Source organism: Microbacterium sp. AG790 (assembly GCF_003634765.1).
Taxonomy (GTDB): Bacteria; Actinomycetota; Actinomycetes; order Actinomycetales; family Microbacteriaceae; genus Microbacterium.
The window spans coordinates 55610-100082 of record NZ_RBWZ01000001.1; the positions used below are offsets into that span (position 1 = coordinate 55610).

36 protein-coding genes, 1 tRNA gene and 1 pseudogene are annotated in these 44473 nt (G+C 70.3%); 16 read left to right on the forward strand and 22 right to left on the reverse strand.

The window, feature by feature from the left end:
• Nucleotides 1-31: 31 nt before the first annotated feature.
• From DEU37_RS14780 to DEU37_RS00285, 4 genes are all read right to left on the reverse strand, one after another.
• Nucleotides 32-104, reverse strand: a tRNA-Met gene (locus DEU37_RS14780).
• A gap of 110 nt (nt 105-214) precedes the next feature.
• Nucleotides 215-613: a YccF domain-containing protein gene (locus tag DEU37_RS00275; RefSeq protein ID WP_016463491.1), complete on the reverse strand. Its 399-nt coding sequence runs from the start codon at nt 611-613 to the stop codon at nt 215-217.
• Nucleotides 614-639: 26 nt separating this feature from the next.
• Complete coding sequence (locus DEU37_RS00280; protein ID WP_147424836.1) at nt 640-966, reverse strand: hypothetical protein; 327 nt, start codon at nt 964-966, stop codon at nt 640-642.
• Entirely contained in the window at nt 963-2552 is a 1590-nt protein-coding gene (locus DEU37_RS00285) for a PspC domain-containing protein (RefSeq protein WP_121188736.1), read from the reverse strand. The genes DEU37_RS00280 and DEU37_RS00285 overlap by 4 nt, the downstream gene beginning before the upstream one ends.
• A 107-nt stretch (nt 2553-2659) precedes the next feature.
• Between DEU37_RS00285 and DEU37_RS00290 the strand changes: the two genes are divergently transcribed.
• From DEU37_RS00290 to DEU37_RS00300, 3 genes are read left to right on the forward strand one after another with little or no spacing between them, the layout of a single operon-like run.
• Complete coding sequence (locus DEU37_RS00290) at nt 2660-3880, forward strand: ATP-binding protein (RefSeq protein ID WP_259457078.1); 1221 nt, start codon at nt 2660-2662, stop codon at nt 3878-3880.
• Nucleotides 3873-4532: a response regulator transcription factor gene (locus DEU37_RS00295; protein WP_121188738.1), complete on the forward strand. Its 660-nt coding sequence runs from the start codon at nt 3873-3875 to the stop codon at nt 4530-4532. Before DEU37_RS00290 ends, DEU37_RS00295 begins: the two co-directional genes overlap by 8 nt.
• A 59-nt stretch (nt 4533-4591) precedes the next feature.
• Complete coding sequence (locus DEU37_RS00300) at nt 4592-7006, forward strand: ATP-dependent helicase (RefSeq protein ID WP_121188739.1); 2415 nt, start codon at nt 4592-4594, stop codon at nt 7004-7006.
• 25 nt (nt 7007-7031) lie between these two features.
• Here DEU37_RS00300 and DEU37_RS00305 read toward each other — a convergent pair whose 3' ends face one another.
• The 8 genes from DEU37_RS00305 to DEU37_RS00340 form a co-directional block, all read right to left on the reverse strand.
• Nucleotides 7032-7511: a RidA family protein gene (locus DEU37_RS00305; protein ID WP_121188740.1), complete on the reverse strand. Its 480-nt coding sequence runs from the start codon at nt 7509-7511 to the stop codon at nt 7032-7034.
• Between the two features lie 115 nt (nt 7512-7626).
• Nucleotides 7627-7959, reverse strand: coding sequence for a carboxymuconolactone decarboxylase family protein (locus tag DEU37_RS00310; RefSeq protein WP_220699807.1), 333 nt, complete (start codon nt 7957-7959; stop codon nt 7627-7629).
• Between the two features lie 88 nt (nt 7960-8047).
• Nucleotides 8048-9076, reverse strand: coding sequence for an ABC transporter ATP-binding protein (locus DEU37_RS00315; protein ID WP_121188741.1), 1029 nt, complete (start codon nt 9074-9076; stop codon nt 8048-8050).
• A complete protein-coding gene (locus DEU37_RS00320) occupies nt 9073-10101 on the reverse strand; it encodes an ABC transporter ATP-binding protein (RefSeq protein WP_121188742.1) in 1029 nt (342 codons plus the stop codon). The genes DEU37_RS00315 and DEU37_RS00320 overlap by 4 nt, the downstream gene beginning before the upstream one ends.
• 10 nt (nt 10102-10111) lie before the next feature.
• Entirely contained in the window at nt 10112-10978 is an 867-nt protein-coding gene (locus DEU37_RS00325) for an ABC transporter permease (RefSeq protein ID WP_121188743.1), read from the reverse strand.
• On the reverse strand, nt 10975-12255 hold the full coding sequence (locus DEU37_RS00330) for an amidohydrolase family protein (protein ID WP_121188744.1): 1281 nt from the start codon (nt 12253-12255) through the stop codon (nt 10975-10977). Before DEU37_RS00330 ends, DEU37_RS00325 begins: the two co-directional genes overlap by 4 nt.
• Nucleotides 12252-13184 carry an ABC transporter permease gene (locus DEU37_RS00335; RefSeq protein WP_121188745.1) on the reverse strand — a complete coding sequence of 311 codons (933 nt, stop codon included), beginning with the start codon at nt 13182-13184 and terminating at the stop codon, nt 12252-12254. The genes DEU37_RS00330 and DEU37_RS00335 overlap by 4 nt, the downstream gene beginning before the upstream one ends.
• 40 nt (nt 13185-13224) lie before the next feature.
• Complete coding sequence (locus tag DEU37_RS00340) at nt 13225-14850, reverse strand: ABC transporter substrate-binding protein (protein WP_121188746.1); 1626 nt, start codon at nt 14848-14850, stop codon at nt 13225-13227.
• A 297-nt stretch (nt 14851-15147) separates the two neighbouring features.
• On the opposite strand from DEU37_RS00340, the gene DEU37_RS00345 reads away from it, so the two are divergent.
• The 4 genes from DEU37_RS00345 to DEU37_RS00360 all read left to right on the forward strand — a co-directional run bounded on the left by DEU37_RS00345 (nt 15148) and on the right by DEU37_RS00360 (nt 18562).
• A complete protein-coding gene (locus tag DEU37_RS00345; protein ID WP_121188747.1) occupies nt 15148-15864 on the forward strand; it encodes a transcriptional regulator in 717 nt (238 codons plus the stop codon).
• Between the two features lie 36 nt (nt 15865-15900).
• The gene (locus DEU37_RS00350) at nt 15901-16896 is read left to right on the forward strand and encodes an SseB family protein (protein ID WP_121188748.1); all 996 of its coding nucleotides are present in this window, start codon (nt 15901-15903) and stop codon (nt 16894-16896) included.
• Nucleotides 16897-17074: 178 nt separating this feature from the next.
• Complete coding sequence (gene ligD, locus DEU37_RS00355; RefSeq protein WP_121188749.1) at nt 17075-18085, forward strand: non-homologous end-joining DNA ligase; 1011 nt, start codon at nt 17075-17077, stop codon at nt 18083-18085.
• A 102-nt stretch (nt 18086-18187) separates the two neighbouring features.
• Nucleotides 18188-18562, forward strand: coding sequence for a hypothetical protein (locus DEU37_RS00360; protein ID WP_121188750.1), 375 nt, complete (start codon nt 18188-18190; stop codon nt 18560-18562).
• A gap of 23 nt (nt 18563-18585) precedes the next feature.
• Here DEU37_RS00360 and DEU37_RS00365 read toward each other — a convergent pair whose 3' ends face one another.
• The 3 genes from DEU37_RS00365 to DEU37_RS00375 all read right to left on the reverse strand — a co-directional run bounded on the left by DEU37_RS00365 (nt 18586) and on the right by DEU37_RS00375 (nt 23237).
• Nucleotides 18586-19740, reverse strand: coding sequence for a WxL protein peptidoglycan domain-containing protein (locus DEU37_RS00365; RefSeq protein WP_121188751.1), 1155 nt, complete (start codon nt 19738-19740; stop codon nt 18586-18588).
• Nucleotides 19741-19861: 121 nt separating this feature from the next.
• On the reverse strand, nt 19862-21847 hold the full coding sequence (locus DEU37_RS00370; protein ID WP_121188752.1) for a metallophosphoesterase family protein: 1986 nt from the start codon (nt 21845-21847) through the stop codon (nt 19862-19864).
• Between the two features lie 163 nt (nt 21848-22010).
• Complete coding sequence (locus DEU37_RS00375; RefSeq protein ID WP_121188753.1) at nt 22011-23237, reverse strand: HupE/UreJ family protein; 1227 nt, start codon at nt 23235-23237, stop codon at nt 22011-22013.
• A 111-nt stretch (nt 23238-23348) separates the two neighbouring features.
• Between DEU37_RS00375 and DEU37_RS00380 the strand changes: the two genes are divergently transcribed.
• Nucleotides 23349-24017, forward strand: coding sequence for a hypothetical protein (locus DEU37_RS00380; RefSeq protein ID WP_121188754.1), 669 nt, complete (start codon nt 23349-23351; stop codon nt 24015-24017).
• 12 nt (nt 24018-24029) lie between these two features.
• Here the strand turns inward: DEU37_RS00380 and DEU37_RS00385 are convergent, their stop codons facing one another.
• From DEU37_RS00385 to DEU37_RS00395, 3 genes are all read right to left on the reverse strand, one after another.
• Nucleotides 24030-25196 carry an AI-2E family transporter gene (locus DEU37_RS00385; RefSeq protein WP_121188755.1) on the reverse strand — a complete coding sequence of 389 codons (1167 nt, stop codon included), beginning with the start codon at nt 25194-25196 and terminating at the stop codon, nt 24030-24032.
• Between the two features lie 36 nt (nt 25197-25232).
• Nucleotides 25233-26555 (reverse strand): threonine/serine exporter ThrE family protein, encoded by a 1323-nt coding sequence (locus DEU37_RS00390; protein WP_121188756.1) that lies wholly within the window; start codon nt 26553-26555, stop codon nt 25233-25235.
• A gap of 270 nt (nt 26556-26825) precedes the next feature.
• The gene (locus tag DEU37_RS00395; protein WP_121188757.1) at nt 26826-27872 is read right to left on the reverse strand and encodes an ATP-dependent DNA ligase; all 1047 of its coding nucleotides are present in this window, start codon (nt 27870-27872) and stop codon (nt 26826-26828) included.
• Between the two features lie 154 nt (nt 27873-28026).
• Here DEU37_RS00395 and DEU37_RS00400 point away from each other — a divergent pair, with 154 nt between their 5' ends.
• The gene (locus tag DEU37_RS00400; RefSeq protein ID WP_121188758.1) at nt 28027-29754 is read left to right on the forward strand and encodes an acyl-CoA dehydrogenase; all 1728 of its coding nucleotides are present in this window, start codon (nt 28027-28029) and stop codon (nt 29752-29754) included.
• Between the two features lie 146 nt (nt 29755-29900).
• Here DEU37_RS00400 and DEU37_RS00405 read toward each other — a convergent pair whose 3' ends face one another.
• Nucleotides 29901-30578, reverse strand: coding sequence for a TetR/AcrR family transcriptional regulator (locus DEU37_RS00405; protein ID WP_121188759.1), 678 nt, complete (start codon nt 30576-30578; stop codon nt 29901-29903).
• Between the two features lie 190 nt (nt 30579-30768).
• On the opposite strand from DEU37_RS00405, the gene sucC reads away from it, so the two are divergent.
• Both sucC and sucD read left to right on the forward strand, forming a co-directional pair.
• Nucleotides 30769-31935, forward strand: coding sequence for an ADP-forming succinate--CoA ligase subunit beta (sucC, locus tag DEU37_RS00410; RefSeq protein WP_061683906.1), 1167 nt, complete (start codon nt 30769-30771; stop codon nt 31933-31935).
• A 30-nt stretch (nt 31936-31965) separates the two neighbouring features.
• The gene (gene sucD / locus DEU37_RS00415; protein ID WP_036285935.1) at nt 31966-32868 is read left to right on the forward strand and encodes a succinate--CoA ligase subunit alpha; all 903 of its coding nucleotides are present in this window, start codon (nt 31966-31968) and stop codon (nt 32866-32868) included.
• An 84-nt stretch (nt 32869-32952) separates the two neighbouring features.
• Here the strand turns inward: sucD and DEU37_RS00420 are convergent.
• Nucleotides 32953-34411: pseudogene (locus DEU37_RS00420) on the reverse strand (NCS2 family permease).
• A gap of 95 nt (nt 34412-34506) precedes the next feature.
• On the opposite strand from DEU37_RS00420, the gene DEU37_RS00425 reads away from it, so the two are divergent.
• The 3 genes from DEU37_RS00425 to purH are packed head-to-tail and all read left to right on the forward strand — an operon-like array spanning nt 34507 to nt 38009.
• Entirely contained in the window at nt 34507-35760 is a 1254-nt protein-coding gene (locus DEU37_RS00425; protein WP_121188760.1) for a DUF6350 family protein, read from the forward strand.
• 4 nt (nt 35761-35764) lie between these two features.
• Nucleotides 35765-36358 (forward strand): phosphoribosylglycinamide formyltransferase, encoded by a 594-nt coding sequence (purN, locus tag DEU37_RS00430; RefSeq protein ID WP_061781853.1) that lies wholly within the window; start codon nt 35765-35767, stop codon nt 36356-36358.
• 40 nt (nt 36359-36398) lie between these two features.
• Nucleotides 36399-38009 carry a bifunctional phosphoribosylaminoimidazolecarboxamide formyltransferase/IMP cyclohydrolase gene (purH, locus tag DEU37_RS00435; protein WP_121188761.1) on the forward strand — a complete coding sequence of 537 codons (1611 nt, stop codon included), beginning with the start codon at nt 36399-36401 and terminating at the stop codon, nt 38007-38009.
• Nucleotides 38010-38023: 14 nt separating this feature from the next.
• Here the strand turns inward: purH and DEU37_RS00440 are convergent, their stop codons facing one another.
• On the reverse strand, nt 38024-39400 hold the full coding sequence (locus DEU37_RS00440; RefSeq protein ID WP_183043545.1) for an MFS transporter: 1377 nt from the start codon (nt 39398-39400) through the stop codon (nt 38024-38026).
• A 152-nt stretch (nt 39401-39552) separates the two neighbouring features.
• On the opposite strand from DEU37_RS00440, the gene DEU37_RS00445 reads away from it, so the two are divergent.
• A complete protein-coding gene (locus DEU37_RS00445) occupies nt 39553-40959 on the forward strand; it encodes an MFS transporter (protein ID WP_121188763.1) in 1407 nt (468 codons plus the stop codon).
• 40 nt (nt 40960-40999) lie between these two features.
• Here the strand turns inward: DEU37_RS00445 and DEU37_RS00450 are convergent, their stop codons facing one another.
• Complete coding sequence (locus DEU37_RS00450; RefSeq protein WP_121188764.1) at nt 41000-41911, reverse strand: SGNH/GDSL hydrolase family protein; 912 nt, start codon at nt 41909-41911, stop codon at nt 41000-41002.
• Between the two features lie 319 nt (nt 41912-42230).
• On the opposite strand from DEU37_RS00450, the gene DEU37_RS00455 reads away from it, so the two are divergent.
• On the forward strand, nt 42231-44473 hold a 2243-nt coding region (locus DEU37_RS00455; RefSeq protein ID WP_183043546.1), incomplete at its 3' end, for an InlB B-repeat-containing protein.

The following is a 44473-nucleotide window of genomic DNA, read 5'->3' on the forward strand; positions in this document are numbered from 1 at the left end:
CTCATTGCTCGCGAGTGGGGGCCGGAATGAGACGCGACGGCGGGAGTCGAACCCGCAACGCATCCGGTTATGAGCCGGTGCCCGGGTCCGCCCGGATCGCCGCGATGCCCCGGTGAGGGGACGCCCCCACGCTAACCCGCAGCGACCGCGGGGGACAGGTGTGTGACCTGTGGTTGCGATATGTGTCCGCGCGTGACACGGGCCAGCGTCGGGGTCACAGCGTCCGATCGAACGCGCCCTGGCGCGTGGAGACGATGTCTTTGCCGAGCGGCATGAGAGAGATCGGGATCATCTTGAAGTCGGCGATCGCCATCGGGATGCCGATGATCGTGATGCACAGCGCGATGCCGCTGACGAGGTGGCCGAGCGCGAGCCACCAGCCGGCGAGGATCACCCAGACGACGTTGCCGAGGAACGAGCCCACGCCCGCCGTCGGCTTCGGCACGATCGTGCGCCCGAACGGCCAGATGACGTAGCCGGCGGTGCGGAACGAGGCGATCGCCCACGGAATCGTGATGATCGGGATGCACAGCACGACACCTGCGACCACGTAGCCGACGAACAGCCAGAACCCGGCGAAGATGATCCAGACGATGTTGAGGATCGTGCGCATGGGTCCATTCTCCCGGCTGCGCAGGGCTACGCGCGACGCCGAGCCGCCGCGCTCTGCGCGTGACGCAGCAGCCCTACCAGTCCGCAGATCAACGCGACTGCGCCGAGCGTCATGAGCGTGGCGGCCGCCAGCGTCGTTCCGGTCAGCTGAGGGACGATCGTCGCGAGGTCGTCGAGCGCGCGAGGCGTCCACGTCAGTGCGGCGCCGACCGCGGCGGCTGCGGCGAAGACGAGCCCCCAGACGATCCCCGCCCAACGGATGCGCGGGCCCGGCCGGGCCTCGGGCGCGTCGGGCGCGAGAGCGTCGGCAGCGGATGCCGGGAACACGTCAGAGCCTGTTGCGGAATCGCTCATCGGGAGCCTCCTGTCGTCGTTGCGGGTGATGACTGCATGACAGAGATGAAGCCGCTGTCCTGCTCGATGACGATGCGGTGGTGAGTGCGGGCGTTCGCGCCGCCCACCGTCGTCGTCAGGCGGATCCGCCCGTCAGCGAGACGGGTGCTCGTGACGTCGGGGTCGTCGGAGAGGCGCGCGTACGACGTGCCGTCGGCATCCGTGAGGCGGACCCGATCGACCGCGGCGTCTCGCGTGGTGATCTCGATGTCCATTCGGACGGATCCGTCAAGCGGCTCCGCCATGATCTGCGTGTTGCCCGACGTCTTCTCCACGTAGACCGAACCGTCCACACCGTTGTCTGGAGCGACGATGACGAGGTCGCCCCACGTCTGGACGAAGGGGTCTGATGCGGAGGTGTCCGGCTGCGACGCATCGCCCACGGCGATCCAATAGCTCCCGATGTGAAGCGTCTGAGCGATCGGTATCGCCGTCGCCGCGCCCGCGCCGAGCAGCGTCACGACGGTGACGAACGCGAGGAAGCCGCTGCGACGGCGCAGCACACCGGCCACCACCATCGACAGGCCGAGCGCGACGGCCGCGACGAACAGTCCGCGCGCCGCGCCGAGGGCGTCGCGCTGTGCGATCGCGGTGGCGGTCCCCGCGATCACGGCGACTCCGACGGCGACGCCGACGAAGGCCAGCGGCGTGCGCGGAGAACTCAGGCGCCGCAGTCTACGGCGCTCGGCGGCTTCGGCGGCGAACGCGGTGGCGCGCTCCTGCCGCTCGCGGCGAGCCTGCTCGCGGACGGCGCGATCGGCATCCTGCTGCTGCCGGCGCCAGGCGTCGTCCTGCACTTTCCACGCGGCGTGCTGCTCGCGCCACGCGGCGTAGGCGTCCTCGTCCGAGGAGAGGGCAGGGGCGGATGCCGCGAAGCCGGCGGCATCCGTCCCCTGCGGGTCCGCGGGGGCGACCGGACCCGAACCGGTCGCCGCGGCGGACGCATCCGGCGACGCGTCCGCAGCGGAAGCCCTCTGCTGCGGCGGTGCCGGAGACGCGGAGCGCGCGGAGTGGCGCGCGGCGCGCACGATGATGAACAGGAGAGCTCCGGTGATGACGAGGCCGACGGTCACCAGGAGAGCGGACAGGGCAGACCATCCCCCGAGCCCGGGGCTCAGCATCCATCGCGGGATCCCGCCGACGAAGACGACTCCCGGTCCGAGCGGAATGAGCCCGAGGATCAGCAGCCCGAGGATCCCGACCTGAGCCGGCTCGAACCGACGACGCAGAGCGTCGCGCAGCAGAATCCGACCGTCGAGGTCGGGCAGGAGCGCCCAGGCGAGCGCGTAGAGGAAGATCACCGGGAACCCGAAGAGAGCGACCACGACCAGGATGCCGCGGACGATCAGCGGGTCGATCCGCAGGCGCGCTGCGATTCCCGCCGCGACCCCGCCGATCCACCCGTCGCTGCGGGCCAGCCCCAGCCCCGCGGTCCACGAGAAGAAGCGGTCGCCGGCAGTCCGGCTGTCGGCGGCGGCGTGGCTTCCGGCGGGAGGGGGCGGCGTCGTCGTCGTGGTCTGCGGCGGTTCCACGGGTGGGGTGGTCATGCATCGATCTTCGCGGCGCGGCAGCGGCGCCGACTATGGGGGGAACCCCTGAGACGGCCCTGATCTGCGCCGCCGGAGTGACGACGGCCGTGGCCGCGGGTGGTTTGATGGGCCGTATGACGCCCGCCGCCGCCCCGGATGCCGCGCGCACCGCGCCCGCGGCGCGTCCGGTGCCGCCGGCCCGGCCCCCGCTCGTGCGTCCTCGCGAGGGCGTCGTCGCCGGCGTCGCCGCGGGCCTCGCCCAGCACCTCGGTGCCCCGGTGAGCGCCGTGCGCGCGCTGTTCGTCACCCTCGCGCTGTGCGGAGGTGCCGGCATCCTCTTCTACGCCTGGTGCTGGGCCTTCGCGCCCCGCGCCACCGGAGACGCGCCGACCACGAGCTCGGCGCCGATCGCCTGGATCCTCACGTGCGGCGCCGCGATCGTCGTGCTGCCGCTGACCGCGCTCGCCGTCATCGGCTCGCGGGCGAGCTCCGACCTCGCCGTCGCCGTCGTCGCCGCATCGGCGGCAGCGGCGGCCGCGGGGTCATGGGCGACGCTGATCGACCGCCGCGACCCCCTCCGCGGACCGGGGCACGCGGTGATCGTCCGAACCGCTGTCGTGATCATCCTGCTCGCCGTGTGCGCGCTGACAATCCTCGCCCTCCGCGACGGCGCGGCGGCGGATGCTCTGCTGATCGTGGTGCCCCTGGTCGCGCTCGCCGCGGTACTGTCGTCGACCCTCGTCGAGAAGTGGCGCGAGCTGACCGGTGAGCGCGACCGACGCATCCGCGAGGAGCAGCGCGCCGCGATGGCCGCGCACCTGCACGATTCCGTCCTGCAGACCCTCGCCCTGATCCAGAACCGGGGCGGCGCATCGAGCGATGTCGCGCGGCTCGCCCGCGCACAGGAACGGGAGCTGCGGGCCTGGCTGTACGACGGCGATCAGCCGGCCGACAGCGACCTGGCGACGGACCTCCGCGACTACGCCGCGGCGCTCGAGCTCGACTACCCGGTGCGTATCGACGTCGTCGCCGTCGGGGTCTCGAGCGAGCGCGCCAGCGGCGAGATCGCGGCCGCCGCTCGAGAAGCCATGCTGAATGCGGCACGCCATGCCGGCGGCGACGTCTCGGTGTACATCGAAGGGCGAGCCGACGGCGTCGACGTCTTCGTCCGCGACCGAGGACCGGGTTTCGCCCTCGACGAGGTCGCCGACGACCGGCTCGGCGTGCGGCAGTCGATCATCGGGAGGATGCGGCGCCTCGGGGGCACCGCGACGGTGACGTCGGGACCGGAGGGCAGCGACGTGCAGCTGCGGTCGGCGAGCGCCGAGGGGAACGGTCGTGGCTGACGGCATCCGCGTGGTCATCGTCGACGACCATTCGATCTTCCGCTCGGGTCTGCGCAGCGACCTCGACGACACCGTCGTGGTCGTCGGGGAGGCAGCTGATGTGCCCACCGCGATCGTCGTCATTGCCCAGACGCGGCCGGACGTGGTTCTGCTCGACGTGCATCTGCCGGGCGGGCAGGGCGACGATGCCACCGGCGGCGAAGAGGTCATCCGCGCCGCCACCGGTGTGCCGACCCGGTTCCTGGCGCTGAGCGTGTCGGACGCGGCCGAGGACGTCGTGCGCGTGATCCGCGCGGGCGCCCGCGGCTACATCACGAAGGGTTCGTCGGGCGCGGAAGTGAGCCGCGCCGCCCATGCCGTCGCCGAGGGGGATGCCGTGTTCTCGCCGCGCCTGGCGGGGTTCGTCCTCGACGCGTTCGGCGCGGTCGCCGGTGAGACCGCCGCCGTCGACGACGAGCTCGATCGCCTGTCGGCCCGCGAACAGGAGGTGATGCGCCTCATCGCCCGCGGCTACGCGTACAAGGAAGTCGCGAGCGCGCTGTTCATCTCGATCAAGACGGTCGAGACGCACGTCTCGGCGGTGCTGCGAAAGCTCCAGCTGTCGTCACGGCACGAGCTGACGGTGTGGGCCTCGCAGCGGCGCCTGCTCTGAGCAGGTCGCCGCGGCATCCCGTCGGCGGTGTCAGAGCCGCGACCTAGACTTGACGGGTTATGAGCGACCCGATCAAACCCGTCATCGTCGGCATGCCCACGGACGCCGCGCGCGGTGCGGGAGGCCGGGTCGACGAGGATCTCCTGGTGGGCCTCAACCCGCAGCAGCGCGAAGCCGTCACCTATCGCGGACAGGCGCTGCTCATCGTGGCCGGCGCGGGCTCGGGAAAGACGAGCGTGCTCACGCGCCGCATCGCGTCGCTGCTGCGGGGACGTGAGGCCTGGCCGAGCCAGATCCTCGCCATCACCTTCACCAACAAGGCCGCCGGCGAGATGCGCGAGCGCGTGCAGCAGCTCATCGGCGACACCGCCCAGGGCATGTGGATCTCCACGTTCCACTCGGCGTGCGTGCGCATCCTCCGCCGCGAGGCCGACCAGTTCGGCTTCACCAAGAGCTTCACGATCTACGACTCCGGCGACTCGCGCGCGCTCATCAAGCGACTCGTCAAGCAGTACGAGGCCGACGCGTTCGGGTTGACCCCGGCATCCGTGCAGGGGCGCATCTCGAAGCTCAAGAACGAGCTCGCGGATGCCGAGTCGTTCGCGCGCACGGCCAACATGAGCGACCCCGCCGAACGCCTGTTCGCGGAGATCTTCGCCGACTATCAGCGTTCGCTGCAGCGCGCGAACGCGTTCGACTTCGACGACCTCATCGCCCAGACCGTGTATCTGTTCCGTGCGTTCCCGCACGTCGCCGACACCTACCGCCGCCGGTTCCGACACATCCTCGTCGACGAGTACCAGGACACCAACCACGCCCAATACGCGCTCATCCACGAGCTCACCCGGCCCATCGAAGACGTCGGCGCGCTGCTGGACGAGACCGACGGGGCGTCGCTGACCGTCGTCGGCGACTCCGACCAGTCGATCTACGCCTTCCGCGGCGCCGACATCCGCAACATCACCGAGTTCGAGCGCGACTACCCGGGCGCCAAGGTCGTACTGCTCGAGCAGAACTACCGCTCGACGCAGAACATCCTGACCGCGGCCAACGCCGTCATCAGCAACAACTTCGACCGCAAAGACAAGAAGCTCTGGACCGATGTCGGCGCCGGAGACAAGATCGTCGGTTTCACCGGGTACTCGCAGCACGACGAGGCCCAGTTCGTCGCCGACGAGGTCGAGGCGCTGCACCGCGCCGGTCTGCCCTACGGCGAGATGGCCGTGTTCTACCGCACCAACTCGCAGTCCCGTGCGCTGGAAGAGATCTTCATCCGCGCCGCCGTTCCCTACAAGATCATGGGCGGCACCAAGTTCTACGACCGTGCCGAGATCAAAGATGCGATGGCCTACCTCATCGCCGTCGCCAACCCCGCCGACGAGCTGAGCGTCCGCCGCATCCTGAACAAGCCCCGCCGCGGCATCGGCGACGTCACCGAGACCTCCATCGCCCGCTACGCCGCCGATCAGGACATCACCTTCCGCGACGCGCTCGCCAACGCGTCGGCGCTGGGCGTCGGCCCCAAGATCCAGGCCGCGATCGCCCAGCTCGACGCCGTCCTCGTCGAGGCGACGGCCATCATGCTGCCCGCCTCGGGCGAGGCGCCGCCCTCGACCGCGGTCGCCGAGGGACTCACCCTTCTGCTCAACAAGAGCGGCTACCTGGATGCCCTCCGCATGTCGAAGGACCCACAGGACGAGGCGCGCGTCGAGAACCTCGACGAGCTCGTGGCCGTCACCCGCGAGTTCGCCCGGAACAACCCTGACGGCACCCTCCTCGACTTCCTCACCGAGGTCGCGTTGGTCTCGGATGCCGATGACCTCGCCGACGCATCCGGCACCGTCTCGCTCATGACCATGCACACGGCCAAGGGCCTCGAGTACGACGCCGTTTTCGTCACGGGCGTCGAGGAGGATCTCATCCCGCACCGCATCTCCGCGGGGGAGCCGGGCGGTCCGCAGGAGGAACGGCGTCTGTTCTATGTCGCGCTCACGCGCGCCCGAAAGCGCTTGCACCTCTCGCTGGCGATGACGCGCGCCCAGTTCGGCGAGGTGTCGGTCGCGATGCCGAGCCGGTTCCTCCAGGAGATCCCGCACGACCTCATCGACTGGCGCCAGTCACCCGGTGACATCAACTCCCGTGGCCAGGGAGGCTCGCGCGCGGTGAACGGGCGCAGACCGGGCGGGTTCGGAGGATCGGGCGGCTCGCGCTACGGTGACGATCTCGTCCCGCTGCCCCGGCGGGACAAGCCCGCGGGCGACCTCGCGAAGTTCGCCAACCGCATCCCCGCGAAGGTGCGCGACAACGGCGAGATGGAGCTGGCGCCCGGTGACCGCATCCGCCACGAGGACTTCGGGGAAGGCCGCGTCGATCAGGTGACCGGTGAGGGTGCGAAGCGCGTGGCCCACGTCCGCTTCGACCGCGCCGGACAGAAGAAGCTCCTCATCAAGATCGCCCCGATCGAGAAGCTGTAGCCCGCGCTCCTGAGGGGAGCACGCATCAGAGGTCCGCGGCGACCTCTGCGACGAGCTCCACCTCCACCGGCGCGTTCATCGGCAGCGCGAACACGCCGATCGCCGATCGCGCGTGCGCGCCGGCCGCGCCGAAGACCTCGCGCACCAGCCCGCTCGCCCCGTTGATCACGAGCGACTGGCCCACGAACCCGGGTGCCGAGGCGACGAAGCCGGTGAGCTTGACGATGCGTACGACGGCGTCCAGGCCGACCAGCTCGTCGATGGCCGCCAGTGCGTTCAGCGCGCACAGCCGGGCGAGGGCGGCCGCGGCATCCGTCGAGACCTCCCCGCCGACGCTGCCGGTGGCGACGATCGTGCCGTCGCGGAGGGGCAGCTGGCCCGACGTGTAGACGAAGCCGCCCGCACGGACCGCGGGGACGTAGTCGGCGGCGGGGACGGGGACGGGGGGCAGAGCGAGGCCGAGCTCGGCGAGGCGCGCCCGGGGGGTAAGCAGTTCTGACGTCATGACACCTTTCCGGTGTGAGAGCTTCCGGCGACGACGCCGGAGAGCGGGTGGTGCGGGCGAGCGCTGCGCTCCGGCGGGTTGGTGGGGGGACGACACCCGCCGGAGCGGAGCGGGCTCAGGAGTGGTCGCCGGCGGCGTGCGGCATGACGTACGCCATCCCGTGGTACATCGCCGCACCGGCGCGCAGCGCCGCGGCCACGTGAACCGTCTCGGCGAGCTCCGCCTGCGACGCGCCCGCAGCGATCGCGGCCGCGGTGTGCTGGCTCAGGCATCCGGGGCACTGCGTGGTGAGGGCGACGGCGACCGCCATCAGCTCCTTGTACTTCTTCGGCAGCGCGGTGTCTGTGCCGAGCACGGTCTGGTCGAACGCCACCAGTGCGCGGAACATGTCCTTCGCGCCCGCGGCGAGGTTCTTCTGGCCGGCGATCACGGTCTGCTGGTCGGTCATGGGTGGTTCCTTATCTCTTCAACCCACCGCGGTTCGCGGTGGGGGTCTGGGGGAGGAGGGACGGAGGCCGCGACGGCGCCGCCCGCTCTCACACGGCGATCCGTTCCGCGAAGAAGCACTCCGCGAGGTGGCCGGGTGCGACCTCGATGAGCGGTGGCGCCTCTTCGGCGCATTCCGCTGTGGCGAGGGGGCAGCGCGTGCGGAACCGGCATCCGCTGGGCAGCGACAGCGGGCTGGGCGGCTCGCCCTTGAGCATGATGCGCTCGCGCCTGACGGTCGGGTCGGGGACGGGGGACGCCGCCATGAGCGCGCGTGTGTAGGGGTGGGCGGGCGCCGCGAACACGTCGTCGATCGGCCCGCTCTCGACGATGCGACCCATGTACATCACCCCGACGCGTTGGGAGATCTGCCGCACGATCGGCAGTCCGTGCCCGATGAAGAGGTAGGTCAGTCCCAGTCGTTCCCTCAGCTCGACGAGCAGGTTGGCGATCTGCGCCTGCACCGAGACGTCCAGCGCTGACACCGCCTCGTCGGCGAGGATCAGCTTGGGGTTCAGCGCGATCGCCCGCGCGATACCGACCCGCTGGCGCTGACCTCCCGACAGCGCTCGCGGCCGGGCACTGGCGCGCGACGGGTCGAGACCGACGGCGGTCATCAGCTCGGCGACGCGGTCGGAGAGCTCGGCGCCCCGCAGATGCTCGAACACACGCAGCGGCTCGCCGATGATCTGGCCGACCTTCATGCGCGGGTTGAGCGAGCCGAGCGGATCCTGGAACACCATCTGCATGTCGCGGCGCAGCGCGCGCAGCCGTGATGCACCGGCGGCGGTGATGTCCTCGCCGTCGAACTCGACACTGCCGGAGGTCGGCTCGATGAGCCGCAACGCGAGCCGGCCCAGGGTCGACTTGCCCGAGCCGGACTCGCCGACGAGGGCGAAGGTCTCGGCGGGCTGGATGTCGATGGAGACGTCGTCCACGGCCCGCAGCATGCTCGGCCGCTGCAGCGGGTTGCTGCTGGTGCGCACGGTGTAGTGCTTGGAGACGGAGCGCATGCGCAGCAGCGGTGTCGTGGCCGTGGTCGCGGCGTCGTCGGTCAGTCCCGGGGTGAGCGCGGTCATGCGGGAACCCCCTGTGAGGCGAGACGCGAGTGCGTGGCGCTGGTCGGATGCCAGCAGGCGGCACGTCCGCCGCCGATCTTCTCCAGTGGGGGATCCTGCGCGGCGCACTGCGCACTCGCACGGGCGCACCGCGGCTCGAATGCGCAGCCGGACGGCAGCCGGGACGGGTCGGGCACGCTCCCCGCAATGGCGGGAAGGGTGTGCGGTCGCGGCCCCGTCAGCAACGGGATGCACGCCAGCAGCCCGGCGGTGTAGGGATGCTCTGCGCGCGCGAACACCGCCGCCGGCGGAGAGTCTTCGACCACGCGACCGGCATACATGACGGCCACCCGGTCGGCGAGATCGGCGGCGACGCCCATGTCGTGGGTGACGAGCAGCACCGCCATGCCGGTCTCTCGGCGCAGGCCGTCGATCAGCTCCAGGATCTGCGCCTGGATCGTGACGTCGAGCGCCGTGGTCGGCTCATCGGCGATGAGCAGACGCGGGCGCGCGGCGAGCGCCATGGCGATCATCACCCGCTGGCACATGCCGCCGGACAGCTGGTGCGGATAGCTGCCGATCACTCGCGCGCCGTCGCGGATGCCGACCTCGGCGAGCAGCTCGACCATGCGCGCCCGTTCGGCGCGTGCCGAGAGCTTCTCGCGACGGCGCAGAGCCTGCTGCAGCTGCGAGCCGATCGTGAAGACGGGGTCGAGTGAGGACAGCGGCTCTTGGAACACCATCGCGAGCTCGCGTCCGCGCAGTTTCCGGGAGTGCTCCGCCCCGGCGGTGACCAGGTCGGTCCCCTCGAACTCGATGCGTCCGCTGACCTCGATCCGCGGATCGAGCTGCATGAGTCCCATGATCGAGCGGGCGGTCACGGACTTGCCGCTTCCCGATTCGCCCACCAGGCAGACGATCTCGTGGGAGCGGACTTCGAGGCTCGCGTCGCGCACGAGGGGAACGCTGCGGTCCGGGCGGCGCAGGCTCACCGCGAGCTTGTCGAGTCGGAGGACGGTGGCGCGTTCGGAGATATCGGTAGGCATGGGCAGACTCCTAGTCCGTGTCGAGGCTGTCGCGCAGCCCGTCGCCGAGCAGGCTGATGGAGATGACGGTGAGGGTGATGGTCAGTCCCGGGAAGGTGGAGATCCACCAGGCGCTGGACAGGTAGGGCTGTCCGGAGGCCAGCAGCTGTCCCCAGTCGGGGACCGCCGACTGGGGACCGAGTCCCAGGAAGCTCAGGGATGCCGCGACGACGATGGCCGTTCCGACCGACACCGTCGCCAGCACCACGATCGGGGCGATGGAGTTCGGAAGGACGTGCCGCGCGAGGATGCGCAGTCGCGAGAACCCGACGGAGTGGGCGGCCTCCACGTACAGGCGGCTGCGCACCGACATCACCTGCCCCCGCATCACGCGGGAGAAGGCGGGCAGCGAGCCGACCCCGACCGCGAGGATCAGGTTGGCCGTGGTCGGGCCGAGCGCGGTCGCGATGATGAGCGCGAGCAGCACGCCGGGAAAGCACATCAGGACGTCGATGAGGCGGCCGATGATCATGTCGGTGACGCCGCCGAGGTAGCCGCCGAGCAGACCGAGGCCGCCGCCGAGCACGACGGCGATGAGCGTGGCCGCGAGCCCGATGACGATCGACGACTGCGCGCCGTGCACGATCAGTCCGGCGATGCTGCGCCCGTACTGATCGGTGCCCATGAGGGTCTCGCCGGGCGGCTGGAGGGCGCGGGTGGCGATCACCAGGGAGGGATCCTCGGGCGAGATCAGCGACGGGAAGACCGCGGCGGCGAGCACCAGCAGCATCCAGAGCACGGCGAGGACGGTGAGGACGGATTCGGCGCGCAGGGGGCGGCGCGAGCCGGCATCCTTCGTGGCCGCCGTGACGGTGGCGGGGGCGGCGTGGATCGTCATCGGGACTCCTCGTGCGCGTGTCCAGGGTGGGCCGCGGCGCTCGCGGCGCCATCGGAGAACATCGCGCGCAGGGGCGCAAAGCGGTCGGGCGTGAACTCCTCGCCGCGCGCCAGGATGAGGATCGGCTGCCGCAGCGCCGTCAGCGAGGTGTCCAGGTCTGCCTCGACGGCCAGGATGTCCGCGGCCAGCCCGGGACGCAGACGGCCGGTGATGTGGGCGATCCCCAGCGCGTCGGCCGCGATGCTCGTGGCGGAGGCGAGGACGTCCCGTGCCGGCATCCCGAGGCCGTTCATCACCTCGAGGGCGCCGACATAGCCGTAGTGCGGCACCTCGTCGATCCCCGAGTCGGTGCTCACGATGATCTTCGCCCCGCGAGCGACGAGGTCCATGAGGGGCGGCCGGTAGATCCCGCCACTGCGCTCGATGTATTCGGCGACGCGGAAGTTCAACGTCGGCGAGACGTAGGAGTCGGATGCCGCGATGCGATCGGCGAGCTCGGGCACGACGGCGTGCGAGCCGTCGGGATGCACGAACGAGCAATGCTCCAGGGTGTCCACCCCGGCGCGCACCGCCCGGTCGATCCCCTCGACCCCGTGGGCGTGCGCCGCCACCTTCTTGCCGACGCGATGCGCCTCCTCGACCGCGGCGCGCAGGACCAGCTCGTCGTACTGCGCGTACCAGGGGGCGGAGCCGGCGGTCATGAAGCCGCCGGTGGACATGACCTTGATACCGTCCACACCCGCGCGATGATGGCGCCGCACGAGCTTTCTCACTTCGAGTTCACCGTCGGCCTCGCCGCCCATGAACCAGCAGTGACCGCCGGTGACGGTGATCGGTGAGCCGGAGGTGAGGATGCGTGGTCCGCGGGCGGTGCCGTCGGCGATCGCATCGCGGACGACGACATCGAGGTAGCTGCGTGCTCCGAGGTCCCGGGCCGTGGTCACCCCCACACTCAGCAGCTCTCGGGCGCTGCGGAGCATGAGGGCGACCTGCTGGGGGTCGGACTCGGCCATCATCCGCTCGACCGGCGCCGGGCCGCCGTCGAACGCGAGGTGCACGTGCGCGTCGATCAGCCCCGGCAGCAGCGTGGCGGCGCCGAGGTCGATGCGCTCGAGGTCGTGCGCGTAGTCGGCGGACGGGAAGTCCGCCGCTCGGCCGACCCACTCGATGACGCCGTCGTGCACGAGGACGGCTGCGCCGTCCTCGATGTCGCCGACGTCGTCCTGGGTGAGCGCCCGCCGAGCCGTGTAGAGGATCATGTCGGTAGCCCTTCTCATCGCTTCACCGCGTCGCGCACCCGAGGGTCGATGTACGCGTAGGAGATGTCGACGATGATGTTGATGAGGATGTAGAGGGCGGCGATGACGAAGACGACCGCTTGGATCACGGGGTAGTCCTTCGCCGCGATCGCCTGGACGAGCATCTGGCCGAGCCCCTGCCGGGCGAAGACCGCCTCGACGATGACGGCCCCGGCGATGAGAGCTCCGAGCTGCAGACCGACGATCGTGACGGTCGGGATGATGGCGTTTCGCAGCACGTGCCGCATGATCACGACATTGCGGCGCAGCCCCTTGGCGTACAGCGCCATCACGAAGTTCTCTCCCATGACCTCGATGACGCTGTTGCGCACCAGTCGGGTCACCGTGCCGGCCGCGGCCAGACCCAGCGTGATCGCCGGGAGCACCAGGGCACCGGGAGCCTGGTTGCCCGTCGCCGGGAACCACCGAAGGGTGAAGGAGAACAGCATGATGAGCAGGATTCCGACCCAGAAGGACGGCATCGAGGTGTTCACGAGGCTCACGACGCGGATGAGGCTGTCCGGCCACCGGTTGCGGTAGATCGCGGCGATCGATCCGAGCAGGATGCCGACGAGCGCCGAGACCGCGGCCGCGGCCAGCGCGAGCTGCAGGGTGGGCCAGATCTGCTGACCGATCATCGTCGCCACGGGCTGACGCGTGACGTAGGAGTTGCCGAACTGGAACCCGACCGCGTGGGTCAGGAACGTCCAGTACTGCGCCGGCAGCGACTCGTCGAGCCCGAACTGCACGCGCAGGGCGTCGACGGTCTCGGGCGTGGCGGGAGCGCCTGCCAGAAGCACCGAGATGGGGTCGCCGGGGAGCACCCGCAGTGTCAGGAACAGGATGATCGTCACGCCGATCAGCGTCGGGATGCCGACGGCCACCCGCTTCAGGATCACGAATCCCATGTCTCAGCCCTCCTTTCTTGGTCCCGCCACGCCCGATCACTCATTGCGCGAGGTACACGTCGTAGAACACCGGGTAGCCCTCGGAGTCGAACCGCATGCCGTCGATCCCGTGCGTGGCGACCGTGTAGGTGGGCACGTAGATCGGAACGCCGTAGGCCTTCTGGACGATGACCTGCTGGATCTTCGCGTACTGCTGTGCGCGCTGCGCGGTGTCACCGCTCTGCTGTGCCGTCACGAGCATCTCGGTCAGTGCGGGATCGTCGACGCGGCCGTAGTTCAGCCCGATGCGGCCCGGCTGCGAGCGGAACTGCGGCGAGTACAGCGAGGCCAGCACGTTCGGATCCGGGCTGACCAGGCTGACGCCGGCGAGGTCGTAGTTGCCCTGCTGGAGCGCTGAGACGTAGCCGGCGCCCTGCTGGATGTCCACGTTCACCTCGACGCCCACCTTCGCCAGGTCGCTCTTGACGAACTGTGCGATGTCCTGGCGCTTCTCGCGGTTGGGGGCGAGCTCCAGATAGTGCAGTGTCAGCCGCTGGCCGTCCTTGACCCGGACGCCGTCCGCGCCGGCCTTCCAGCCCGCGGCGTCCAGGGCCGAGGCAGCCTTCGTCGCATCGAATCCGTAGCTGTTCTCGACCGCAGCGTCGTAGTCGAGGGTCGTCGGCGACAGGGGGCCCCAGGCCCGCGGGTACACCCCGAGGTACAGCGCCTGTACCGCCGCGTCGACGTCGATGCCCGAGCGGATCGCCGCGCGCACCGCGGGATCGTCGAAGGGCTTGTGCTCCGTGTTGAATCCGAGCTGGAAGGGTGAGCCGGACTGCGACTGGGCGAAGAAGGTGAGCGACGGGTCTGCCTTGATCGCGGTGACCTCGGTCTCGGGCACGTTGCCGATGCCCTGGATGGCGCCGCTGCGCAGCGAGCCGAGGCGCACCGTGGGGTCGGGGATGATCTGGAAGGTCAGCGAGTTCACCCAGGGGGCGCCGCTGTGCTTCGCCGTCGGCGGTGCCCAGTTGTAGGCGGCGTTCGCCTTCAGGATGATGCGGTCGTTGGGCGTGTACGAGCCGAAGGTGAACGGGCCCGAGCCGACCGGGTGGATCGCGAAGTCGGCGGGCGCGGCGGCCTTCGCCGCCGTGGGTGAGACCATCCCCAGGAACGGGGAGCTCAGATTCTGCAAGAACGGCGCGTATGCCGTCGCGAGGGTGACCACCGCCGTCTTCGCATCGGGAGCGGCGCACGACTGGTACGGGCCGATCAGTCCGATCGCGTACATCGAGGCCGTCGCGGGGTTCTTGATGCGGTCGAGGTTGAAGCACACCGCGGCGGCGTCGAACGGGGTGCCGTCGTGGAAGGTGACGTCGGAGCGGACCGTGAAGGTGTAGGTCTTGCCGTCGGCGCTCACCTCCCACGCGCTGGCGAGCCACGGCTTGGGCTCGCCGTTGTCGAGCACCGTGAGCGAGTCGTAGAGCTGGCGAAGAACGCGGGCGTCCTGCGCGGCGGAGGTGACGTTCGGGTCGAAAGATCCGAAAGCGGTGTCGACGGCGTAGACGACATCACCGCCTGAGGTGGGCGTGGAACTGGGGGTGGCCGAGCCGCCGCCGGCGCACCCTGCGAGAGCAAGGGCGGAGGCGGTGAGGACGGCGGCCACGGCGGCGCGTGCGCGTGCGGGCATGGAAGCTCCTGGGCTTCGTCGAGAGGACTTCGTGCTGCTGTCACGTCCTCGGCTGGTGTGGGTGCTGTCAAGTTAGAACCTCCTGTTGAAGCCGTCAAGCAAATGAGGAAGAAATCTCCACGTTCGTAACATCCCTTTAACATCATGTTGACTACTCGGGTTGGCGGTGCGCCCGGCATTCTCATAATCTGGGTGGCACGAGGCCCCCGGGCGGTGCAGCCCGGACAGCGGAGGACAAGCGTGAGCAAAACAAGCGATAGTCAGGGAATCGACGACCTTCAACGTCGCGTGGAACGCATGCGCCCGCAGAAGAGCATCGACGGTGAGCGACTCATCGCCGTCTTCTCCGACCTGGTCGCGCCTCTCGGAAAAGCGCTGCCCGCATCGAGCGAGGTCGTTCTGCACGATCTCAGCCGGCTTCCCAACTCGATCGTCGCGATCTACGGCGATGTCACCGGTCGCCGTGTCGGCGACCCGGCGACGGATCTTCTGCTGCAGCTCACCATCGCGGGGGACTTCGACCACCAGGACGCCTACGAGACCGTGCTTCCCGACAAGCGGCGCATGCGCTCGACGACGATGATCATCCGCGATGTCGCGGGCAACCCCGCGGCGGCGCTGTGCATCAACACGGACCTCTCCTCCTGGATCGCCGTCCACGACATCGCCCGTGCGATGCTCGGTGCGGTCGCGGAGCGGCCGGAGAAGTCGATCCCGGATGCCGCGGCGCCGGTGACGGAGACGTTCGTCCGCGACGTGGAGGAGCTGGCTCAGCAGCTTCTGAGCACCGCGCTGGCAGACGCCGGCGTGCCCGTCGAGCTGATGCAGAAGCGCCACAAGATCGCCGTCGTGCGCGATCTGCGGGCGCGCGGGATGTTCCTGCTCCGCGACGCCGTCGAGACCGTCGCGACCGCCCTCAACGTGACCCGGTTCACCATCTACAACTACCTCAACGAGCTCGGCGAGGACGACGACGCCCCCGGGGATGCCGCGCTTCCCCACCCGAAGGGGTGATCCGCGCGCGCGGCGCCCGCGGCTAGGCTCGGACGCATGGCACTGTTCTCGCGTCGCGGCCGATCCGACAGCACCGACGAGGCCGCGGCATCCGCCGCGGAGCCCGTCGCACCCGCCGCGGACATCGACGACCTCGCGACCGAGGACGTTCCCCAGGTCGGGATCTCGGTCTCCACGTTCGGGGCCGACCCCGCGGGCGCCTCGCCCGTCGTCGCGGCGCGCCCGCCCGCGACAGCGCCGGCTCCGCGCGAGATCGTGCCCGGCCTCGTCGACAACGCCCTGCTGCAGGCGGCGCTGTCGGCGCTGTCGGCCCAGCCGCAGAACACCGAGATCATGAACGTGATGCGTCAGGCGCTGCAGGGCCAGCTTTTCCTGCGGGCGCAGGGCGACGTGCAGGCGCTGATCGCTGCGGGCCAGCAGATCAACCTCGCGATCGCGTCGCTGGAGGGCAAGCGCTTCCTGCTCGCCTTCAGCGGCGGCGCGGCGCTGCAGGCCAGCGTCGACTCCGAAGGCGGAGCGGCCACGTCGGTCATCGGACAGCCCGCGGTCGAGGTTCTGCGCAACGCGGTCTCCGGTGCATACGACGGCGTCTACCTCGATCACGCCACCGCGGGTGCCCGCGTCATCCTGCCGAAGGAGCTCATCGCCCGAGCCGTCGAGGAGAGCGAGCCGACCTTCGAGATCAAGACCCTGCTTTCGGGACCGCGCGATGAGAGCACGGCGGCACGCGTCGCCGATGCCCTCTCACGGCTGCCCGTCTGGGTGGCCGGAAACAGCGACGCCGAGGGACGCATGGGCCTCGCCGAGGCGCGCACTCCCGACGGTCAGCGCCGCATGGAGGTGTTCTCGCACCCGTTGGAGGTCGTCGCGCTCGGCCGCGGCGACAGCCCCCTGCCGGTGCAGCCCGAGCAGCTGGGGCGCGCGTTGGCATCCGAGCCCGGCCTCACCGGCGTCGTCGTCGACCCGGGTGGCCCGTGGATCGAACTCGACCGCGACGCGCTCGCGGGCGTCATGGCCCTCGCCGAGTCCTGACCCGCGGCGCACTCGTGCGCGCAGAATCGGACGACGGCACCGGATTCGGCTGCCGCGCGGCATCCCTTCCGTATCCGTTGCCGATCTCCGCATCCGTTGACATGGCGGGCATCCGACAGTCGTGCGCGCCGCGGACCTCCCCCTGTCGCGCCCGGCGCCCGGCCCGTAGGGTCGGGGCATGGCCTCGGAGCGCATCACCCTGGACGTTGCGGGCAGGGATGTCTCGCTGTCCAGCCCGCACCGCGTCATCTGGCCGCAGCTCGGTATCACGAAGCAGGAACTCGCCGAGTACGTGATCGCGGTGTCAGAGCCGTTCCTGCGCGCGAACGGCCACCGTCCGGTCTCGCTCGAGCGGTTCCCCGACACGGTCGACGGGGAGCGCTTCTTCTCGAAGAACCCGCCGCGCGGCGCGCCGGAGTACGTCCACGACGTGATGTGCACCTACAACAGCGGGCGGCGGCATCCGCAGGTCGTCCTCGACGAGGCCGCGGCGATCGTCTGGGCGGTGCAGATGAACACCGTCGTCTTCCATCCGTGGGCCTCGCTCGCCGCCGACACCGACAATCCCGTCGAACTGCGCATCGATCTCGACCCGCAGCCGGGAACCGACTTCGCCGATGCCGCGGCCGTCGCCCCGGTGCTGCGCGACGTGCTGCGCGAGGCCGGCCTCGAGCCGTGGCTGAAGACCAGCGGCAACCGCGGCATCCACGTGTTCTGCCCCATCGAGCCGACGCACGAGTTCCTCGACGTCCGCCACGCCGTCATCGCGGCCGGGCGAGAGCTCGCGCGACGGATGCCGGATGCCGTGACGGTCGACTGGTGGAAGGAGGAGCGCGGACGGCGCATCTTCGTCGACTTCAACCAGGCCAACCGCGACCGCACCATGGCCGGTGCCTACAGCCCGCGCGCCCTGCCGTCGGCGACCGTCGCGACGCCCATCACCTGGGCGGAGCTGGCCGACGGCGTCGACCCCGCCGCGTTCACCGTGCGCGCGGTGCCGCCACGACTCGCCGCGGTGGGCGATCCGTGGGAGGGTCTGCAGGAGAACCCCGGTCGCATCGATGTGCTGCTCGAGTGGTGGCGACGCGACCTCGAGGCGGGCCTGGGGGAGCTGCCGTTCCCGCCCGAGTTCCCCAAGATGCCGGGGGAGCCGCCGCGCGTCCAACCCAGTCGGGCGAAGAAGGACTGAGCGGGTTCACCGCCCGGTCGCCTGACGGCATCCCCTCCGTCACCGGCGCCTCTTAGGCTCGGCACTCGTCGCCGGCCGGGTGACGGACAGGAGAGCATCGGCATGCGCACGAGGACCTTCGCACGCGTCGCCGCCGGTGTGTGCTTCACTGCCGCGACGGCTCTCGGCCCCGTCGGCGTCGCCGAAGCCGCTTCCGCGACCGCGCCCGACGACGGCTCCTCGGCCGGGCCGCAGGCAACCTCGCAGATGGTCATCCAGGTCGTCGTCCCGCCGCACGAGCGCGGACCCGCGAGTCCCCGTCCCCACCCCTCCGCCGTTCCGGGGCTCTCGAACGCACGCCCCGTCGATGGGGGTGCGCTCGACGGTCGGCTTGCTCCGACGGGAGACCAGCTCACCGGAGCGCTCGTGTTCACCGCCGCCGCTGCCGCCCTGCTCGGCGCGGGGGCCCTTCTTCGCCGCCGCGCCGCACGGCACTGAATCGCGTACGGCGCCCTCCCGCCTCAGCGGCGCTCGTCGGTGACCGTGCGGATGGTCGACGTGCCCGGCGTCGCACTCCCGACCGCGTCGGCAGTGTCGTCCGGGGCGGACGGCTGGGCCTGCGCCAGGGCGTCGGCGACGGCGCGCGCGACCCGTTCGTCCTCCTTCTGCCTGCGGGCCGCGCCGGCGCGGCGGCGCCACCACAGTGCCGCCACGACGAGCGCGATCGCGAGCAGTCCGATGATCAGCAGCAGCCACGGCACGGCCGGACCCACCGCCTGCGTCGTGACCGGGGTGAGTCCCGTGGTCGAACCCGACGCGTCCACCACGATGGGGGTCACCGTCGCCGAGCCGAGCAGGACGAGCATGCCGGCCACAGCGGGCACCGTGACCTGCACGTCGCGCGTCTCGCCGGGAAGGATCTGCACCTCGGGGGCGACGTCCCCGGCATCGGCGGGGAACCAGCCGAACGGCCCTGCGATCGTCGCGCTCTGCTGAGCGCCCATCGTCGTGTTTCCGGTGTTGTGCAGGGTGTAGCTGAGCGTCGCGGTGCCCGTGCCGAGCGCCCACGTGCCGCCCCACGTCACCTGCGGGTTCTCGATCGCGAGCGACGGCGCGAGGGCGCCCGAGACGCGCAGGCCGATGCGGATGCCGAGTCGGCGGTCGACCGAGATGCCCTGGTCCGCCGAGGATCCCAGCGAGGTCACGATGCCCCCGACATAGTCGCCGGGGGTCGCCGTGGCGGGAACGGACAGCACGAAGGGCACCGTCGTGGACGCGTCGGGCCCGACCGTGACGGTCGCCGCCGACGCACGTGTCCAGGCGCCGACGGCGTTCGAGCTCTCCGCCGGCGTGAGCAGGTCGAGCTGCCCGCCGGCGCCGGTGTAGCCGTCGGCGGCGTACACCGCGAGCTGCAGCGCCGCGGAGCCGTGGTTGGTGATCACGAGCGCATCGCTGACGCTCTGGCCGGGGTCCACCGCGTACGTGTAGGAGGTGCGCTCTTTGCCGAAGCCGTTCGAGTCCGTGCGCACCGACCACGTCACGTCGTCCGCGCCTGCGGCGTCGTCAGCGGCACGAGCGGATGCCGCGGGAAGCGCGGCCGACGACAGCAGCGCCACGGCAGCGAGGACGACGGCGGTCAACGCGGTGCCGCGCGGGAGTCGGAGAAAGCGGAGCATCGGGTTCCTTCGAAGGACGGCGAACGGGCAGGGCGGGAAACGGGTGCGTCCCGGGACGCACCGACCGGGCTGGTCGGCGCGCCCCGGGCCGCGGGGCGAACTGTTCAGTTGTCGATGGCGCTCAGTTGCTGATGGCGGTGAGGGTGAGGGTGCCGCGGTAGCTGCCCTTGTCGACCTCGACCGGGATCTTCAGGTCCAGGTCGGAGCCGAGCACGGCGGCGCCGCGGTCATGGCCCTGTGCCGCCGATCCGAGCGCCCGCGAGTCGGACAGACCGGTGCCCCCGTCGTAGCCGGAGCCGATCGCGGCGCCCGCGACCGCACCGCCGCCGGCGGTGACGACCTTCGGGCTCCAGCCGAGGTACTTTCCGGAGAACGACTTGCTGCCGTCGGTGAAGTCGCCGACCTTGGCGGCGATCGACCAGGGGGCTACGGCGCGGCGGGTGTCGGTCACCGTGATCGGGTTGATCTGACCGGTCGCCTCGAAGTAGGCGTTGTTCTTCTCGGTGGCCGTACCGAGGTCGACGAGGCCGTTGTGGCCGTTGATCGTCCAGCCGAACTCGCCGGGGGCGGCGTCGGGCACGTCGACCTGGATGTCCTGCCCGTCGCCGTGGTTGGGGTGGATCGTCACCTCGTCCTGCACCGAGCCGACGGGCTCGGCCGCCTGGGTGCCGTTGGCCGGGCCGCACCAGAGCACGCGTCCCACCTCGACGGCCGCGTTGGGCGCCGCGCAGGTGCCGGAGCGGACGTTCTGGACGACGAGGGCGTCCTTCTGCACCTGCACCTTGACGAACGTGCGCACGTGCTCCTGGTTCTCGACCGAGTTGTACCAGTAGTTCGACGGGTTCAGCGGGTCGGCGCCGTTGCCTGCGCCAGAGGTGGCGTCGCCGGGCTTGGGTGTGGTGAGGTCGTAGTACTTCGAGCCGGATGCCGAGTTCGCCGTGACGTAGACGACGCCCCCGGGACCTTCGAAGACCTCGTTCTGGCCGGGCTTCTCGTCGGCCTTGGCCTTCTCGCCGTTCTTGATCTCGTACGAGCGCGAGTAGCTGTGGTCGTGGCCCTGGAGGACGAGGTCGACGCCGAGCTTCGAGAAGGTGGTCGGGAAGTCGACGCGACGCGTCTTGTTGTCGGTGTCCTGCGCGTGGTCGGCGGGGGAGTAGATGGCGTGGTGGTAGACGAGCACCGTGTACTTCGCCTGGGCGCCGTGGGCGTTGATGACGTCGGTCACGTACTGGATGTGCGCCGCGTCGCCGCCACCGCCGGACGAGGTCTTGTAGCTGTTCGAGTTGAGGTCGATGAACAGCACGTCCTTGTGGATGAACCAGTAGTCGCCGCCCGACGAGTTGGAGCTCGGGTCGCCGTTGACGTAGTACTGACCCGAGCGGTCGGTGTTCGGCGTGTAGAAGTGCTGCTCGTAGGCCTTGCCGCCCACGTCGTGGTTGCCGATCGTGGCGACCCAGGGGTAGTTGCGCAGCTGCGCGGGGGCGAGGAAGCCGTCCCACTGCGCCTCGGTGTTGGCCTTGTCGACCTGGTCGCCGCCCGACACGAGCAGCTCGGCGTTCGGGTTGGACTGCAGTGAGACGTTGACGGTGTCCACCCAGCCGGCGGTGTCCTTCGCGACGTCGCCCGACGAGCCGATCTGCGGGTCGCCGTAGAAGAGGAAGTCGAAGTCGCCCTCGAAGGAGCGCGTCTGGAACGTCGTCGTGCTCGACCAGGCGCCGTCGGATCCGACGCGGTAGGAGTACTGCGTGTCCTCCTGCAGGCCCGTGATCGTGGCGTGACGGTTGAAGCCGCCGCTGGTGGAGATGTTGGCGGTGCCGGCGGCGGCGAAGGTGACGGCCGATGCCGGGAAGGCGTCGCCCACGAGCGAGGCGGTGGGGGCGACCTGAACGACCTGAGCGGTGTCGGCGGAGGAGTACCAGCTCACGATGCGCTGGGTCTCGTCGGCGCCGACGCCGAGGATCACGCCGGTCAGCGTGGTCGGGGTGTCGGCGAGGGCGGGAGTCGCGACGACTCCCGCGAAGGCCGTCGCGCACAGCGTGGCGGCGGTGATCCAGGCGATCGTCCGGCGCGCGGGGCGCGGCGCTCGCGGTTCAGCGGAGTGCGGCATGATCTGTCCGTTCGTGGGTGAGGGATGCGCGGCACAGGGCCGGTCGCAGGCGCCGCGGGCGGCGTCATCTGGACGATCCGCCTCCGCGGTGACAGGGCGGTGAACATCACGCCCAGGAGCGGTGACGTCCCGGCGAAACTCTGAGGGTTCGCCCAGAGCCGGATCAGTCCCAGCCGAAGACGCGCTGGACGAACCAGATGAGCCCCGCGAGGGTCACCGCCACGGCGAGGGCGCCGCTGGCCCACATCGCGACCCGGGGTGCGCGGCGGCGCAGCAGCACCAGGATGGGGAAGACGATCGCGATCAGCCCGATCTGCACCGCCTCGATGCCGAGGTTGAACACGAGCAGCGACCACAGCAGCGTCCACGACCAGGGCTCGTCGATGCCGAGAGCGGACGCGAAGCCGAGGCCGTGGATGAGTCCGAAGCAGAACACCACGAGCAGGCGCAGCCAGCCCGCGCGGTCGAGTCCGAGCGGGCCGGCGTCACGGGTCAGCTCGGTGGCCGCCTCGCCCTTGCGCCACAGACGGAACAGATACCAGGCGGCGACGACCGAGATCGACAAGGCGATCGCGGGCTCGATGACGATGCTCGGAAGGCTCACCACCTTCGTGGCGGCCAGGATGAAGGTCACCGAATGCGCGAGCGTGAACACGGTCGCCGCCAGGACGATCTCGCGGAGCTTTCGCGAGCCGGCGATGAGGGCGAGCAGGAACAGGATGTGGTCGATGCCGGTCAGCAGGTGCTCCGCGCCCAGGCGGAAGAACTCGACGAACCGGTCCCAGGTGCTCTGCGCGGTGGAGAACTCGGGAGCGGAGGCATCCAGCGCCGCCGACCCGGCGTGCAGGTCGATGTCGTAGGTGAGGATTGTCTTCGTCCCAGTGACGTAGCCCTCCTCGTCGGGGAAGAGGGTGCTGCGCACGATGTGCGCCTCGCCGGCCGGGCAGGTGAGGGTGCGCGCGATGACGACGTAGGGCACGCCCTCCTGCACCGTCATCGACACGGCATCCAGGGGGCTGAGCGTGCATCCGGCGGCATCGCCGCCGCTCGTGCGGATCGTGAATCGCTCGTCGAGGTAGCGGGCGACCGTGTCGCGATGCTCATCGACGGCCTGGGCCATCGCGGCGTCGTCGCGGGCGTCGAAGGCGGCGGTCCCTTCGCGGAAGAGGGCATCGTCGTGCTGGGTGTCGGCCGCCGAGACGACGAGGAGGTCGTACTCGAGCTGCAGGGTCGCCACCGTTCGTCCCTCCTCGTCGCGCGAGAGGTCGGCGAACACCACCGAGCTGAAGCCGTGCGCGAGGGCGGCGGATGCCGTGAACAGCGGCGAGGCGACGGCGGTCGCGACCGCGAGCAGGATCAGGGCGAGGAGGGGATAGCGGCGCAGGGTCACGGCGTGAGCGTGCGCGTCGCCGGTGAACGGAGGTTGGCCCGCGCGTCAATCTTCGAGGAACGACGACTGCTGCGCGCCGCGCCGGTCGGCCCCTGACGCGATGCTGGACAGGTGCGTGTCGCCCGCTCCCGTCTCACCGCCGCTGCCGCGGCCTCCGCGGTGCTGATCGCTGCGGCATCCCTCGCCGGATGCGCCGCGGACTGGACCACACCCCACCCTGCGCCCACCCTGATCGCTGCCGCGGATGCCGGCTTCCTTCCGGCTACTCCGCTGGCGCCGGCGGCGACGATGACCCCGAGTCCGGGCTCGTGGGCCGGCGCGCGCCCGGCGGCGGGACTGCGGGTCGTCCTGCTGACGATGGGCGAGGAGGCGTCGACCGAGACGATGACCGACGCGGTGCGCATCTGGGCACGCGAGGTGGGTGCCGACCTGCGCGAGGTCAGGGCCGGGGCCGACCCCATTCCCGCGATCACCCAGGCCATCGACATGCACGCCGATGTCATCATGTCCGCCGGCGACGGACTCGTGGATCCCCTCGCGATCGTCACCGCGAGTCACCTCGACCAACCCTTCCTCGTCCTGGGCGGCGAACTGGCCGAGCCGACGCAGAATGTGCTCGCCGTCGACTGGGCCGGAGCCGGCTTCCGCGGCGAGGATCTCGGTCAGGCCGCCCACCACGACCCGGCGAGCTTCACGCCCGAGCGCTGCCGCGACGCCGTGGCGGCAGGCGTCGCGGCGCTGCTCAGCGGACAGAACGGCGTCGTGGTCTGGATCCCCTGACGCCGCCGCGGGTCAGTCGGTGCGGGCGATCGCCTCGCGGCGATGCGGGCGTGCCCACCGCGCCGGGGTGTGCGGGCCGTCCCACACCTGCACGATCCCCCACACCACCGCGGTGATCGGCACGGCGAGCACGGCCCCGACGATGCCGCCCAGCACGGTGCCCGCGGTCAGAGCGATGAGGATCACGAAGGCGTGCAGCTGCATGGAGCGTCCCATCAGCACGGGCTGCAGCAGGTTGCCCTCCAGCTGATTGACGAGCACAACCACGCCCACCACGAGCAGGGCCACGACCCAGCCGTTGGCCACGAGGGCCACCAGCGCAGCGAGGATGCCGGCGAGGGTCGCACCGACGATCGGGATGAACGCCAGCAGGAACACCAGCACCGCCAGCGGCAGGGCCAACGGCACCTGCAGGATCAGCAGCCCGATCAGGATGCCGACGGCATCGACCGCGGCGACGGTCGCCGTGCCGCGCACGTACGAACCGAGCACCGTCACGGTCTTGTCGCCGACCCGCAGCGCGCGCTGGTACGGCTCGCCGCGGAACGGCCGCAGCAGGAAGGCCCACATCTGCGGACCGTCCTTGAGGAAGAAGAACAGCATCACGACCATCAGCACGAGGCCGGTGATGAAGTTCGCCACGGCGCTGACGCCGGCGAGGGCGCCGCTGCCGAACTGCGCGCTCGTCACGAAGTCGGTGAGGGTCTTCAGCCACTCGTCGATCTGGGCATGATCGATCTGGAACGGCAGGGTGCCCGCCCACGCCATCAGATCGGTGAAGCCGCCCTGCGCCTGTGTCGCCAGCTCATCCCACTGGTCGCGCACGGCCCAGACGATCAGCCAGCCGACGGCGGTGAGGACGAGGGCGATGGTGAACAGGGTGATCAGCGTCGCGACGAGAGAGGGGATGCCGCGCCCGCGCAGCCAGCCCATGAGCGGCGCGAATGCGGAGGCCAGGATGAGCGCGATCACGAGTGGGATCGTCACGACGGTCAGCTGGCGGATCCCCCAGATGAGCCCCGCGGCGAGCACGACGACGACGATGATCTGCACCGCGCGGATCGCGAGGGCGCCGAAGGCATCCGCCCAGAGGCTCCACGGTCTGCCCACCGGGCGCACGTGGACCCCGTCCGTGCCGTGCTGGTCGATGCGGACGGTGCGGTCGCGGAACAGTCCCATGCCTCGACCGTAGACGACCCGTCGCCTCCGATCCGGTCACCGGGCCGGAAGCGACCACTCCCGCTCGGTGAGCACCCGTGCCACGGTGAGGCCGATCGCGAGGGCCACGACGACGAACACCGCGGTCGTCGCGTTCTGGATCGCCGCGACCGTGTCGCCGCCGATGACACCCGCGATCGAGCGGTAGGCGGCGGCTCCGGGCACCATGATCAGCACGGCCGGCACGGTCAGGGTCACGCGTGCGGCGCGCAGCCGATCGCCGAAGAGGTAGGCGCCGAGTCCCACGGCCAGGGCGGCGGCAGCGGCGGCGACGGCGGGATTGACGTGGGCGTCGACGAGCGCCAACCGCCCGACGTTCGCGACGGCGCCGAGACTCGATGCCGTCAGAGCGATCGCCCAGGGCGTGCCGAACAGCAGGGCGAAACCGAGTACTCCGACGAAGCCGGCGGCGAGCCGGACGAGCGACAGGAACGGCTCGGCGAACTCGGGGGCGGCGACCTGCGTGACGGTCGCGTCGAAGACGGTCGCGACTCCCCAGACGGCGGTGCCGGTGGCCAGCAGCACCAGGACGGCGTAGGTGACCCGGGCGATGCCGGCGTTGAGATCCAGTCGGGCGAGGTCGAGGGCGCCGGTCACGAGCGGGAAGCCGGGAACGAGATAGAGCACCGCGCTGGTCAGTGCCGCGTCGTGCTGTCCGCCGGGAACGCCGAGGGCGACGAACACCTGCGCGGCGGCCAGGTACACCAGCAGGGCCGTCATCGCCGAGGCGAACACGAGCAGGAACTCGTTCGTGCGGAGGCGGTGGATGAGCATCCGCACCCACTGGCCCGCCGCCGCCGCGATCCCGACGGCGACGAACTCCTGCCACCCACCGTTGTTCAGCAGCGCGAAGGCCGCACACGCCAGCGCGGCCGCCAGCACGCGCGTCAGATCGGAGTAGCGCCGCGGCATCCGCTCGATCTCGCGCAGCTCGCCCTGCAGGTGGGCCGGCGTCGTGCCCGGCTGCAGACGCGCCGTCAGACGTTTCAGGGCCGTCATGCGGTCGGCGTCGACGGTCGGACGAGGAACTTCCGCCACGCGTGTGCGGAACATCTGACCTCGCCCGGCGGTGAGCACGATGTCGGTCATGCCGACGCGGCAGTGCACGTCGTCGATGCCCACCGCTTCCGCGGCCCGCACCATGCTGTCGCGCACCCGCGCGGAGGAGGCACCCGCCCCCAGCATGAGCGATCCCAGGCGCAGCACCGCGTCCGTGCGGGCGATGAACTGCACCGGCTCGAGGGCGAGTTCTTGCGTGAGCGTCGGCTCCGAGGACTCGGCTGACGCACGGGGCGGCTCGTCGGGCGGGGCGGGGGCCATGGTCCGATCCTCGCACCGCCACGCCGCGAGGGCGAGCGGCGCGAGCCGGAAGAACGGATGCCGATATTCACGGTCACCGCCCGATGAGCATCGTTCCCGGCGCGCGTAGGGTCGGGATCACGGAGGAGGGGAGAGCGCCCCTCACCATCCGCACCACGGATCGCATGTCCGGCCGCCGGGACCCGGCGCCGATGCGAGCGCGGGGCGGGAGAGCCGGATCCGGCCCGTGCGGTGCTGCGCGGGTCGGATCCGTGCGCCACCGCGGCGGGCTCAGGCCAGGACATCCGCCAGATCGTACGAGCGCACCTGTTCCAGCTGCCCGAAGGTGCACGAGCGCGGATCGCGGTCGGGCCGCCACCGGTCGAACTGCACCGTGTGGCGAAAACGCGCTCCTTCGAGATGGTCGTAGCGCACCTGCAGCACGCGCTCCGGCCGCAGTCGGACGAACGACGTGTCCTTCGAGGCCGAGAAGCGCGAGCGGTCGGTCTGCCCGGTGACGGCCGCGCCCTCGGCATCCGTGACGACGAGAGGCGCCAGCTCATCGACGAGCTCACGTCTGCGCACATCGGTGAACGCCGATGCCCCGCCGACGTTGCGGAGATCACCGTGCTCGTCGTACAGCCCCAGCAGCAGCGAGCCGATCCCGTGGCCGCTCTTGTGCACGCGGTAGCCGAGAAGCACGACATCGGCCGTGCGCGCGTGCGTGATCTTGAACATCGTGCGCTTCCCGGGCGCATAGGGCAGGGCGAGGGGTTTGGCGATCACCCCGTCCAGCCCGGCCCCTTCGAAGCGGGCGAGCCACTGCGTCGCCAGGTCGTGGTCGCTCGTGGTGCGCGTGATGTGCACGGGTGCGGGCACCTCGCGCAGCAGGTCTTCGAGTTCTGCACGTCGCGTCGAGAACGGCTCCTCTTGCAGGTTGCGCCCGCCGCGGGCGAGCAGGTCGAACGCGATGAACATCGCGGGCGTCTCGGTGCTCAGCAGGGCGACGCGGGAGGCGGCGGGATGGATGCGCTGTGACAGTGCGTCCCAGGACAGGCGCCGCCGCCCGTCGGATCCGTCGAGCGCGACGACGATCTCCCCGTCGAGCAGACACGGCTCGGGCAGCAGCGCCGCACACGCGGCGACGAGCTCGGGGAAGTAGCGGGTGAGCGGCTTCGCGCCGCGCGAGCCGATCTCCACGTCGGCGCCGTCCCACGACAACAGGGCGCGAAACCCGTCCCACTTGGGTTCGAACGCAAGCCCGCCGGGAGTGCGGGCCGGGTCGGGAACGACAGCGACGGCCTTCGCCAACATCGGTGCGGGGATCTCGTACGGCATGGCTCTCATCCTGGCGGCGCAGACGCGCGTGCGACAGGGGAGTCCTCGCGAGACTCGCGGTGAGACTCAGTATCACTTATGATGGTCCGCAGTCTCAATTCTCGTCTCCGTTGTGACCGATCACCGAGACGCCGCGCGCACCCGAGGAGTCCCCATGGCCGCTGACTACCAGGCACCCACCGCCGACTACGCCTTCCTGTTCGGCGAGGCGTTCGGTCTCGACATCGTCGCCCGCGCGACCGGCGGCGAGCTCACCGCCGCCGACGGCGCGGATGTGATCGCCGGGGCCGGCGAGTTCGCGGCATCCGTCCTCGCGCCGCTGCAGAGCATCGGCGATCGGGAGGGCGCGCGCCTCGTCGACGGCCAGGTGCATCTGCCCGACGGCTTCGCCGACGCGTACGCCGCCTTCGTCGACGCGGGATGGATCAGCGCGGAGGCGCCGACCTCCGCGGGCGGCGACGGGCTTCCCGGGGCGATCCGAGCGGGCCTCGGCGAGATCTGGAACGCATCGAACGCCGCGTTCGCGCTGTGCTGGCTGCTCACCGCCGGACAGATCCATGCGCTGGATGCCGCGGCATCCGATCAGATCCGCGAGACGTACCTGACGAAGCTGGTCTCGGGCCAGTGGACGGGCACGATGAACCTCACCGAGCCGGCGGCGGGCACCGACCTCGGCGCCATCCGCACGATCGCCACACCCCGCGGGGACGGCACGTACGCGATCCGCGGGCAGAAGATCTTCATCACCTGGGGCGATCACGACGTCGCCGAGAACATCGTTCACCTCGTCCTCGCACGCACGCCCGGCGCCCCCGACGGGGCCAAGGGGCTGTCGCTGTTCGTCGCGCCCAAGTACCTCGTCAACACGGACGGCTCGCTCGGCGATCGCAATGCCGTCACGACCGTCGCCGTCGAGCACAAGCTCGGCATCCACGGCAGCCCCACCTGTGTGCTCTCCTACGAGGACGCCACCGGCTACCTCGTCGGCGAGGTCGGCGGAGGACTGGCGGGCATGTTCGTCATGATGAACTCCGCCCGTATCGCGATGGGCTTCCAGGCGACCGGCATCGCCGACCGCGCGCTGCAGCAGGCCTCGGCCTATGCCGCCGATCGGGTGCAGGGACGTGTGCTCGGTCGTGAGGGGACGGCGCCGATCGCGGAGCACCCCGACGTGCGCCGGCTGCTGCTGTCGATGCGCAGCGAGGTCTTCGCGATGCGCGCGCTGGGTGTCTACGTCGCCGACCTGTTCGACCGGGCCGAGCAGACCGACGATGCCGCCGTGCTCGCGATGGCCGAGTTCTTCGTGCCGATTCTGAAGGGCTGGTCGACGGAGGATGCCGTGGCGCTGACGAGCGACGCCATCCAGGTGCACGGGGGCATGGGCTTCATCGAGGAGACCGGCGCGGCCCAGCACTACCGCGACGCCCGCATCATGCCGATCTACGAAGGCACCACCGCGATCCAGTCCAACGACCTCATCGGACGCAAGGTCATCCGAAACCAGGGGGCGACCGCCGAGGCGCTCTTCGCCGACATCACCGGCACCGTCGCGGCATTGCGCGCGGCGGGCGGCGACGTCGCGGCGCGCACGGCCGCACGCCTCGAGCGGGCCGTGGATGCCGCGCGTCGCGCAACCGCCGATCTCATCGGCTTCGCCGACGCGCCGCGGGATGCGCACGCCGTCAGCGTGCCCTATCTGATGCTCCTCGGCGTCCTTGCCGGCGGTTGGATGCACGCGCTGGCGGTCGTCGCGGTCGCGGCCCACGCCGCCCCGGAGGAGGCCGACGCGCAGCGGCTGACCGCGGCGGACTTCTACGGCGCGCACCACCTGCCGCGCGTGCACGCGCTCGCCGAGACCGTCGCCTCGGGGGAGACGGTCTGAGGGCGGACCGCCGCCCTGCCGGGCCGCCGCCGCCCCCGGCGTCCCGCGCCGCAACTGCAAGGCCCGTCGGGCGACACGCCGCACGGGATGCCGTGATCCCGGCGTGCCGTCCGCGAAACCTTGCAGTTCGGCTGGGCAGCGCGCGCTCAGAGCTCGTCGCGCAGGCGCCGCACGACCTCGGCCATCGGCATCCGACGGGGGAAGGTCGCCACGACGACGTCGTCGTTCTGCGCCTGCTCGCCGTCCGGGTGCACGCCGAAGCGGTGCATGAGCTCGTCGTAGGCGTCGGTCAGCACCGACTCGGGGATGTCCTCGGTGCCGCGCAGCAGGCGGCGCAGGACGTGGTTGTGCACCGCGGTGACGGCAGCAGAGAACGCCACGGCGTCGATCGGGTCGAGGCCCGGGAGCGCGGAGCGCAGGTAGTCGTCGAAGAGCCGCTCGTACTGGAAGACGGTCACGATCTCGCGGTCGCGCAGCGCCGGCACCTGGCGCACCACCGCGTAGCGGCGGCGGGCGAGTTCGGGCTCGGCGGCGAAGTGGCGGAAGACGTCGACCGATGCCGCGCACGCCGCGGCCCACGGGTTCTGTCCGGCGCTCTCGCCGCCGGCCGTCAGCTTCTGGCGCAGGTGCGCGAGGAGCACGTCGTGGTCGCTGAACACGACGTCGTCCTTGCCGCCGAACTGACGGAAGAAGGTCGACCGGGAGACCCCGGCGGCCTGCGCGATCTGCTCCACCGAGGTCGCTTCGAACCCCTGCGCGGCGAAGAGGTCCAGCGCAGCGGCGACGACGGCGTTGCGGGAGGAGGTGGGAGACGCTTCGGCCATGCCCGTGAGCCTAACGCGACCCGGGCGCCCGTGCCGCTGCGCGGGGCGGGCGACGGTCGGAGCGTTGCGGTGCGTCTACTAAGCTGGGGGATCGGTCGATCTCTCGATATCGAGATTGTTTGAGCACTTTTGTTCCGATACCGAGAACCCTTCGGCACGACACCCACTGACGCCCAGCGAAGGATTGCACGTGGATCTGTACGAGTACCAGGCACGAGACCTGTTCGAGAAGTACGAGGTGCCGGTGCTCCCCGGCATCATCGCCGACACTCCTGAGGAGGCGAAGGCGGCGGCCGAGAAGCTTGGCGGCGTCGTCGTCGTCAAAGCCCAGGTCAAGACCGGAGGTCGCGGCAAGGCCGGCGGCGTCAAGGTCGCCAAGACCCCCGATGACGCCTATGAGGCGGCGAAGGCCATCCTGGGCCTGGACATCAAGGGGCACGTCGTCAAGCGCGTCATGGTCGCGGCGGGCGCCCAGATCGAGAAGGAGTTCTACTTCTCGGTGCTGCTGGACCGCGCCAACCGCTCGTACCTGAGCCTGTGCTCGGTCGAGGGTGGCATGGAGATCGAGCAGCTCGCCGTCGAGAAGCCCGAGGCCCTCGCCAAGGTCGAGGTCGACCCGCTGACCGGCATCGACGCCGCCAAGGCGCTCGAGATCGCCAAGGCCGGTGGCTTCGACGACGAGCTGGCCCCCAAGGTCGCCGACGTCTTCGTCAAGCTCTACAACGTCTACACCGGTGAGGGCGCCACCCTCGTCGAGGTGAACCCCCTCATCCAGGATGCCGCGGGCAACATCATCGCCCTCGACGGCAAGGTGTCGCTCGACGACAACGCCACCGAGGTGCGCCACCCCGAGCACGAGGAGCTCGAGGACAAGGACGCCGCCGACCCGCTCGAGGCGAAGGCCAAGGCATCCGGCCTGAACTACGTCAAGCTCGACGGCCAGGTCGGCATCATCGGCAACGGCGCGGGTCTGGTCATGTCGACCCTCGACGTCGTCGCCTACGCCGGTGAGAACCACGGCGGCGTCAAGCCCGCCAACTTCCTCGACATCGGCGGCGGCGCTTCGGCGACCGTCATGGCCGCGGGGCTGGACGTCATCCTCGGCGACCCGCAGGTGAAGTCGGTGTTCGTCAACGTCTTCGGCGGCATCACGTCGTGCGTCGCCGTCGCGGAGGGCATCGTCAAGGCGCTCGAGATCCTCGGCGACGCCGCCACCAAGCCGCTCGTGGTCCGCCTCGATGGCAACCAGGTCGAAGAGGGCCGCGCCATCCTCGCCGCCGCCAACAACCCGCTCGTCACCCTCGCTGCCGGCATGGACGAGGGCGCCGACAAGGCCGCCGAGCTGGCGAACGCCTGAGCCGCGGCATCGGAACAAGGAACTAGGACTATGTCGATCTACCTCAACAAGGACTCCAAGGTCATCGTCCAGGGCATCACCGGCGGCGAGGGCACCAAGCACACCGCGCTCATGCTCAAGGCGGGTACGAACGTCGTCGGCGGCGTCAACGCGCGCAAGGCCGGCACGACCGTGTCGCACGTCGACAAGGACGGCAACCCCCTCGAGCTGCCCGTCTTCGCCTCGGTCGCCGAGGCCATCGCCGCTACCGGCGCCGACGTGTCGATCGCGTTCGTGCCCCCGGCGTTCACGAAGGACGCGATGGTCGAGGCCATCGACACCGAGATCCCGCTCCTCGTCGTCATCACCGAGGGCGTCCCCGTCGGCGACACGGCCGAGGCGTGGGCGTACGCGAAGAGCAAGGGCAACAAGACCCGCATCATCGGGCCGAACTGCCCCGGCATCATCACGCCCGGTGAGGCGCTCGTGGGCATCACTCCCGCGAACATCACCGGCAAGGGACCGATCGGCCTCGTGTCGAAGTCGGGCACCCTGACCTACCAGATGATGTTCGAGCTGCGCGACCTCGGCTTCTCGACGGCCATCGGCATCGGCGGCGACCCCATCATCGGGACGACGCACATCGACGCCCTCGCCGCGTTCGAGGCCGACCCCGAGACCAAGGCGATCGTGATGATCGGCGAGATCGGCGGCGACGCCGAGGAGCGTGCGGCCGAGTTCATCAAGGCGAACGTCACGAAGCCCGTCGTCGGCTACGTCGCGGGCTTCACTGCACCCGAGGGCAAGACGATGGGCCACGCCGGCGCCATCGTGTCCGGCTCGGCGGGCACCGCGCAGGCCAAGAAGGAGGCCCTCGAGGCCGCCGGTGTCAAGGTCGGCAAGACGCCGTCCGAGACGGCTGCCCTCATGCGGGAGATCATCGAGACGCTCTGACGCTCGACGCGAGAGAGGGGGTGGATGCCGCGGCATCCACCCCCTCTCTTCATCTGCCCCCTGCCGAGCCGGAGGGGGAGGGGGTCAGGCTCCCAGCAGGGATTGGATGGGGCCGCGGGCGAAGTAGATCAGGAAGCCGGCGGCGACCACCCACAGCAGGGGGCTGATCTGCCGCGCCTTGCCGGAGAGCGAACGCACGACCACCCAGCTGATGAAGCCCGCGCCGATGCCGTTGGCGATCGAGTACGTCATCGGCATGACCGACACCGTCAGGAACACCGGCAGCAGCACGCTGAAGTCGCTGAGGTCGATGTGCTTGACCTGCGCCATCATCATCGCGCCGACGATCACGAGGGCCGCGGCGGCGACCTCGGTCGGCACGATCGAGGTGAGGGGCGTGAAGAACATCGCCAGCAGGAACACGAGCCCGGTGACGACGTTGGCGAGGCCCGTGCGGGCGCCCTCGCCGATGCCGGACCCCGACTCGATGAACACCGTGGCCGACGATGAGGAGGTCGCGCCTCCCACGACGGCGCCGACGCCTTCGACGACGAGCGCGGACTTGATGCGGGGGGAAGTCGCCCTTCTCGTCGGCGAGCCCGGCCTCTTTGGCGAGTCCGGTCATCGTGCCCATCGCGTCGAAGAAGTTCGAGAACACCAGCGTGAACACGAGCATGACGAGGGCCACGAAGCCGACCTTGCCGACGTCGAATCCGAAGTCGACCGCACCCAGGAGGCTCAGATCGGGAACGCTCACCGGCGATCCGGTCAGCGCCGGGATCGTCAGGCCCCAGCCGCCGGGGTGATCCGTCGCCGAGCCGAGGTGCCAGATCGCCTCGATGATCACCGAGACGACCGTCCCGCCCACGAGGCCGATCAGCATCCCGCCCTTGACCTTGCGGGCCACCAGCACGCCGGTGGCCAGCAGCGTCAGCACGAACATCAGCGTCGGCACCGACGCGACCGAGCCGCCGATGCCGAGTCCGACGGGCGGGGAGTTCGAGCCCGTCGCCGTGACGAAGCCCGAGTTGACGAACCCGATGAACGCGATGAACAGGCCGATCGCGACCGTGATCGCGAGCTTCAGCTGCACCGGGACAGCGTCGAAGATGAGCTTTCGCAGCCCCGTGGCGGCCAGCAGCACGATGATGACGCCGTTGATCATCACGAGGGCCATCGCCTCGGGCCACGTCACCTCGTGGATGACGCTGAAGGCGAGGAACGCGTTGATGCCGAGCCCGGCCGCGAACGCGAACGGCAGCCGGGTGATGAGGCCGAAGAGGATCGTCATGACGCCGGCGGTCAGCGCCGTGGCGGCCCCCACGGCGGAGAAGGCGAGCTCGTTGCCGGCGATGTCGGCCTTGCCCGACAGGATGATCGGATTCAGGATGACGATGTACGCCATCGTCACGAAGGTGACCAGTCCGCCGCGGATCTCACCGCCGATCGTGGAGCCTCGTCGGGTGATCTCGAAGAAGCGGTCGAGTGCGCCGATGGGCTCGGCGGGGGTGGGGCGGGCGGCGGACGAGGGTGTAGCGGGCATGGATCCTCCATCCAGAACCGTAGTGGATGCCGTCGCCCCGGCATCCCGCGCGTCCACCCGACGCACATGGTCGGGGTGGGTAGGGTCGAACGCGCATGAACCGCCTGCTCGTCCTCCTCCTCTCCGCCGTCGATGCCCTCATCGCGGCGGCCGTCGGCGTCGCCGTCGTCTTGGCGCCCCTCACCGTCTTCTGGGTCGTTGGGCTCGGCGGGACGGCGGACTGGGGCGCGCTGTGGCCCGCGGCCGTGCGCATCTGGCAGCTGGGCCACTTCGTTCCGCTGCACGTCGTGCTGGGAGACGAGTACCTCGTCGCGGCCGGCATCCCCGCCCAGGCGGCGACCTTCGTCGTCTCCCTCGCCCCGCTCGCGCTCGCGACCTTCACCGCCGTGTTCGCGGCGCGCTCGGGCATCCGGGCGGCGCGCTCCGGGTCGTGGCCCGTCGGCGTCGCCGCGGGATCGGGGGTCACCCTGCTGCTGGCGGCCGCGCTGTGGGCGACCTCGCGCACCCCGGTCGCGGCGGTCTACGGCTGGCAGGCGCTCCTGCTGCCGACGCTGGTCTTCGCCGTCCCCGCACTGCTCGGCGCCCTCGTCGAGGCGTGGCGCGGCGGCGACGACGGACTCGTGGATGCCGTGCGGGACCGGATCGACGGCGCCGACCCGCGCCGGGGCCATCCGTGGGTCGCCGCCGTCGCGGCATCCGCCCGCGGCACCGGCATCGCGGTGACGGGACTCGTCGCCGTCGGCGCGCTGCTGGTCGCCGTCGCGGCGATCGCGCGCGGCGGTCAGGTCGTCTCGCTGTTCGAGGCGGCACACGTCGACGCGGTCGGCGGCGGCGTGCTCGCCCTGGGGCAGCTGGCCTATCTGCCTACGCTGATCGTCTGGGGCGCCGCGTTCGCGGCCGGTCCGGGCTTCGCCGTCGGTGCGGGCACCGCGGTCTCGCCGGCCGGCACGACACTGGGCGTGGTGCCCGGCCTGCCCGTGCTGGGTCTGGTCCCGGAGGGCTCGACGCCGTGGCTGTTCGCCCTCGTGCTCCTCGTCGTCGGCATCGGGTTCGTGGCCGGCGCGGCGGCGCGGGCGCGCCTCGCCGCCGACGGGGTCGCCGCCTCCGGCTCCGACTCCGCACCGGTGCGGCTGGCGGTGCTGGTCGCCGTGGTCGTCCTCGCCGCCGCCGCAGCGGCCCTGCTCGCGGCCTGCGCGTCGGGGGCGATCGGCCCCGGACGCCTCGACGAGGTCGGTCCCGCGGCCGGCCCGTTCGCGTTCACGGTGGGCGTCGAAGTCGCGGTCGGCGCCGCGATCGCGCTGTTCTCTCCGGCGCGCACCAGAGAGCCCGCCGCTGCGCCGGTAGACTGACCGGGTGCTGACGGTCGCCGTTCTCATCTCGGGCACCGGCTCCAATCTCCGGGCCCTCCTCGAGGCCGCCGCCGACCCCGATTTCCCCGCGCGCGTCGTCGTCGTCGGGGCGGACCGCCAGGCCGACGGCTTCGCCCACGCGGAGGCTTTCGGCATCCCCACCTTCCTCGTGCCCTTCCGCGAGTTCGAGACCCGCGAGCACTGGGGGGAGGAGCTCGATCGTCAGCTCCGCGTCTGGAACCCCGACCTCGTGGTGCTCAGCGGACTGATGCGGCTGCTTCCGGCCGCCGTCGTCGACGCGTGGTCGCCGCGGCTCATCAACACGCATCCCGCCTTCCTGCCGGAGTTCCCGGGGGCACACGGCGTGCGCGACGCGCTCGCGGCCGGCGTCGCGCAGACCGGCGCCAGCGTCATCGTCGTCGACAACGGCGTGGACACGGGCCCGATCCTCGCGCAGGAGCGCGTCGCCGTCCTGCCCGACGACACCGAGCACACGCTCCACGAGCGCATCAAGCCGGTCGAGCGGCGGCTGCTCATCGATGTCGTCCGCGCCATCGCCCGCGGGGAGCTCGAGCTCTCCGCGGTCCCCTCGTCCTGACAGATCCGAACCCGATCCACACCGAACCCTGGAGCCCTGCATGGCCGGTCCTGCCGTCGATCCCGCCCTCTACCGATCCCGTGACCTCGTCCCCGTGCGGCGCGCGCTCATCTCCGTGAGCGACAAGACCGGTCTGCTGTCGCTGGCCCAGGCGCTGGATGCCGCCGGCGTCGAGATCGTGTCGACCGGCGGATCGGCCGCGCTGCTGCGCGACGCCGGCATCGCGGTCACGGACGTGGCGGAGGTCACCGGGTTCCCGGAGTCGCTCGGCGGCCGCGTGAAGACGCTCCACCCGAGCGTGCACGCGGGGCTGCTGGCCGACCTCCGCCTCGAAGACCACGAGGAGCAGCTGGGAGCCCTCGGCATCCTGCCCTTCGAGCTCGTCGTCGTGAACCTCTACCCGTTCGTGGAGACGGTCGCCTCGGGCGCCGTGGGCGACGTCGTCGTCGAGCAGATCGACATCGGCGGCCCGGCGATGGTGCGCGCCTCGGCCAAGAACTTCGCCAACGTCGCGATCGCCGTCTCGCCCGAGTCGTATCCCGCGATCGTCGAGGCGCTGGATGCCGGCGGCACCTCGCTCGCGCAGCGGCGGGAGCTCGCCGCGCGCGCGTTCGCCCACACGGCGGCCTACGACCGGGCGGTGGCGACGTGGTTCGCCGAGGAGACCCTCGAGGCCGAGGGCGAGCTGCCGCAGCACCTGACCATCAAGGCCGAGCGCCTGGCGACCCTGCGCTACGGGGAGAACTCGCACCAGCGCGCCGCGATCTACACGCGTGCCGGTGCCCACGGCATCGCGCAGGCGGAGCAGCTGCAGGGCAAGGAGATGTCGTACAACAACTACGTCGACGCCGATGCGGCGCTGCGTGCCGCGTTCGACATGGTCAAGCCCGCCGTCGCGATCATCAAGCACGCCAACCCGTGCGGCATCGCGGTGGCGGCGCCCAACGCGCTGGATCCCATCGCGTCGGCGCACCTGCGCGCCCACGAGTGCGACCCGGTCTCGGCGTTCGGTGGCGTCATCGCGGCCAACCGCACGGTCACGCTGAAGATGGCGGAGAACCTGCGCGACATCTTCACCGAGGTGATCGTCGCCCCCGACTTCGAGCCCGAGGCGCTGGAGGTCTTCAAGCTCAAGAAGAACCTGCGCGTGCTGCGCCTGCCGGCCGACTGGCGCCAGGAGCCCATGGACGTCCGGCTGCTGTCGGGCGGACTGCTGCTGCAGGACGCGGACCGCTTCCCCGACGACATCGAGTCGGTCGCGAAGAACTGGGAGCTCGTCTCCGGTGAGCGTCCCGACAGCCCCGAGGAGATGGAGAACCTCATCTTCGCGTGGAAGGCCTGCCGCGCCGTGAAGTCGAACGCCATCGTGCTCGCCCAGGGCCTCGCGACGGTCGGCATCGGCATGGGCCAGGTCAACCGGGTCGACTCGTGCCGCCTGGCCGTCGAGCGCGCCGGCGACCGCGCGGCCGGCTCGGTCGCCGCATCCGACGCGTTCTTCCCGTTCGCCGACGGTCCGCAGGTGCTCATCGACGCCGGCATCCGCACCATCGTGCAGCCGGGCGGCTCGGTGCGCGACCAGGAAGTGGTCGACGCGGCCCGGGCGGCCGGGGTGACGATGTTCTTCACGGGGGAGCGCCACTTCTTCCACTGAGCGGCGCCATCGGCTCACCCGCGCCGGGGCAGGCGTCGGTCGGCGACGATCAGGACGAGCACGACGACCCCGGCGGCGACGATGGTCCAGCCGATCGCGTGGATGCCCGCATCCGTCGCCGTCGCCGGAAACGCGAGGGCGATCAGCGCGGACGCGAAGATCGCGCCCAGGTAGCCCGCGGTGCGCAGGAGACCGGAGGCGACGGCGATCTCCGCCGCGGTGGTCTGGGTGTAGAGGGCTGCTTGGTTGCTGGTGGTGGTCATGCCGAGCACGATGCCGAAGACGACGCTGAGGGCGACCAGGGCGACCATGCCGGTGGAGCTGCTCACAAACGCGGCCCCGGCTCCTCCCGCGAGCATCGCGACGGCGCCGGCGATCAGCGGGCCGCGGATGAGCGCCCGTCTCGCGATGAGCGCCGCCACCGTCGCCGCGACCGCACTCATCGGCAGCATGATCAGTCCGCTGACGGACGCGTCGACCCCGCGGCTCTGCTGGAGCCATTGCACGTACCCGTACAGCATGGCGTAGGCGCCCATCAGGGCGAGCGCCTGACGAAGGTAGGTGCGCACCAGGGCGCCGTTGCGAACCAGCGCGCGCACGTCGAGGAACGGGGAGCGGGCGCGCAGCTCCCACAGCACGAGTGCGGCGGCCGACAGGAGGAACACCCCGGCCAGCAGCCACGACGGGTGTCGCACGTCGGAGAGCACGGCGATGAGGGCGACGATCGTCGTGGTGAACAGCGCGATGCCTGCGGGGTCGAGTGCTGAGACGACGTCTCGCCCCGTCGTCTTCGGGCGTGGCGGATCGGCGGGAAGCCACCGCAGCGCGAGCGCGGCGCCGATCAGTCCGAGGGGGATGTTCGCCGCGAACACGGCGGGCCATCCCCACAGTACGGTGAGTGCTCCGCCCAGCGGCAGGCCGAGGGCGGCGGTCACCTGGCTGGCGATCGAGATTCCGCCGAGAACGCGTCCCGGGATGCCGGTGCCGCGGGCATCCGCCTGCGTGCGGATGATCGCCATCGCGGACGGATATCCGGCAGACGTGCCGATGCCCACGAGAGCTCGGGAGGCGACGAGCCATCCGAAGCTCGCAGCGACGGCGCCGACGACGCCGGCCAGGGTGACGATCCCGAGGCCGACGACCAGCATGCGGCGCGCACCGAACTGCGCGGCCAGCGTGCCCATGGCGGGTTGGGCCACCGCGCTGGAGATGTAGACGGCCGCCACCAGTGTCGCCGTCTGACCGGCGCCTACGTGGAAGCTCGTGGCGATCGCGACGAGCGAGGTCGCGATGATCGACGAGTTCAACGGGTTGAGGGAGGTCGCCCACAGCAGGGCGGTCACGAGCGGTGCCGGGAACGGACGTTCGGCGGACGCGATCTTGCGGTGCACGGTTCTCCATCCTGCCGGTGCGGAGGCGATGCCAGGCAGAGTCTAGGAGGCGCAACCGCCCGCCCGCGTGCCCCAGCTCGCACCGTCCACTTTCGTGGCAGGGATTTTCGTAGCGATGGGTATCGCCGCGCCGCGTCGGGCACGATGGTGTCATGTCGGACGTCGACCGTTCCCCGCATGACGGGAACGCCCCCTCCGCGCGCGAGGCGGGGCGGGTGCTCGCGACGGTGTGCGGCGCCCTCGCGCTCATCTCGATCGATGTCACCGTGCTGCACGTGGCCGCTCCGACGATCGCACAGCAGCTGCACGCGGACGACGCGCAGCTGCTGTGGATCATCGACGTCTTTCCGTTCGTCATCGCGCCCCTGCTGCTGTCGGCCGGCGTGCTCAGCGACCGGTACGGGCGCCGGCTGTTCCTGATGGCGGGAATGGGCGTGTTCGTCGCCGGCTCCGCGTTCGCGGCGTTCGCGTCCACCCCCGCGGCGCTCATCGCCGCGCGCGTGGTCATGGCGGTCGGCGCCGCCGCGGTGCTGCCTCCCACGATGTCGCTCCTGCGCGTCGCCTACCCGGATCGCGCTCGACGAGTGCGGGCCGTGGCGATCTGGTCGATGTCGTCGGCGGCCGCGGCTGCCGCAGGGCCGGTCATCGGCGGGATCATCGTCGAGCACAGCTGGTGGGGCGGGGTGTTCCTCATCAACGTGCCACTGGGTGCGCTGGTGCTGCTCGCGGCCGCGTTCTGGGTGTCGGAGTCCCGATCCGACCGGCCGGGAAGCACCGACCTGCGCAGTCAGGGCCTCGCGATCGTCGCGGTGCTGACGGCCGCCGTCGCTGCCAACAGCCTCGCCGAGCACCATCTCGATGTCTTCGTCGTGGGCATGGTCGTGGCGGTCGCGTCGGGATGGGTCTTCGTCGACCGCCAGCAACGTCTCCGTCGCCGCGGCGAGCAGCCCACGCTCGACGTCGCCCTGTTTCGCAACGCGACATTCTCGGCGGGACTGGCCGCGGTCGCCGTCGCGATGTTCGCCATCGTCGGGCTGGAGTTGCAGTTCGCCCGCTACCTCCAACTCGAGCGCGGGCTCACCCCCCTGCATGCCGCCATCGCTCTCGTGCCGCTCGCGGTGGCGACCATCGCGGGAGCCTTCGTTTCGCCGCGGGTGCTGCGGCGGTGGGGACACCGCAGCACCGTCACCGGCACCTTCGTTCTCGCGGGCCTGGCGCTCGCGGGGCTGGCGTTCTCGCGCGAACCGGTCGATCTCGCCGTGTTCGCGGCGGCCACGGCGCTGGCGGGGCTCAGTATCGAGATCTCCGCCGTCGCCGCCAACGACCTCATCATCTCCTCCGCCGGTGTCCACGAGGTCGGGGGCGCTGCCGCGCTGGAGGAGATCTCCTACGATCTCGGCGGGGGCTTCGGGACCGCCGTTCTCGGCGCCGTGGCTGTCACCGCATCCGACGGCTTCCACGCTGCGGTCATGACCTCTGCGGTGCTCCTGGTCGGGGCAGGGGTCGGTGCCGCGTGGTTGCTGCGCCCACGGGGCGCGGCGCCCGGCGCGCGGGGCTGAGAGTCAGCGAGCCGATCGCGGGGGGCGCCGCGCCGAGGCCTCAGCTGAGGTTCAGGTCGCGCTCCAGGGCCGGCAGGTAGCCGAAGAGGTGACCGTCGGCGTTGGGGTGGAAGGAAATGTGGCTGTCGACCTCGTCCACACCGTTCATGTAGTTCGTCTGTGCCGACGAGGCTCCGTGGCCGGCGAAGTCGGTGCGAGGGTCGACGAAGTCGAAACCCTTCGAGGCGGCGACACGGGCGATGGTCTCGTCCAGTGCGTCCATCGTGCGGTTGAAGGCCTCGCGCGACGCCGGGCCGATCGCGCGGGTGCTGGTGAAGGAGTTCACCTGCTGCCCGCCGTACGGGACGATCTGGTAGACGTCCGGATATCCCATCACGACGACGTGCGCGTTCGGTGCCTTGGCGCGGATGTCGTCGTAGGTCTTCGCGAGCTCCTCCGACATCGTGTTGCCGGTCTGCGGGAGCGGCGCCTTGTCCTGGGCCATGTCGGTCAGGTGCTGGATGCGACGCAGGCACTCGTCGTCGTCTCCGCCGAACAGTTCGTTCTCGGCGCAATAGGTGCCGACCTCGTTCGCCTCCAGGTCGTTGCCGCCGATCGAGATCGTGACGAGGTCGGTGTCGGCGGAGAGGTGCTGGTCTTGCGTGACCGTCTCGTGCTGCGGCGTCTGAGCATCCTGGAAGATGTTCAGCGTCGTCGCCCCCTGGCAGGCGGCGAAGTCGAAGTCGCTGATCGAGTACTTCGCAGCGAACAGTGACGGATAGGCGGCGTCGGTGCGCGAGCACTTCTTCATGTCGGGGTGCGCCTCGGTGCCGTGACCCGCGGAATAGCTGTCGCCGAGGGCGACGTAGTGCTGGGGGACAGGCGAGGAGGCCGCGTCCGCGGCGTGAGCGACCACGGGAGTGGTGACGAGGATGCTGGCCATAACAGTTGTGGCGAGGGCTCTCTTGATCATGAGAGAAGCCTGCTCTCGTGCCCGCTGGGACGCGGCGAAGCGGAGAGAAGCGTCAACTTAAGAAGACGGTGGTCTTCGCTCGTCGGTAGATCAGGCGAAGTCTCGTGGACGGACCACCGAACGCGCAGGCAGAGCGCGGGCTCCTCCTGCAGGGGGGGGCAAAGGTTCACCGAGCCCGCATCCGCTTCGGCGCCACGAGCGCAGCGATCCGGTGCGTTCATCAACCTTGGTTGACATCCCTCGTGCGCGGCCGCGCTCATGGGATGCAGGTGAAGGAAGGTGGGGGAGATTTCAACAACCGAGTGTAAGAGAAACCGGAATGACTACCCAACCCACCGTTCCTGCCCAAACGATGAAGCGCGCGATTGCCGCGATTCTCGCCGCCATCATCGCCGGCACACTGCTGGTGTTCACCCCCCAGTCGGCATCAGCGGAGGTGGCACTCTCTAGCACAGTGAGCGCGACAACGACAGCCGGCCAATGGTTGTATGTCGCCTACGAGGTGGGCGGGTATTCCGGTCTCGCCGTCCTCGACAACTCTGATCCCAGTCATCCCGTACAGGTCGCCCTCCTTCCACGCGGTGCGACGACCGTGGGTGAAGGTGGGTTCACTAAAGAGCAGGGCGTGGTTCAGGTCCTGCGCGCCAGGGGAGGCTACGTTTACGCGCTCAGTGATGAGTACGTGGGCTACGGCAAGGCCAAATGGTTGACCGTCATCGACGTAAGGGATCCGTACCATCCGCGGGTGGTGAGCGCATTGCGGGATGCTGACACTGGTTCGACTGCTGGGAACCTATTCCTCAAGGGCGACTTTCTCATCATGACTTCGGCGGGCGCGACAATGTCGAGGCTCCGAATGGTGAGCATTCAGAACCCGGCGAGCCCGGTCGTTGTCTCCACGTACACCGGCGACGCTACTTCCGGGACCAGTCCGAGCGTAGCGTTCTACGGCGAGACCGTCTATTTCGCGAAGCTCCTCGCGGCGGCTGATCCCAAAACGAACAAGAGACCTTTTCGTGTCGAGAGCGTCGATGTGAGCAATCCGAACGCACCGTTTCGCAGCGGCATGTTCGACGGAAAAGACCGAGACGACGAGAGGAATGTCGTATCCATCGTGGCGAAGGACGGGTATCTCTATCTTGGGGACACGTGGGCGATCAGGACCTACGACCTCCGCGACCCCGCAAACCCACATCGTTCAAGCGTCACGACACTGCCAGAAGAATACGGCACCATCAACCTGCAGGAATTCAGGGGAAACTACCTCGTCGGCGTCGGGAGTGGCGATCCGATAACTAGAAACCACTGGTTTCTAACCTGGGATCTTTCCGACCCGGGCAGTCCCCGTGCCGCAGGTCATGCGAGTACTTCTGCCGGCACAGCGCGGGGTGCGTCTGTTTCGGAGGACGGATACGCCTACGAACTTTATGGAAACGGCGATTACAGCCATGTACGCCTCATCGATGCCCGCGAGCCATCTGACCCCAAGTTGGTGCGAGAGTTCGTCGTGCCTGCTGAGGCCTCGGTTTCGTTCAACCCGAATGGGGGCGGAGGGCAGATGGACGAACAGACCTCGCTGTTCCCGGGTCAGCTGGAGCGCAATAAGTTCACCCGCGCTGGATACACGTTCACGGGGTGGAACACGGCTGCGGATGGGTCGGGGACCGGGTTCGCTGATCGGGCGGAGTATGGGTTCAGCTCGTCGGTGACGTTGTTCGCGCAGTGGAAGCGGGTTGAGTACACGGTCACCTTTGATGCGAATGGTGGGGCGGGTTCGATGGCTGCGCAGGTCGGTTATGAGCCGACGTCGTTGACGGCGAATGTGTTCGCGCGTGCGGGGTATCGCTTCGCGGGGTGGAACACGGCCGCGGATGGGTCGGGCACCAGTTACGCCGATCGGGCGCAGTTCCCGTTCTCCTCCTCGGGGACGCTGTATGCGCAGTGGTCGGCGGAGCACACTGTCACGTTCGATGCGAACGGTGGTGTCGGGTCGATGTCGGGTCAGGTTGAGGCCTTCCCGGCTCCGTTGAGTGCGAATGTGTTCACGCGTGAGGGGTATGAGTTCACGGGGTGGAACACCGCCGCCGACGGGCGCGGTACGGCTTATGCCGATCGGGCGCAGTTCCGGTTCTCTTCGTCGGTGACGTTGTTCGCGCAGTGGAAGCGGGTTGAGTACACGGTCACCTTTGATGCGAATGGTGGGGCGGGTTCGATGGCTGCGCAGGTCGGTTATGAGCCGACGTCGTTGACGGCGAATGTGTTCGCGCGTGCGGGGTATCGCTTCGCGGGGTGGAACACGGCTGCGGATGGGTCGGGCACCAGTTACGCCGATCGGGCGCAGTTCCCGTTCTCCTCCTCGGGGACGCTGTATGCGCAGTGGTCGGCGGAGCACACTGTCACGTTCGATGCGAACGGTGGTATCGGGTCGATGTCGGGTCAGGTTGAGGCCTTCCCGGCTCCGTTGAGCGCGAATGTGTTCACGCGTGAGGGGTATGAGTTCACGGGGTGGAACACGGCTGCGGATGGGTCGGGGACCGGGTTCGCTGATCGGGCGGAGTATGG

What these genes read in the sequence shown, in the direction of transcription:
- DEU37_RS00275 (WP_016463491.1), bottom strand. Translation starts at nt 613, where the DNA reads ATGCGCACGATCCTCAACATCGTCTGGATCATCTTCGCCGGGTTCTGG.
- DEU37_RS00280 (WP_147424836.1), bottom strand. Translation starts at nt 966, where the DNA reads ATGAGCGATTCCGCAACAGGCTCTGACGTGTTCCCGGCATCCGCTGCC.
- DEU37_RS00285 (WP_121188736.1), bottom strand. Translation starts at nt 2,552, where the DNA reads ATGACCACCCCACCCGTGGAACCGCCGCAGACCACGACGACGACGCCG.
- DEU37_RS00290 (WP_259457078.1), top strand. Translation starts at nt 2,660, where the DNA reads ATGGGCCGTATGACGCCCGCCGCCGCCCCGGATGCCGCGCGCACCGCG.
- DEU37_RS00300 (WP_121188739.1), top strand. Translation starts at nt 4,592, where the DNA reads ATGAGCGACCCGATCAAACCCGTCATCGTCGGCATGCCCACGGACGCC.
- DEU37_RS00305 (WP_121188740.1), bottom strand. Translation starts at nt 7,511, where the DNA reads ATGACGTCAGAACTGCTTACCCCCCGGGCGCGCCTCGCCGAGCTCGGC.
- DEU37_RS00310 (WP_220699807.1), bottom strand. Translation starts at nt 7,959, where the DNA reads ATGACCGACCAGCAGACCGTGATCGCCGGCCAGAAGAACCTCGCCGCG.
- DEU37_RS00315 (WP_121188741.1), bottom strand. Translation starts at nt 9,076, where the DNA reads ATGACCGCGCTCACCCCGGGACTGACCGACGACGCCGCGACCACGGCC.
- DEU37_RS00320 (WP_121188742.1), bottom strand. Translation starts at nt 10,101, where the DNA reads ATGCCTACCGATATCTCCGAACGCGCCACCGTCCTCCGACTCGACAAG.
- DEU37_RS00325 (WP_121188743.1), bottom strand. Translation starts at nt 10,978, where the DNA reads ATGACGATCCACGCCGCCCCCGCCACCGTCACGGCGGCCACGAAGGAT.
- DEU37_RS00330 (WP_121188744.1), bottom strand. Translation starts at nt 12,255, where the DNA reads ATGAGAAGGGCTACCGACATGATCCTCTACACGGCTCGGCGGGCGCTC.
- DEU37_RS00335 (WP_121188745.1), bottom strand. Translation starts at nt 13,184, where the DNA reads ATGGGATTCGTGATCCTGAAGCGGGTGGCCGTCGGCATCCCGACGCTG.
- DEU37_RS00340 (WP_121188746.1), bottom strand. Translation starts at nt 14,850, where the DNA reads ATGCCCGCACGCGCACGCGCCGCCGTGGCCGCCGTCCTCACCGCCTCC.
- DEU37_RS00345 (WP_121188747.1), top strand. Translation starts at nt 15,148, where the DNA reads ATGCGCCCGCAGAAGAGCATCGACGGTGAGCGACTCATCGCCGTCTTC.
- DEU37_RS00350 (WP_121188748.1), top strand. Translation starts at nt 15,901, where the DNA reads ATGGCACTGTTCTCGCGTCGCGGCCGATCCGACAGCACCGACGAGGCC.
- ligD (WP_121188749.1), top strand. Translation starts at nt 17,075, where the DNA reads ATGGCCTCGGAGCGCATCACCCTGGACGTTGCGGGCAGGGATGTCTCG.
- DEU37_RS00360 (WP_121188750.1), top strand. Translation starts at nt 18,188, where the DNA reads ATGCGCACGAGGACCTTCGCACGCGTCGCCGCCGGTGTGTGCTTCACT.
- DEU37_RS00365 (WP_121188751.1), bottom strand. Translation starts at nt 19,740, where the DNA reads ATGCTCCGCTTTCTCCGACTCCCGCGCGGCACCGCGTTGACCGCCGTC.
- DEU37_RS00370 (WP_121188752.1), bottom strand. Translation starts at nt 21,847, where the DNA reads ATGCCGCACTCCGCTGAACCGCGAGCGCCGCGCCCCGCGCGCCGGACG.
- DEU37_RS00385 (WP_121188755.1), bottom strand. Translation starts at nt 25,196, where the DNA reads ATGGGACTGTTCCGCGACCGCACCGTCCGCATCGACCAGCACGGCACG.
- DEU37_RS00390 (WP_121188756.1), bottom strand. Translation starts at nt 26,555, where the DNA reads ATGGCCCCCGCCCCGCCCGACGAGCCGCCCCGTGCGTCAGCCGAGTCC.
- DEU37_RS00395 (WP_121188757.1), bottom strand. Translation starts at nt 27,872, where the DNA reads ATGCCGTACGAGATCCCCGCACCGATGTTGGCGAAGGCCGTCGCTGTC.
- DEU37_RS00400 (WP_121188758.1), top strand. Translation starts at nt 28,027, where the DNA reads ATGGCCGCTGACTACCAGGCACCCACCGCCGACTACGCCTTCCTGTTC.
- DEU37_RS00405 (WP_121188759.1), bottom strand. Translation starts at nt 30,578, where the DNA reads ATGGCCGAAGCGTCTCCCACCTCCTCCCGCAACGCCGTCGTCGCCGCT.
- sucD (WP_036285935.1), top strand. Translation starts at nt 31,966, where the DNA reads ATGTCGATCTACCTCAACAAGGACTCCAAGGTCATCGTCCAGGGCATC.
- DEU37_RS00425 (WP_121188760.1), top strand. Translation starts at nt 34,507, where the DNA reads ATGAACCGCCTGCTCGTCCTCCTCCTCTCCGCCGTCGATGCCCTCATC.
- purH (WP_121188761.1), top strand. Translation starts at nt 36,399, where the DNA reads ATGGCCGGTCCTGCCGTCGATCCCGCCCTCTACCGATCCCGTGACCTC.
- DEU37_RS00445 (WP_121188763.1), top strand. Translation starts at nt 39,553, where the DNA reads ATGTCGGACGTCGACCGTTCCCCGCATGACGGGAACGCCCCCTCCGCG.
- DEU37_RS00450 (WP_121188764.1), bottom strand. Translation starts at nt 41,911, where the DNA reads ATGATCAAGAGAGCCCTCGCCACAACTGTTATGGCCAGCATCCTCGTC.